Raw genomic sequence first — 57,671 nt, forward strand, 5'->3', positions numbered from 1 at the left:
CAGGCTACCACCCAATCCGGTACGCCTATTGTCAGCATAAAGGGAGCGCTGTACAATAACGGGACTTCGGTCGATACCGTTAAGAACGCTTGGTACTACTTTTACAATCTTCGAGTTCGTTCGCTCGATTGTCCGGCTGTTCAGCGATCCCCCGTCACATCGACTACCGCTACGGCAGCTACAGCCAGCATCACCGCCGATGGCTCAACCACGGTTTGTCAGGGGAATCGTGTATTGCTGCGTGCAGCCACGGGTACCGATTATACATACCAATGGCTACGCAATGGACAAGCGATTTCAGGGGCAACCAGCAGTACCCTAGCCGCAACGAGTACGGGTAACTATAGCGTTCGCGTAGCCAACGTATGCACTCCTGTTCAGTCGGCGGTAATACCAGTGGTAATTCAAACGGCCCAACCGCCAGTGATTACGATCAATAGTCTTACGCTGACGACAAATGCGACTTCGGATGTTCAATGGTTGATCAATGGTGTTCCGATCCCCGGTGCTACAAACTCAACCTACGCTGTTGTCGAAACGGGTCGCTACACGGTTCAGGGAAATGTAAACGGGTGTGGCGCGGCAATATCCGGTGGTGTGTATCTGACCATTCTGGCAACCGAACCCGTCGCCGACGATAATACGCTGGCTGTTTACCCTAATCCGGCGTCCAGTCAGATAACGATTTCGCTATCGTCGGCCATTTCGCTTCAGCAACCCCCTACCCTCCGCCTAACCGATGTTCGTGGTTTGACGCTTCGGACAGCAACATTGAAGCGAGACGGAAAAGGTTACTCGGCAGAACTCGATGTATCAGATTTACCAGGCGGTACATTTTTTGTAGTGGTTTCGGATGACAAAACCCAGACGAACTGGGTAAAACGCATTCGTAAACAGTAGCGCGGGTATCAACTACATTTATCTACTTAAGAAGTTAATCATCAAGGCAATACACGGGCGTTTAGTTACGACTAAAGCTGTGTACTGCCTTTTTATGTGTTTATCCGTAAATACGCTTTGTCTGGCTCAGCGCTCACTAAATTCATCATCAAGCTGGCAGACCGAGCTAAATCAGCGTTACAGCACCCTTCGTCAACAAACACGTCGGTTAGCCCGTAAATACAACTGGCCGATTTACAGCGATTATTCCCGTAACCGACGACTTATCCTTCAGGAGATCGATCCAGCAGGTGAACCGATCTATTACACGTTGCACAACGCGGAAGCGGCTAGCGGCACCCGAACTCAATCTCTTTACAAAGGCGGAAGTTTACAGCTAAATTTATCAGGGAGTAGTAGCACCCTAATCGGTAAAGTGGGCTTGTGGGATGGCGGCCAGGCATTGGCATCCCATCAGGAGTTTCCCAGTACGGACGTACCAAGTACAGTTATACTCCAACAAATGGACAAGGCAACGGAGCTGAACGATCATACCACTCATCTGGCCGGAACATTGGTAGCCCGTGGGATCAATCCGCAGGCGAAGGGCATGGCGTACGGGGCTCGACTGTCCATCTGGGATTATAACGACGATCTGATAGAAATAGCCGCAGCCGCTTCGGGACTACTAGTGTCTAATCACGCGTACGGTCCTGTAGCGGGCTGGGTGTATAATCCGTCCAGACCGGGTTCAGACCCGACCCTGAAATGGGAATGGTGGGGCAACACCAGCATTAGTACGACCGAGGATTACCTGTTTGGTTTTTACACAGCCAAAGCCCGCGACTTCGACCGTATTGCGTACAATAATCCTTTCTATCTGATGGTGCGGTCGGCAGATAACAAACGGGCAGAAACTGGCCCACCGACCGGAACCCCGTATTTCCTGAAAAATACTACCGATAAAAGCACGCTGGTTCGAAGCCGAAACAACGCTTACGACGTAATACCAGCCGAAGCAACTGCCAAGAATGTACTGACCGTTGGAGCCGCCGATGTAACCCGAACGGATCAGAATCAACCTGCATCCATCAGCACGACTTCGTTTAGTGGCTGGGGCCCGACCGACGACGGACGGATCAAGCCCGATCTGTTAGGCATGGGTAGCGATATCTTCTCAACCTTGTCTACGAATTCTTCCGCGTACGGCAATTATACAGGAACGTCGATGGCATCGGCTAACGTCACCGGTTCACTGGCTTTGCTACAGGAGCTTTACGCGCAACAAAAAGCAGCAATCAATTCACAGTTTGCCAGTCAGTTCATGCGGTCGGCCACGTTGCGCGGCCTGGTCCTGCACACCGCCGACCGCGATAACCCAGCCGCCGGACCCGATTACCGCCAGGGCTGGGGTCTGCTCAACACAGAAGTCGCTGCCCGTGTGATTCTGAACACCAGCCAGACGCATCTCATCCTGGAAAAGACCCTGGAAGCAGGTGGAACATTCACGCAGCGATTGACGGCACAAGGTACTGATCCGTTAATCATAACGCTGTGCTGGACCGATCCGGAGGGAGCGGCAACCCCTGTTGTTCCGGCTTCGCTGAACAGCCAAACGCCCAAACTTGTCAACGATCTCGACATTCGACTGAGCGATGGCCGGATCACCACGTTACCGTTTGTTCTGGACCCAAACAAGCCAGCGAACTCCGCCACACCCGGCGATAACATGCGCGACAATGTTGAACAGATTTACCTGTCTAACCCCGTACCCGGACAAGTGTATACCCTGACCGTTTCGCATAAGAGTACAATGACGTATGCCGGACAGCCGTTTTCCGTCATCGTGAGTGGACTGCGTGGTACTCAGTGCCCCTTTACCGCAACGGTTTCACCGAAGGACGCGACACTTTGTACGGGCGATAGCGTGCTGCTCCACTCCGAAAACAAGACGGGTTTCTCTTACCAGTGGCTATTTAACAACAGTGCGATTAAAAGTGCAATCAGTGCCTCCTATGCTGCTACCCAGGTCGGCTCCTATACACTACGGATAACCGATGCAAGCGGTTGCTCTATTATGTCTGCGCCGGTCAGTGTGCAGACAAAAGCGCCCCGTGCCTTGATAAGTCCAGCGACGACACAATTGCTCTGCCCCAATGGCCCACCCCTCCAGCTTACGGCAACGAATGCAGTGGACGGCCAAATCGAATGGTTGCGCAACGGAACTGTACTGCCCGACGCCCAATCAACCACGCTTACCGTCGTAGAACCGGGTCGCTACCAGGTTCGTCTAACGCAGCAAGATTGCCAGTCACTCTCTGATTCTGTTTCCGTACGGCAAAGTACCGTTGGTACAGTCAGTCTAAAACCGGCGGAAACCGAACTCGTTCTGCTGCGAGGAGCTACCGTAACGCTGTATGCGCCCACCGGAACGGACTATCGCTACCAATGGTACCGCGATAACAATATACTTGCCAATGCCGCTGATTATCGACTGTCGGTTAGTGAGCAGGGGGTTTATAAAGTGCGGGTAACTCAGCAGAACTGCGTAGGCTGGTCAACCGAACGAACGGTTCATTTACCGGTTCTTACAGCGGTATCGCTTCCTACCGATTCGTTGTTTACGGTTTATCCAAATCCGGCGGAGCAAACGCTTACAATTCAGTATGCGTATCCAAACACCAGTGCTGTGACGATAAGCGTGCTGGACATAAACGGGCAGAGCCACTTGTCGCCCGCATTAAGCAAAGCTAGCAATGGGCAGATTGAGACGACATTGACCGTAAGCGATTTACCAGCGGGCGTTTATTACCTGCGCGTTATTGACCGTGATCGAGCACGTATCGCACGGTTCATCAAAAAATGATGCTGCTGGCTAGCATGTATTAAGCCATAGGCTACTCAACTGCAACCATTGCTTTGATGACGCCGTTAGCCGGGTCAAGCCAATGTTCGAATTCAGCCTGTACTTCGCCAAAAGCGACCCGGTGCGTAATGTAGGTCGTTGGTTCAACAAGCCCCTGCTTCATACTGGCGATGACATGCTCGAAGTCGGAACGCGTCGCATTTCGGCTACTCATCAGGGTGGCTTCCCGTTTGTGAAATTCGGGGTGCGAAAAACTGATCTCGCCTTTTTGCAAACCCACCAAGACATAGCGACCACTATGGGCCAGATACGAGAAAGCCGTATTAATGGCTCGTAAACTTCCAGTCGCGTCAATCACAACCGTTGGCATGTCGCCGTTGGTAATGGCGGCCAACTGTTCCGCGACATCGGATGCCTGCGCATTGACGGTATGGGTAACGCCTAATCGTGTCTTACAGAAACGTAACCGATTTTCGTTGATATCCAGCGCGATAACCGTAGCGCCAGCAATCCGGGCGAACTCCATGACACCTAACCCAATGGGTCCGGCACCAACGACCAGCACAAACTCGCCCGGCTGCACATCCGCCCGTCGAATGCCGTGCGCACCAATCGCCAGTGGTTCAACCAATGCCAACTCGTCGTGACTCAATCCCTGACCGTGTACCAACGAATAAGCTGGAACGGAAAGGTACTCGACCATCCCGCCGTCGATATGAACGCCCGCAACCTGAAGCCGAACGCAACAATTGGGTTTACCCGACCGGCAAGCGATGCAATACCCACAGTTGAAGTAAGGAATAAACGTAACCGCTTCACCAACCGCAAAATCGGGAGCGCCATCCGCATCGACTAAGTCCCCCGCTAGCTCATGGCCTAAGATTCTGGGATAATTAAAAAAAGGCTGTGTTCCTTCAAAAGCGTGCAAATCGGTACCGCAAATGCCAATCCGTCGGATTTTGACGAGGGCGTTTCCAGTTGATAAAGCCGGTTTCTGCGCTTCTTGGTAAGCGAACTGTCCCGGTGCGGTACACACTAAGGTATTCATGAATCGTTTATGCGGATTTATCAGCAAGTTTACTTACTATAAAGTTACCTCCCTAAATTTCTTACTTGGGAGAAATCACTTTATACACTTCGCTGGCGATTAGCGCTGCACCTTTGGCGTTTGGATGAATTCCGTCAACAAAGAGGCTGTCCTTTCCGACCAGTGGTGTATACAAATCAATCAGTTCAATGTTATTTTCTTTGGCAATGGCGTTCACCAAAGGCATTATTTCATTCCTCAATACGGTCGGATCGACATCAAAGTTGGTATTGAAAGCAGGTGGTGGCACACACATATATATCCTGGGTGAGCTGGATAACTGTTGAAACGACCGAATCAGACTTGTATAGTCGCTCGTAAACTCACTTTTATACCGCCAGTTCTGCTTCTTCGAATCGTTCGTACCAAATTCGATGATCACGATAGATGGTTTCCAATCCAGCGCGTATTGGTATTTTTGGGCACTCCAATAAGGACTATCACCTTTCTTCAGCGCGGTTGTACCGCCTACACCATAATTCAGTACTTTGTTGGTGGTTCCTTCGAGTGTTTGAAGCTGAACAGGATAGGTTTGCGCTGTCGGCAGCACATACCCGTCGGTTATACTGGTTCCAATACAGGCAATTTTTTCAGCCCTGCCCGGCGAATCGCTGTCGCTACATCCTGACAAAAAAAGGGTCAATACGCCTACTATGGTAACTAAGAAGTTATGCTTCATACCTGTCAGGCGCTTACCAGCAAAATCGCTCGCCTATTTTATTGAGAATGAGCCACGAAGATACGATGCTGTAGCGGACAGTCCCTATTCAACCCTAAAACTTGGTTGATACATGTCGATTGGCGGGAAAGCCTGTTCAAAAATCAGGGACATCGTTGCGCGGTTTGAACGTTTCTTGCTTAGCCGAACCGTTTCTTTTTTGACCGGGAGCACAAACGCGGCACAGGTACTGCACCTCCACCGACCAGCCCCGGTCCACGTTGCCAACAGAAAGGTTGATCTGCGTTCGTGGGGTAATCCAGATGGTATTTCGAACATCGCCCAACAGCGACGCTTTTCCCGGTCCGTACTTTTCTTTAAGCCGCGTTTCAAAATCGGCGGCTGCCGCCATAACGTCGTCTTTGGTGACCGACGCGGTCGTGTAATAGTAGTAGGAAGCTGACAGCAACGAATCGCCGTTAAAATTATATTCGAGGCCGACGGATCGTTCAGCCAATGGCACACCCGTGTAAACCAGTTTTTCGCGCTTCACGGAGCTTGGCTTGACCGTTTCGGCTTCCCGAACCTGCTTTGGATTAAACCCCCAACGCACTTTACGAAAATCGGGAGTTTCCTGAGCCCGAAGGATACCGACCGTAAAACTCAGCAACACAATCCCCTGAATCCGATCAAATAAGGAGAATTTCATAAATAGCTCTTTGGGTAGATAACCATGTCCTGACCTTTTTGTCAGATGCTTATCCTCCTTCACAAACGTAAAGTTTTACATTTTCGAAACGCAGTGTCCCCAACTGACAAGAAACTGTCCCCAATCGGAAAGTCCAAGAACTCCGCTTTATGTACTTTTGAGTTATTTCTAACCAGCTAGTTACTCGATTACCGTATACATGCTGATCCTGTTGCGATTCTTTGTACCACTGCACTGGTTTTACTCGTATTATTTTTACCTTTTACTAAATATGTAGCTACACACAATAGTCTTATTTATCGAAAAACATATAAATTGCTCAACTATCCATCACACCTATAGAGTAATTAACTTGCCATGTCTCTTTCATCGTCCTTTGTTACTGGGGATCAGTTTACAAACCTCATTGATGAATTGAGCCAGCTGCCTATCTATAGCATTGGCCGGAAAGCCGATAACAAAATCGTTATTGCCAATGTAAAAATCAGCGGTCAGCACGCCCGTTTGATTCAGTGCAGCCCCACTAGCTTCGTTATCGAAGACCTGGATAGTAAAAACGGCACCTTTGTTAACGGTGTGCGCATTACCCGAAAAGTTGTCGATGCTACAGACAGCATTCGACTAGCCGACGCGGAGTACACGGTTGATCAATTGCTTAAACGGATCCGTACCGAGCAGGAAAAGCCAGCAATAAGTCCACCGAAGCCGCCAAAGCCAGCTGACGAAACGCCAAAAAGTAAGCCAGAACTAGACTTTACAGCGCAGTTCGCCGACTTGCAACAGGTTTACGAACAGTATCCCAAGCTTCGCCGGGATTGCCGCAACCGCGAAAAAATGATTCGCACAGGCAGTGTTATTCTTTCGTCGCTTGTGGGCGTAGGCGCGGTCCTGAGCACGGGCGGTACCGCGCTACCGCTGCTTCATATCATGTCAAGTGCGGGATTGAGCGTGCTGGTCCCCACGCTTTGTTCAACGCTTCTGTCGACCGACGAAAAGCTGGAGATCATCGATAAAGAGTACCGGGAAAAGTACCGTTGCCCTAACGCGACCTGCCGCGACCCTTTTGGTACCAGAGAATGGGAACTGCTGGCCCAGCAAAAATCCTGTCGGCGTTGTCAGGCCGTTTGGGTCAACTAATTTTTGCTTTTCCGCTCACCTTTTGCCTACGAATCCTATAAACCCACATCATCAAACATTCATCGTGTCATGACACAATTTTCTGATAAAACCGACCTTCAAACCGACGCTTATCCTATGCCACAACCATCTACTTCCGCTAAACCAGGTCTTGACGACAAACAAAAGAAAATCCTGGGCATCTCAGCAGCCGCTATCCTACTCGGCGGAGCAGCATGGGCCATTACTAAAAACCCTGGCACAGAAACCCCGAGCGAACCTCAAGACCAGGCTGAAATTTCAACATTACCTGAGGACATTGATGTGGCGGGGAAAGTGACCGATTCTATGTCATTCGGTCAGGCTTTTGAAGCCGCTCGCGATGAAGTAGGTATGGGCGGTTTGTTTAGCTGGCACGGTCGCTGGTATAATACGTTCGACAAAGAAGAATGGAGTAGCCTGTCGCTTGAGCAACGCCAGGAATTCACCGAAATGATCACGCAGGAACATCTGCCCGTAAAACCCTATCAGGGTTCAATACCCACTGCGAGTGAGCCAACAGTTTCTGATGATCCAGCGCCCACCGAACCTACGATTATTGAAGGCCATCTGAACGGTCAGCGAGTGATGGGTCTCGATTTTGATCAGGATGGCATAATTGACACGCTCGTTCTGGAAGGGGAAGATGGCTACACGTACCGCGTGGTCGACGCAACCGGCGATCAGGGACTTGACACGGTGTACCGCTACGATCCACTTGACGGTGAGTTAGTAGGTGCCTCAAAAATAGAGCACCCCTTCATACTGACTAACGACCAATTCGATCAGGGTCTGGAAGAAAACATGCCCAAAGAAGCCGTTGATTCCGTGCTTGAGCCGGACGATGCTCCGGTCGATGTGCACCAAGCCGATGACGAACAGGACGATGATGATATCGATACGGATACGAATCACTACCTGACTCACTCAGCCGAATCAGACGATACGTATATCAACAATGGTGATGTCCGCGACATGGACGAATAGTAAGCATGAGTGGATTTAAAACAACGCTTATTACCTGTCAGCAGTGCAATCGCCGGATTATGGTCAGAACCGCCGATGCTGAACGGGGGTCGATAACCTGTTCGCACGTCGGATGCGGAGCCACCAATACGTTGACAAGCGGATTTTACTACGACGAAAGCCTGTTGAACGGTCTTCCTGGATTCGGGCAGCTAACGTATTTGGGTAGTACGCCAACGACTTTCGCGCTACAATTTGGCAATAACACGATAGGCACGTCCGAGTCCTGCGTCGTTCAGCTTGATCGGTTTATGCATAACGGTCGGTGCTTCATCAGTCGGCGGCACTGTACGCTGACCGTAACGTTCGATAAATGGTCGGGTCAGTTGCGGTATCAGCTTCAGGATGGTGTTCCTGACCCGGTCACGGGAGAGCAGCAGTCGAGCCTCAACGGGACCTTGCTCAACGGAACCTCCTTGCAGAAAACGGAAATTATCGATGTCGCCGACGGCGAAATCATTGCACTAGGTGGTGCTGACCGCTTTCTCCTGAAGCATTTTATGATCAATCCAGTGATGCTGGAGACCTATAAAACGGAGTTGGCCTTCAACCCCGACAGTACTCAATAATTTATGTTTATTCATCCATCGTTACCCCTTGCTTTTTCTCACATTGGCCAGCGAACTATCAATCAGGATACGTTGTATCCGGCGGTAGGTTTAGCCAACGAGCAGACGCAGCTTTTTATCGTTTGCGACGGTATGGGAGGAGCGGATAAAGGAGAGATTGCCAGTCAGTTGTTGTGCGAAGCCGTTGCCCGTTATGCCTCATCATTGGATTATCCTGTCTTTGATGCAGTCCATTTAAAAACGGCTCTTGATATGGCCTATCAGGCTTATACCGATTATCTAGGCGAACACCCGTTCGTGAGCCGCATGGGGTCTACGCTGGCATTGCTTCAATTGCATCAGCAGGGCGTTACAGCAGCGCACATTGGCGACAGTCGAATCTATCAAGTGCGGGCTGGAAAGATCGTCTTTCAGACGCAGGACCATAAACAGGTAAACGACATGGTAGAGGCCGGAATTATCACGGCTACTCAGGCACTGACTCATCCGTGGCGAAACCGGCTTAGTCGGGCTGTGGTAGCCAGTTCGGATAAGAAAGAAACGAAATCGGTACCCGACAGCACCGTCCTGACCGATGTTCGGGAAGGCGACTATTTTTTTATGTGTACAGATGGTGCGCTGGAGCGGCTCGACGAATACGCGCTGGAAACGGTGCTGGCGCAGGATATACCGGACATGGCTAAGTTACAGGCCCTGCTCAGCTTATGCGACGGGCACACGAAAGACAACTATTCAGGCTACCTGATTGGCGTTAAACAGGTAACGCAGCAAAAATCCATTTTAGCTTCTATCTTTTCTTAAACGATGCTGGCTTATTTGATGAGTTGTCTGGGTATTTTGCTGGCTGGGCTTGCTCCCACTCCACAGCCGCAGACGTACGCCGTTGTAGTTGGTATTTCGGATTACAAAGAGCTGACCAGCCGGAACGGCGATTTACGCTACGCCGACAGAGATGCCCGACAGGTTGTATCGTTTTTACAAAGCCGGTCGGGCGGATTGTTACCAGCTTCGCATATTCGGTTCTTAACGAACCAGCAGGCTACCTACGCGAATATCCGACAGGCGTTAACGCTCTTTAAACAGGCGCAAGCCGGTGATCGCGTTATTTTTTACTTTTCCGGTCATGGCCTGCCTAGCAGCTTCGTTCCCTACGACGTTCGTTTGGACAATCAGCAAGGTTTGTTGACGCATCAGGCGATCAAAGAAGCGTTTCGACAATCCGAAGCAGCCACAAAGTTGTGTATCGCCGATGCCTGTTTGTCGGGTAGTATGACGCAGCCGCAGACGAGCCAGCGAAACCTGTTGAAAACAGTCGGCAGCAGCCTTAGCGATGACACCAACGTGGCCATGATCCTCGCCAGCCGATCTACCCAGAGTGCCGTTGAGACGGGCCGGTTGGCGGGTGGTGCGTTTACCTATTACTTGCTGAAGGGATTGCATGGCCACGCTGATCTCGACAAAAATAAAATTGTAACGATTCGGGAATTGCACGCTTACGTATCGCCCCGAGTCCGGCAGGAAACCCGTGGTCATCAGACCCCTATTTTTTACGGTCGATTTTCGGATGATCTGGGCCTGGCCTACCTCTGAATTCGGCAATGTGCAACAGAACCCAATAGTATGAGTCAACCCTTTACTTCTTTTCAGGACTTTAAACGACGATATCCAATCCGGCCCAATGACGAAGGTGCGTTATTGGGCAGTGGATCGTATGGGCGCGTCATTAAAGTCGAAGATCAGCTCGAAACGGAATGGGTAGCCATTAAAATCAGTGAGTTTAAAGGGAATGACCCGAAATCGTTGAAAGCCGAAGTCGAACTGGCTCAGCGGATCGCCCGTCAGGCCAACATTGCCCGCTACGACGCCTGCTACCGGCTTGAGACGGACACCAGCATCAGCGATTTTGCCATCATGAAGTATTATCAAGATGGTAACCTCGCTGATTTGCTACGTCGCCAGGCGTTGACGCCCGCTCAGATTTACGACATCACGAAGGGAATTCTGCTTGGCCTCCAGCACCTGCATCGGCACCGGATTGTTCACCGGGATTTCAAACCAGCTAATATTCTTATCTCGCGTGACAACGCCGGACGATTCATTCCTAAAATAGCGGATTTCGGCCTGAGTAAACTGGTCAGTGATGACGAACTCGACAGCTCTGATTTCGACCTGAGCGACGGGCGGGGTACGCCTTCCTACAAAGCGCCCGAACAGATTGAAGGAAGCCGGGTAAGTTTCAACCTGGACTTGTGGGCCTTTGGCGTTATCCTGTACGAGCTGCTCACGGGCGAAAAACCGTTTCAGGCCGACTTACGGAACAGCAGTGAACAGTCGGCGCGACGCGAGATCGAGAAAAAGATTATTACCGTCGATTTACCCGCTCGGGTGAAGCAGATTGAAGAACCGTACCAAACCATGATCAGGCGGTGTCTGGTTCGGGATATTCACGAACGCGTTCGGAAAGAGGATGAACTGCTCGACCTTCTCGACAACATTCCGCAGCTATTGAGTGAGGCTCAAAAACGGGCTGATCGGCACGAATACGAGAAGGCAATTCCGCTGTTCGAGCAAATCCTGACTAAGCGCGAGCATCATGCTGCGGCACAGAAGGGTTTGGAATCAGCCAAGCTGGGGGTTAACCGACAGCAGCTTAAGAAGCTATTGACCGAAGCAACTAACCTGACGACCCAGCACCGATTTGAACAGGCCAAGACTCTTTATGAGCAGGTATTGCGCCTTTCTCCCGATCTATCAGAGGCTATTGAAGGCTTAACGTTCTGTATTGAACAGCTACGGCCTAAATCCTTGGTTGTTCAGGATCCGGAACGCACGGATATGTATCAGGAAGACGCAACTGATGTTTATGTAGCTCCATCGGTTATCCCGGCTCCGGCTACGACTGTCCCAAAGCAACCGGTTTTAGTCGAAAAAGACACCCCAAAAAAGCCAGTTCTCCCACCGGTTGTTGCCGTTCCCGTGAGTGACGGGATGCTCCAGCAGCCTGCGATTCCAAAGCTTGGCAAACCGTTTCCCTGGCGCATAGTCGCCCCAGTGGCTATCGGCCTGGGAGCCGTTGTTATCTACTTTAATGTAAGTTCTGGACCGACAGGGACTTCAAACGTAGCAGGTTCTAAAACGTCAACAGCTACCCTTGCTCCTGCTACACCGAAATCTTCTGCACCAGATCCTAAAACAGAGGCTGGGTCAGCGCCATTGACGTTGGGAGAGAAAAAGAGCGCGCTCAAAGAGCAGGTTGACGAGATTTTTAACGCAGCCCGACGCGCTTTTCAAAAGAAGAATTTTAAACAAACGACTACCCTAACAGCCAGCGCCTTACAGCTTGACCCTACCCGGCAAGATGTTAGCCGGTTGCATAGCATTGCGCTTCAGGAACTTGCTAAATCCGGCGTAGACGCACCAAAAGAAAACGAGAAGCCAATCGCAGTTGTAGCAGCGCCTGTACTTACCTCGGAGTCGCCAAAGCCCGTAGTCGCTGAATCAACTAAAGAATCGGCTAAAGAGACGACAGGCAATGCCAAACAACAAGCGCAGTCCGCTTACGATCAGCTCATTGAAGACGGGCGGCAGGCAATCGCGAAGGGTAACAATAAAGCGAAAGCCATAGCTGATTTCAGCAGTGCCCGCGCGTTGGCCAAAGAGCATGATCTGAACACGACCAAAGCAGACGAGGCTTACAACACGTACCTGAGTAAAGGCAACAAAATCTTTGACAGCGATGACTTCGACGCGGCCAAAGAATGGTATAAAGTTGCTCAGTCGCTCAAGGAAACACGGGAAGTGCAAAGCAAAATCAAACAGTGCAATAATCAATAATCAACTCTAATGACCAAACCTGTTTACTTACTAGTTTCTTTCTTATTACTAACTGCTCCGATGGTGTCGGCGGTTGCTTTTGACCGGGCTTCCGTGACAACATCAGTAGCCGATGAAGAGTATGACCGTTACAAAAAAAGAGGTGACGATTTTTTTAAGGAAGGGAAATACCAGGAAGCTCGCCGACAGTACCAGAACTGCCTTGAGGTACCCGGCTTTGAAAACGACGCCTACGCCACGAAACAAATCGACGAATGCTCTAAAGCACTAAGCCTGCGTCAACAAGCAACCGAAGCCCTGAAACAAAACAAAAATCAGGAAGCGATTCAGATCCTGAATCAGCTGTTGACACGCAATCCGGGTGATAATATTAGCAGAGAACAATTAGCGGATTACTACGAAGCTCAGGGTAACCAACTGTCCAATCAGAAAAATTATACGGCGGCCCGAGAGATCTACACTCAGGCACTTAAGTACGCTACCACTACGACTCGGCAGGAATCGCTGCGCCTTCAAATTGCAAACACCAGTAATGTTCAGAGACCGGCCAAGAATATTGGTATAAAAGTGTTTACAGGATTGGTTGCCGTTGGCGCGGGTGCTTTTGCAGTGTTACTGCGGAACGATTACCGAAATAAGCTAAACACGCTGAATCAGATTAGCCAGACGGCTGATCCTACCGGAACGGGAATTATCAGCGACGATGGGCTATACCAGCAATACAACGCGGCTTACGGCGCGGTTGAGTCGGCTCAGAAACGGAATAGCTTATACAAAGCAAGCTTAGGCGTCGCAGCGGTGGCGACCATCGCCGAACTGTATTTGTTGCTGCACAAGCCGAAGAAAGCGCCACGCACAACCGGTTTCCATTGGCAGCCCTCGTCGCAGTCATTGGGTGTAGCGGTTCACTACACATTCTAATCCATAATTATCTAGCTCTATCCAGTTGAACTGACGATACTTTTAATAAAGATGAAAAAAACACTACGTACCTATATAGTCGGTATTCTTATTAGCAGCCTCTGTGGCCTGACACTCTGGTCCTGCGACCCGTGGGAACTTCCTACACGAAAAGAGCGACGCAACTGCGTTACCCCTTCAGGCGAACTTGTTACACAAATTCAGCAACTTAAAGTAGATTTTTCGATAAGTAAAAGTGCAGGTACAATTGACCAAGTGATATGGGACTTTGGCGACGGGACGAACGCGACTACTATTGGCACGACTACTAGCCATACCTACGCTAAAACAGGTACGTATACAGCAAAGGCTAAATTAACAAACTCATGTCAGAAAGATATTGGAATTCAGGCCACTGTAAACGTCAATAATGCAGTACAGCCTGCTGTGAGCATACAGCCTGCTACCGATATAACTAGAAGTTCAGCAGCCATACGTATGGCCGTCACATCTACAGGTAACTCTACAATTGTCCGCTACGGTATATGTTATTCAACCACAAACACAAACCCGGAAGTCGGTAAGACTGACGTATCTATACTTGACAAGACAGACGCTGTTTCATTAAATAATCCTGTCTCGTTTGCAATCCCAAATCTTCAGCCAAATACGACATATTACGTGCGAAGCTTTGCTATTAATGAAGCAGGTATAATTAGTTACAGCGATCCCATACAATTTAAGACAGGCTATAATCCTTCCGTTTCCAGCGGTGGTAGTCCAACAGTGGGGTCTACAACAGCGACGGTGGGTTTTATCCTTAATGATGCGGGCAATCCAGCCGCCATTCAGTACGGCGTGCTTTATTCATCGAGCAACAGCACACCTAGTATGGATAATTCAGGGCCGGGCGTTACGGTGAATAATCCAAATGTCGGTGCAAGCACACCCGTCAACTTAACTGATCTGAAACCAAATACGACGTACTACTACCGATCCTACGCAAAATTGCCATCGGGTGAAATTGTTCCAGGCCCAATTAATACATTCACTACGCAGGCAGACGCTGTTGCGAACGGACTGATAGCCTACCTACCGTTCACGGATAGATCGTTGCTGGACGTTAGTGGTAACAACAATCACGCTAATCTAGTTGACAGCCCTACGTTTACCACTGACCGGAGAGGAAAGTCAAATGCAGCCATCCAACTGGATGGCGTGAATGACTACTTCTACATGGTAGACAACAGCACCCTACTTCTTGACGCGTTCACGATCAGCATATGGATAAGACCTAGCGCCATCAACAACGTTAACAACCGGATGCAGATTTATAACAAATCGCGCTGGAGTGACAGTAATTTCGAGATGTACAGCTCGCTCGTGAAGATTAACGAGAACGGCCCTGGGCTTACGTTCATGACTAACATCAAACAAGGTAGCAATTGTGTACCGGCTAAAGGTTGGCAGAGTTTTGAGTTTAGCAGTAATCCCCAGCTCGATGATTGGCACCATCTTGTCTTTACGTACTCGGGAAGATCAAGCCGGATGTATTTCGATAACGTCCTGATGGATCAAAATAATAATCTACCTGCTGCCAGCATGGACCGATGCCCAGGTGGCGAATTAAAGTTCGGCGCTCAGCTTCGGGATTTCCCCAATTACTTCAAAGGGGCAATGGATGAAATTCGAATCTATAACCGTGCGCTCTCCGCTAGCGAAGTACAGACGCTGTACAACCAATAAGCACAATTTATTTGCACGACTAATTAAGCAATTGACCCTGTCAATACCGACATGAAACGGTATTGACAGGGTCAATTGCTTGTTCTTGCTTTTGATATCGAGTGAATTATCGACCTCAATCGATTAAAAATTTATACAACGCCTAAAACAAAAAACGCCTAACCAGCTTTTTGTCAGCTAATTAGGCGTCTTACTTAGTAGCGGGAGCTGGACTCGAACCAGCGACCTTTGGGTTATGAGCCCAACGAGCTACCAACTGCTCCATCCCGCGATGTTTGGTTTGCAAAAGTACCACACATTTCTTAAAATGCAATACCTTTGTGCAAAAATTTTTTTATTCCTTCACTGAAACGTTTTTTTTCGAGAGAGAGTTGTTTTTAAAGCCGCTGAAAATCAGTTAGCGGGATCACCTACTCATGAATACAGAATTGATTGAAAATTTTCCGGCCAATCATAAGGCCGGCTTCGTCAGTATCGTTGGTAAGCCCAACGTCGGTAAATCAACCCTGATGAACCAACTCGTCGGTGAGCGATTGTCGATTATCACCTCCAAAGCGCAGACCACTCGCCACCGCATTATGGGTATCCTCAATGGAACGCATAATGGTCAGGACTTCCAGCTAGTTTACTCGGATACACCCGGCATTATCAAGCCTCAGTACAAACTTCACGAATCGATGATGAGCTTTGTACGCGGCTCCATCGAAGATGCGGACGTGGTTTTGTTTGTAACGGACATTTTCGAACAGCACGACGAAAATGACGTGATCGAACGGCTGCAAAAATCCGAGGTACCCATCCTGCTGTTGATCAACAAGATCGACCAGGCCACCCAGGCGCAGGTTGACGAGAAGATAGCCTATTGGCAGGAACACTTCAAGGCTCAGGAAATTATTCCGATTTCGGCGCTTAATGGCTTCAATATTGAGCGTGTCTTCGACGCGATTATCACCCGCCTGCCTCAGCACCCGCCTTATTTCCCGAAAGACGAGCTGACCGATAAACCCGAGCGCTTCTTTGCTTCGGAAATTATTCGCGAAAAGATTTTCCTGAATTACAAGAAAGAAGTTCCTTACAGCAGTGAGGTCGTTGTCATCGGCTTCAAAGAGAAAGATGACATCATTGTCATTCAGGCAGAAATTCTGGTCGAACGCGCTACGCAGCGTGCCATTTTACTCGGCGAAGGTGGGAAAATGATCAAGAAAACGGGGATTATGGCGCGCGAAGAGCTGGAGCGCTTCTTCGGTAAAAAAGTATTTTTAGAACAATTCGTTAAAGTAGAACCCGATTGGCGGCAGAAAGATCGAATGCTTAAGCGGTTAGGTTACGACGAATAGTATCAGAATTGAGGACAGCCAAGTGTCAGTGCCCGGTGCTCTAACACTTATTTCTTGTTTCTCTCTTCTCACTTCTTCTTAAAAAAATGGCAAATATTGTTGCAATCGTTGGCCGCCCAAATGTGGGTAAGTCTACGCTGTTCAACCGATTGACGGAACAGCGGCAGGCCATCATGGATAACCAGAGCGGTGTTACGCGTGACCGGCATTATGGCACCGCCGAATGGAATGATAAATACTTTACGGTTATTGACACGGGCGGTTACGTCGTCGGGTCGGAAGATGTATTCGAAGAATCGATTCGCGAGCAGGTAGAGATTGCCATTCAGGAATCGACCGTCCTGTTGTTTGTTGTTGATTCTCAAACGGGTATTACGGGATTGGATGAAGATTTCGCGGATGTCCTGCGTCGGAGCAAGAAACCCGTATACGTCGTAGCCAACAAAGCTGAAACGTCGGAGCGGGCGCATAGTTCAGCGGAGTTCTACGCCCTTGGCCTGGGTGAGCCTTATCCTATCTCGTCCATGACGGGTACCGGAACGGGTGATCTTCTGGATGAAGTGATCAAGCATTTTCAGACGGAAGGCGTGGCCGATCCGGATGCTGGTGTTCCCCGCATCGCTATTCTTGGCCGCCCCAACGTGGGTAAATCGTCGTTTCTGAACGTGCTGACGGGGCAGGACCGCAGTATCGTAACCGACATTGCCGGTACAACCCGCGACGCGATTAACACTCGTTACCGTGCTTATGGCAAAGATTTTATCCTGACCGATACCGCAGGTATCCGCCGGAAAGCGCGTATTCAGGATAACATCGAGTTCTATTCGACGCTACGGTCGTTGAAGGCGATGGAAGAATCGGATGTTTGTATCATCATGCTCGATGCAACGCGTGGTCTCGAAGCGCAGGATCTGAATATTATTGGACAAGCCGTAAAGGCGAAGAAGGGTGTTGTGATCATGGTCAATAAGTGGGACGCCGTTGAGAAAGACCACCGTACCGCCGACATCCTGCGCAAAGAAATGATTCAGCGGATGATGCCCATCGATTACCTGCCAATCATTTTTGCGTCTGTGCACGAAAAGCAGCGGATTTTTCAGGTAATGGAAAAAGCGATGGAGGTTTACGAAAATAAGAGTAAGAAAATTACTACATCCAAGCTGAACGAAGCGATACAGCCAGAAATTGAAGCGTACCCTCCCCCGTCGCTAAAAGGCAAGCAGATCAATATCAAGTACATGTTGCAGGTTCCAACGCCTTCACCGACGTTCGTGTTCTTCTGTAACCTGCCCCAGTACGTACAGGAGTCGTATCAGCGCTATCTGGAAAATAAAATCCGGGCTCATTTCGACTTTACGGGTGTACCCATCACCCTGTTTTTCCGGCAGAAGTAATTCGCTTTTTTGATTAGACTCAGTCAGTTGACGGTTTCAGCCATAAGCTGCTTACCTCTACCACCTGATTGAGTCTAATTCGTTTGATTCCCATCCTTGCATGGCTCAGCAACCCACTCGAGCTTATTATTGGCTTGGTGCCTTTCTGGTATTTCTGGCGGCTTTTTGCTTTGCCATGAAGGGTATACTCATCAAGCTGGCTTATCAATATCCCATTGACTCTATTTCGCTACTTACCTTACGGATGCTGACTGCCTTGCCGTTCTATGTAGCTATCGCGTTTAATCTTGCCCGAAAGCATCCGCCTGTTCAACTGACACTCCAACAATGGCTTGTACTGGCCATACTTGGCATTACGGGCTATTACCTGGCCAGTTTTTTTAACTTTTTGGGATTGGTGTACATTACAGCGGGTCTGGAACGCATCCTGCTGTTTGTGTATCCGACTTTTGTTCTGCTTATGAATGCGCTCGGATTTGGCCGGCGTGTAAGCCGGTTGCAAATCATGGCACTCCTGCTTACCTACGCGGGTATTCTCCTGGCGTTTGTGGGTAATATTGAAACCACCACCCAAAAAGACGTAATGCTTGGCGCTTTCTGGGTTATCCTAAGCGGTCTGGCTTATGCCGTCTATCTGGTCGGTAGCGACCGGATGATCGCACGAATCGGCTCCCAGCGCTTTACGTGCTACGCTATGATCGCAGCGACCGTTCCAACGGTCATTCACTGCGCAATGGTCAACGGCCTGCATCTGGAAGGCTATCCAGCACCAGTCTATGGATTGGGATTAGGCATGGGGATTTTTGTAACCGTTATCCCTACGTTTATGATTGCCGAGGGTATAAAGCGGGTTGGTTCCGGCAATGCTTCGATTATTGCAAGCATTGGTCCAATCTTCACCATCATCCTGGCGACGACCATTCTTCACGAGACAATCAGTGATGCGCAAATTGTGGGTACACTTTTTGTTTTATTTGGTGTGTTTTTAATTAGCTATCGGGGCAACCGAAAAACAGAGGTAGCAACCAAGAATTAATCAAAAGTTACACTTTCGTAAGTACCGTATAATAAATGAAAACCGGTAAAAATACTCCTATTGGACGTATAAATATATTCTCATTGGCAAATAAGATACATCGAATTACCTTTAGATAAATTCTACCTCGCATTCAAGAACTTAATAATCCTTAGTGAAGTAATTAGCCTAACTTTCTTAAAACGCACACCTATAAAGTTACTGACGTATGGCTACCGAGACGAACATGGAGGAAGAAAAACGCATTGACAAAGCGGCTTACGTGCTAAAAGCCGTAGCCCATCCGCTGCGCATTAAAATCATTCAGATGTTAAATGACAACAAAGAACTGAATGTATCAACGATCTACAAGAATCTAAATGCTGAACAGTCGCTTATCTCGCATCATCTGATCAATATGCGGGATAAGGGTATTTTAGATATTCGACGTAGCGGAAAGAACATTTACTACTTCTTGGTAGATTCGGCGGTATCCGAGGTGATCAGCTGTATTTATAAAAGCAAGGTTCTGAATTAACAATTAACCAGCTATACGAATGGGTCATTAAGTTGGCAAAGGTGCTACTTAATGACCCATTTTGCATTTTGTACGGCTGATTTTAGCCAAAGAGCTCCCCATTCTTGTAAGGAGGAACGATGCCTAAGTGGAGATACGCTCTCTCTGTAGCCTCCCTCCCGCGTGAGGTACGTTTTAGAAAACCTTCTTGAATCAAAAACGGCTCGTAAACCTCCTCAATCGTTTCGGACTCTTCACTGCAAGCTGTCGCGATGGTCGAAAGCCCGACGGGTCCTCCCTTGAACTTTTCGATGATCGTAGTCAAAATCCGGATGTCCATATCGTCCAAACCGTTCTGGTCTACTTCAAGAGCGCTCAAGGCAATTTCAGCAATATCAACATTGATGTAGCCATTCCCTTTCACCTGCGCAAAATCGCGGGTTCGACGCAACAGGTTATTGGCAATCCGGGGTGTTCCCCGGCTCCGGCGGGCAATCTCAAAAGCTCCTTGCTCATCAATCGCTGTACCCAGGATCGCCGACGACCGCTGAACGATACTGGTCAGCAGCTGTGCGTCGTAATACTCCAGCCGACAGCTGATACCGAAACGCGCCCGTAACGGTGATGTCAGCATACCGGCACGGGTGGTAGCGCCAATGAGTGTAAACGGATTCAGCTTGATCTGTACAGTCCGCGCGTTCGGACCTGAATCGAGCATAATGTCAATTTTGTAATCCTCCATCGCCGAGTACAGATACTCTTCCACGATGGGGTTGAGCCGGTGAATCTCGTCGATAAACAGCACGTCGTTTGGCTGCAAGTTTGTTAGCAGTCCCGCCAGGTCACTTGGTTTGTCCAGTACCGGCCCCGACGTCATTTTGATATTTGCATTAAGCTCGTTGGCAACGATGTGCGACAGCGTTGTTTTGCCCAGCCCCGGAGGGCCGTGGAGCAAAACGTGGTCGAGTGCATCGCCCCGTTGCTTGGCTGCCTGAACAAATACTTCAAGGTTGTCCAGCACTTTAGCCTGCCCCGTAAAGTCCTCGAACGAAAGCGGTCGGAGCGCCCGTTCGATCTCTTTATCGGTAGCCGACATTCCCTCGCCTGTCCCTTTCAGAAAGTCGTTTCGCATAATTTTGATTCGTGCAAACCCGGCCTAAAAACCGCCTTTTTTGGCTTTATTCGGCCGGGCCGTTTACCTCAAATATACGAAAAAAAAGGCGTAAAACCATCACCGAACCAGCAGTACGGACCCTCGTTTTACTAACTTTCCGCGCTCTGGAAAGGACTCACTTTTGTAGATGATAACGTATGGATAAAGCATGGGTGGGTAGACCTCTCCCTTGTACGAACCGTCCCATTTTTGCTCCGGATTATCCGTTACGAAGATAACTTCACCCCAGCGATTATAGACCCGAAGCTCGTAGTCTGTAACGTAGGCGGGAAAGACTTCCAGCACATCGTTGACGCCATCGTTGTTAGGCGTAAATGCTTCTGGTACGTTCATCCTAGGCTCGCACTTGTTTAAGGCTAGTGACGTAGCCGTAGCCGTACATCCCTGCGGATCAGTAGCGACAACCTGGTATTGTCCCGCCCGGTTAACCGTGATAGCGTTTGTTGTTTCACTCCGATTGAGCCACAGATAACGCAGGTCGGAAGCACCGTTAGCAACAATTTGCACTCGGCCCTGATCGCCTTCGCACAAGATAACTTCTCTGGGAACCGACAGAGCCGGGGCCGGTCGGTCTGAAACCTCCACGTTGCTTCGTCCGACGCAGCCATTCAGTGTGTTTCGTACCACAATTCCGTACGTTCCCGGCTGACTGACCGTTATAGAGAGCGACGATGCTCCCGTACTCCACTGGTAGGTGTTTCCAGGCTGCTGCGCATCTTCGGGTGCTAGCGTAACGGTTTGCCCAAAACATTTCAACTGGTTTGGTCCTAGTCGGGCGAACCCAGCACTATCGAGACCTACCTTGATGCTATCCACAAGGGCTTTACAGCCTTTTGTATCGGTTACCTGAACGTTATACAGACCAGGCGCAGCCGTGTTGAATACAGGCGTAGTAGCTACCTGGTTATTGTTCTGATCCAGCCAACTATAACTTGCGGGTGTTCCCCCCGAAATATTCAGGCTAATTGTACCACTGTTGGGTAAACTACACAGCGCGTCTTTCGTCAGCGGTGTGAGCACGAGCTGATTAGCGGGCGATTTTAGTGTAAATGCTGTATCCAGCTTGCACTCGTGCAACGTGTCTGTCACGGTTATTTTATAGCCTCCCTCCGCAAGTCCAGTCTGTTGATTGGTTGCTCCGGTCAACACCGCCCCATCGGAACGTGTCCAGCCATATGCGTAGTCGCCTGCCGGGTTGGGTGTCAAAACAATCGAGCCATCAGCCGATGTACAGGTCTGCGGACCAGTCAGCGCTGCCGCTACCCGTAGCTTAGGTAATTCGGTGACGCGAATGGTGTCGGAGTTTTCGCAAGATGCGCCATCAATTGGATCTGATTGAGCGGTTACCGTATACGTTCCGGCTTTTGACACCGAAATGGTACGCGTATCGCCACCCGTACTCCACTGGAATCGCTTCCAGGTTTGCTGCGGTACGGTCAGGTTAACCGCCGTTCGGTAACAGAACACGGTGTCGGGGCCAAGATCGAGTGACGGTACGGGTCGTATCTGAACCGCGATGGTATCACTTTTAAAACATTCTCCGTTGGCCGCTAACCCGACCACCTGATAATAGCCCGGCAACGTAAGCGTTAGGGATTTTTGCCTGCTGACTACCGCCCCATTGACCAGCCATACGTACAATTTCGCGGTCACGTTTATGTTCAGCGTTAGCCCTTTTTTATTACAGATAGCGGTGTCGGCACCGAGTTTTATGTCGGGTGGCGTTTCGAGAATAGTCAGCGTGTCTCTGATGAGGGTATCTTTACAAATGCCTCCCGAGCTGGTTCGCGTAACGATGTGCAGGCTGATCGGATAAGTCCCCGGATTTTTATAGGGGTGAGTAATGGGCTGGGTAGCCGTTGTCGATACGGGAGCACTTCCATCACCAAACGTAAGGGTATACGTTTCCTTCAGCTTCGGACAGTTGGGGCTGATCTGAAATACAGTTGGCGCGTTTGTACACGTGTCTGAATACGTAACGCCAGGCCCGCTCGAAGGCTCATTGAAATTGGCAACCAGGTTCGGTAATCCTAACTGACTTTTCTGCCCGCCCAATGTCTGACCAACGGGATTGAAGACAAGGCTGTCAAGTAATCCACCGTTCGGATTGTCGATAGTTCCAAGAGAGCCACTGCCTTTTATGGCTACGTAAATACGTCCATCCGGACCAATCTGAATAGATCCATACTGGCGGGTTGTACTGCTGTCAACAACGGTTCTGGACTTTGCCAGGAGCGAGTCCTTCTGGCTTAAATCATACTTGAGAACATACGACGATCCCTTCAAGCTTCCATCGGAGTTCGTATCAGCCAGCATGGTCACGTACAGATTGTTGCCATCGGGTGAAAACTCGACCCCGTAGGCTTTTGGCGGAGCGGCTCCCAAATCGAGCGTCCGATTAAACGTCATTCTTCCCGTCGAATCATTAAACGTATAGAGATCAACGGAGTTTTTGGGCGGACCCGGAATGACAACGGCCATCGGACGGTTCCCTTTGTTACCGCCCGTTGTATCCGCCGGACCGATCTTGATATAACCCTCGGCGTTTGCCAGTGAATCGATAACCTGCCCACCGGTGAATGTTGTCACGGTTGGCGTTTCACTGGGTGTGAGGTGACGGATTTCGAAGGTGTTGGTTCCGTATTGGCGCGTAATCACCCAATAGGTCGAATCCCGATCATTACGGACCGATGCCGACTGTTCTGTGCCTTTGGTCGATAACGGGATGTTTTTCTGGGTGACCGCCCCTTTGCCCCCATTCTGCCGCATATCGACGATGCTATACGTTAAGGTCTTCTGACCACGAATTTCCGACGTTGTATATACGTAGTAAAGGTACTCGCAACCGCGACACGTTGGCTTTGGCACAATCAGGGCTGATTGTGTGGAGTTTTTATTACCACCAAGTGAGATAGGTGTAGCTGTTGCCGCCGAGTCGCGCGGGTCCAGTGATTTCAACGGTTTACCATCTTTGTCGTAAACAGTTACACCGTCGGTATAAAACAGCAGGACGCCTTTTGTATTGGAAATAGACGACGATCCTTCGATCGTATTGAGCTTACCGTCCGTAATCGGCTTAGGCGATCCACCGCCACTAAAGTCCAGTCCGGCATTGGCTCCAAAATACCACTTTGCCCCCTGCGATTCTTTCTGCTCTCCGCACACATCGACGTTTATGCGATCTTGATACGAGCACCCTGTTATTGGGTCAATCGCTTCTACCGAGTAACAGCCTGAACTATCTACCTGGATGCTCTGCGTCGTTTGACCCTTTGGGTACCACAAATAATTATAACGAGTCTGACTACCACCGTTGTACGGATCAAGGGTAATCGTCTCTCCTTTACAGATTGTCGTATCCGTTCGCCAATTGCTGAATGATTGAGGTCGAGGATAAATCGTGACACGACCCTGAGAGGTTTGAACAACGCCATTGACCGTTCGGGTCAGCGTTATGGTGTATGTACCCGGTTGCTGGTAAACGTGCCGTGCCACCGAATCTATATTCCGTTGTGTAGTCAACGTACTACCAGCACCGGTATCACCGAAGTTCCACACGCGGGTTGTCACTCCCGTTTGCACACTATCGGTAAACACGACTGAATCTGCTTTGCACTCGACGTCAGGGACGCATGTTTTACCACTGATGGCAAACCCTTTAGTTGTCTGCGCCCTGGATATAGTCGCCCCTGCCAGCAGAAGCAGCGTGACCAAAAGTCCAACGACGCGTAAACGGCCAATATAAGTTATCATGAAGAAGCAAGGAATAAGCCCACCTGCACAAATTCGTCCCCTAGCATAACAGATAACGGGGGCATTACGTTAGTATAAACGAAGTCGCTTCGTTAAAATTTTATCAACCGATAACCGTAAAAATCGACAGGAATAGCGTTAATTTTATAGGATATTGGTGCTCTTAAATACTCTTTTTCTAGTAAGAACGTTGCAACCGCGAAGTTGGCCCAGTCTTTGCCCCTATATCGCAGCTATGAGTAAGAAATACATATTGGTAGTTTTAGCGTTGGTATTCAGTCAGCTGGCCTTCGCACAGGACCCACAGTTCACCCAATTTTATGCCGCTCCGCTTTATCTGAACCCCGCCTTCGCTGGTTCAGCCCTAGCTCCACGTATCACAGCCAATTACCGCAACCAGTGGCCCGCTATCACAAACTACGTGACCACTATGGTTGGACTAGACCATTATTTCGACCGATTCAACAGTGGGGTAGGTTTATTAATCCAAAACGACAACCAGGGTCAAGGTAGGATTCAATCTACGGAGATAGGGTTGCAATATTCCTATCAATTGCAGGTAAGTGAATCGTCGTTTGTTCGGTTCGGCTTACAGGGGTCGTATGTCAATCGCAATATCAATTACTTTGGCCTGACAACCGGCGACCAATTTACGGATCAGGGCTTTATCTCGGGCAGCGTTTCGGCGGACCCGGCATTACTGGCCGGTTCGCCCAAAAATAAATACCTCGACTTTTCGACGGGTGCACTGGTGTATTCCGATTGGTACTGGTTCGGTGTATCGGCTCACCACATCAACCGACCCGATCAGGGATTTTTTGTCAGCGGACAGGATCGCCTGCCCATAAAAGGAAGCCTTCAGGCTGGTCTACGGATTCCATTGGCTGGCTACACAGGCCTAGCGGACGAACAGGATCGTGAAATCAGTTTTTCGCCCGTTATCATGTACAAGTTCCAGGGTAAATACGACCAGTTGGATATCGGTGCTTATCTGACTTACTCACCGCTAACGGTGGGCGCCTACTACCGAGGCATCCCGTTCAAAAAATACGAACAGACCATCAACAACCACGATGCAGTAGCTTTACTCGCGGGCTGGCGCATGGATAAGTTTTCGATTGGCTACAGCTACGATTTTACCGTTTCGACGCTTGGCAACAGCGGTGGCTCGCACGAACTGTCCCTTTCGTATATCTTCGAGAAGCCAGAAGGTCGCCGGTCGGGCGTTCGCAGACGGGACAAAAAATTACCCTGTCCTAAGTTCTAATCGTCCTCAGACGGCTTCGTTCTAAGCCGTCTGAAAAGAAGTGTATGCGATGTCGTTATTGACGATACGAATGAGTTATTCGATGTCTTTTGCCACGAGTTGGACCGTATATCGGCTCTTTTGCTCAAGAAGCAGTTTTTTATTGACTAGCACCCGGTCAATCGTAATCTGGTTGTAATAGCGAATCGTAATCAGCTCCAGGCCCTCATTATAAGTAACTCGAAAATCCTGTCTTAGTTGGTCAAGCAGGGCAGGCACCCGGTCGGGATTGTTGTCGACAACGACCGAGAAGCTAATCGCCGTATTCTGCATCAAGTTGATCTTAACGCCAGCCTGCGCAAAACGCCCGAAAATACGGCTTAGGTTATCTTCGGCGATAAACGAGAAATCGTTTGGATGCAAAGAAATCAACAGCTGATTCACCTTGAAAATAAAGGACGGAGTCAGCAGATGCTGTTCAAAATTACCGATTACCGTTCCGGCGGCATCAGGCTTTAAAAACGAGCGAACATATAGTTTGATACCCCTGTTTTGCAGCGGCTTAATGGTTTTTGGGTGAATAACCGTTGCACCGTAATAAGCTAGTTCAATAGCGTCCTGGTATGTTAGTTTTTCCAGTAGCACCGTTTCATTAAACCACTTCGGATCGGCATTCAAAACGCCGGGGACATCTTTCCAGATCGTAACACTTTCGGCTCGCAGGCAATAGGCAAAAATAGCGGCTGTATAGTCGGACCCTTCGCGGCCAAGTGTAGTGGTTCGGCCATCGGGCGTTTGTCCAATAAAGCCCTGCGTTACCGTGACAGCGGCTTTTTTAACAGCTTTGTTTATGCGTCGGTTCGTTTCGTCCCAATCTACCCGACCCTCACGAAACGTAGCGTCGGTGGCAATCAGCTGCCTAGCATCCAGCCAACGAGTGGCTAAACCTGCTTTTGACAAATAAGCCGCTATGATCTGGGTGGACAAAACTTCGCCAAGCGATACGATCTGGTCGTAAACTTCATCGTAATGGCCAGCAATCGGTTGTCTGAGGTAAGCATCCAGCTGGTCAAAGGTTTCGTAGACGCTGCTAAAATCACCCGTTAGGCTTTGCATTACGTTTTCGTGGTACGCTCGAATCGTTTGCAGCTTATCCTGCATCTCGTCGGACCGCTCACTTACGTAGGCTCTTACCAGTTCTTCGAGCGCATTCGTCGTTTTGCCCATTGCTGACACAACCACGACAGCTCCTTGCCCTTGTGTTTGTATAATCTCGGCTAGATTCTTTACACCAGCCGCGTCTTTTACGGATGCTCCACCGAACTTGAATACCTTCATATTGGTAAAAAAACAGGGTTATAGGGTCAGCAGAAGAGGACATTGCTCCCACTAACCCTATAACCCTGCTGAAAAATAGTTTAGACTGCTACTGCCCGACCCGTATACAGTAACTCACGTACTGAATTCGCTATACCCTGTGGATCAAAACCGCATTCCCGGTGAAGCTCGATCTGTTCACCATGTTCGATCACAGCGTCAGGTATACCCAGTCGTTTTACGCGGGCCATGTAACCATGATTGGCCATGAATTCGAGAACCGCGCTACCAAAACCGCCCATCAAGCAACCATCTTCAACGGTAAGTACCCGGTCGAAGCGGCCAAAAATCTGATGAAGAAGCTCTTCGTCCAGCGGCTTCACGTAACGCATGTCGAAATGGGCGGGCTGAATGCCTTCTTTAGCCAGCATTTTTGTAGCCTCAACAGCATAGTTACCGATATGACCAATCGTTAGGATAGCTACGGATTCGCCATCGCTAACCATCCGGCCTTTACCGATTACCTGCTTTTCGAATGGAGTACGCCAGTTCGGCATAACGCCTTCCCCTCGCGGATAGCGAATCGTGAATGACTGTTTTCCGCTTTGCACCTCGTCTGATTGAGCCGTGTACATCATGTTACGAAGTTCCTGCTCATTCATCGGGGAAGCTACGATCATGTTCGGAATGCAGCGCATAAACGCCAGATCGTAAGCACCGTGGTGCGTTGGACCGTCAGCACCCGCAAACCCAGCCCGGTCAAGGCAGAACACTACTGGTAACTCCTGGATACAAACGTCGTGAATGACCTGGTCATAAGCCCGCTGCATGAAGGTTGAGTAGATATTGCAAAACACGACTTCCCCCTGCGTAGCCATACCCGCCGAAAACGTAACGGCGTGTTGCTCGGCAATACCAACATCGAAAGCCCGCTTTGGCATGGCTTTCATCATGATGTTCATCGATGAGCCGGAAGGCATAGCGGGCGTTACACCCACGATGCGCGGATTCTGCTCAGCCAGCTCGACCAACGTATTACCAAATACCTCCTGGTACTTCGGTGGCTGAGGAGTATCGTATAGTTTCTTTTGTATTACACCCGTTACCTTGTCGAACAAACCGGGCGCGTGCCATTTGGTCTGGTCTTTTTCGGCGGGTGCATATCCTTTTCCCTTAACCGTCAGCACGTGTAACAGCTTGGGACCAGGAATATTTTTAAGATCGTCCAGAACGCTTACCAGATGATCGATGTCATGCCCATCAATCGGTCCGAAGTAACGGAGATTTAGTGACTCGAATAAGTTGCTCTGCGCGAGTAGCGACGATTTGATGCCGGATTCGACCTTCGATACGATCTCCTGCGCACTCTTACCGAACTTGCTCATTTTGCCGAGCAGGTTCCAGACCTCATCTTTTACTTTATTGTATGTCTGCGAGGTCGTAATGTCGGTCAGATACTCGCGAAGCGCACCCACGTTGGGATCGATGCTCATGCAGTTATCGTTCAGAACGATCAGCAGATTACTGTCGGTCGCTCCGGCATGGTTCATTCCTTCAAATGCTTCGCCAGCGGTCATAGCTCCATCACCGATAACGGCAATGTGATTTCGGTTTGGTTGCCCCTGAAGCTGCGACGCTACAGCCATACCCAAAGCCGCCGAAATGGACGTAGACGAGTGCCCCACGCCAAACGAGTCATAGACGCTTTCTTTGCGCTTCGGAAAACCAGAGAGACCTTTGTAAAACCGGTTGGTATGAAACTTATCACGCCGACCCGTCAGAATTTTGTGGCCATATGCCTGGTGCCCTACGTCCCAGATAAGCTGATCATCGGGCGTGTTGAAGACATAGTGCAAAGCCACTGTTAGCTCAACTACACCCAGACTAGCGCCAAAATGCCCGCCATAGACAGATACGTCATCAATAATAAACTGGCGAAGTTCGTCGGCAAGTTGAGGAAGGCGAGATTTATCAAGTTTGCGAAGATCGTCAGGCGTGTTGACTGTGGCCAAAAGACTGCCAGGGGTAATCAGCATGATAGATAGCAGGAAAGCGTCTGTTTAACCATAACAAACGTACAGAATGCAATGTTTCCTTCGGTGGTCGGCCTGTTAATTTAGGAGCGAAGGTAGTTCATTTTTACCAGATTATAAATAATCTAAGCCCCTGACCGTCCCAATACATACGCAGACACCAGAGGCTTAGATTTTAAAGAGATTATTCGCAGAAATTACTAGGTTTTTCTACTAGGAGTTCCGCTGGCTGGCCCGGAAAAGCTTTTGCTTCTCTTCACGGGTTAGACTCTCATAACCGGAACGGGAAATTTTATCGAGAATCGTATCAACTTCGTCCTGATCAGGCGTTGACATGGACGATGGCGATCCGCTGGGGGAAGCGTATACACTTCCCTGAGCGCTGGCATTGCTCCGCTGACGATACGAAACTTTTACGGCTGGCTTTGGTCTGAACAAATTGCTCCAGCCATCAACGAGCCAGTAAATAGGCCGCCCCAAATCCGTACCGTTCTGAAGCAGTTTTACGTAGAAAAAGCCCATTAGCGCTCCCCCCAGGTGAGCAATATTGCCCCCGGCATTTGGTCCGACCGACTGCGCGAACGACAATACGACAAAGAAGAAAACAATGTACTTGATTCGTACGGGTCCAAAAAACAGGAGGTGAAAGGTATAATTAGGCAACAGCGTTGCGGCTCCGACGGCTACCGATAAAGCTGCAGCCGATGCACCCAGCATCTGCGATCCCATAATCTGCTCCTGAAAATAAGGAACCAGGTTATACATGGCCAGATAAAACAGCCCCCCGGCTATGCCGCCCATGATGTACAGCCCAACCAACCGACGACTACCCAAGTATTCGTCAATCAACCGGCCAAACCAATACAGGAACAGCATATTGAAAAGAATGTGAAAAATCTCTTCGTGAGCGAATATGTGGGTCATTAATGTCCACGGCCTGTGCAGAAATGCACCTAACGAAGCTGGGATGGCCAGATTTTCAATGACCAAATTATACACTGCTGTCGCTTTCAGCACATGCGACGCTACGTATAGAATAACCACGGCCAGATACACCACTGTATTGACCAGTATCAATTGCACCAACGTGTTGTTGGGCTTGCTGAACTCGCTCCGAAAGTCATCGAACAACCCGCTCATCACTAATAAAAAGTTTTCCGCTGTGAATTCCAGTATTTGACTAAAATAAATGCAAATAGCATGCCCCCAATGTGGGCAAAATGAGCTACGTTGTCCGCCTGCGCCCGATAGACACCGGAGTAGAGTTCATAGGCTCCGTAAAAAATAACGAGATACTTGGCTTTGATTGGTATAGGAGGAAACAATAAAAATAACTGAGTGTTCGGAAACAACAGACCAAAAGCCATTATCACACCAAAAATCGCGCCTGATGCACCGACCATCGGCTCATTGACCTGATTACTAAAGATCTGGTTTACGATAGCCAGGCTATCCTTGATGTTCTTAGGATCCGTTGGGTACTCCCGAAACTTCTCAACAAAAGGCACTAAGCGGTCATAATACGAACTGGCATATTGATCCACGAACGCGGAAAAAGCGTCGACACCGGGGCTGAGCCGGTAATCCCGAACGGTTTCATATACGTCGTGCATCTCCCAATAGTTTACACCCGAAAAAAGTAGCGCGGCCCCCAGCCCCGTAAAAAAGTAAAAAAAAGCAAAGCGACGCGGTCCCCAAAATTGTTCAAGCATTGGTCCAAAAACAATCAAGCCAATCATGTTGCTGAAAATGTGACCAAAGCCACCGTGCAAAAACATGTGCGTCAGCAACTGTATCGGATTAAATTGTTCAGATAGAAACGAATGCAGTCCGAATTGCTCAATTATACGTTCATTAGTAATAAAAAAGACCAATACGTTGAGAATCAGTATAGCACGAACAACTGGGGTTAATGAAAACATCGCTACGGGTTTTACAATTTACTCGTTTAACTCATTTATCATCGAAAAAGTCCCGCAATTTTATCCAACGACAATACCGTGGTAACTGATTCGCCCGTAGGTGTATAGCTAGGGTTCGATGAAGCAAACAACTGATCGACCAATGCCTTGCGTTCTGTCGGGCTCAATCGGGTGATGTGCCGTTGCGATGCCCGACGAGCCAGCGACCTCGCCATCGACTCCGCCCGGTCTAGTTTTAACCGTCCTGTATCGGCCCGGAGCTGGGCCAGCAAGTTAGCAAACAATTCTTCCTCGTTCTCACCGGTTGTCATGCCCGGCACCCCCCGGATCACAAACGTATTCTGCCCCAACTCATCGAATTGAAATCCTAGATGGGTCAGATCGTCCCGCAAATCGAGAGCGAGCTGGAAATCCACGGGAGCCAGCGTAACGGTTTTCGGAAAAAGCAGCTGCTGCGATACCCCATTGTGTTTAGTCAAAGCCGCGTGGAACTGGTCGTACAGAATCCGCTCGTAGGCCCTGCGCTGATCGATCAATAATACACCCGACTTGATGGTGGCCAGCAGGTAACGATTCTGAATCTGAACAATGTTTTCATCCTCAACAACCGGCGCTGATACGTCCTGTAGCTGATTGGCGCGGCTTCCTAGTGTTACGGCTTCGCTTTCGACCGGTTCGCTGGCGGGTGCGGTCTCAACCGCTTTGGTCGGCCCTAACCAGTCGCCAACGGATTCGGTAGACTTTACGTCGGACGATTCATCAATGCCTTTGAATAAAGCCTGCCAGTTATTGCTACTCGGCTTCTTGGGCATGTCAAAACTACCCCCAGCAGCCTTATCTAACGATTCCGTACGCAACGGTACTCGTTCGTTTTTCGGCTTATCTGCCGCAGGTTTATCACCGGATGCCCACGAAGGGGTGATTGGGCGCGGAACGTCCGCCTTCGCTTCAGGAGCCGAAGGCCGGTTCGCCGTCGCTCGTCCACCCGACAAAAAATTAACGTCTGATTCGAAATCGAGGGATGGGGTCAGGTTGTACATACCCACTGCTTTCCGAACAGCCGCCATCATAATGGCGTACACCGATCGCTCATCGTCAAATTTGATTTCCGTTTTTGTCGGATGGATATTGATATCGATGTGCGATGGGTCAATATCAACAAACAGCACGTAGAACGGATGGCTTCCTTCGGGTAGCATCCCCTCGTAAGCGCCAATCACGGCATGATGCAGGTAGTTGTGCTTGATGTAGCGGTTGTTGACAAAGAAAAACTGCTCGTTACGCGCTTTTTTGGCCGATTCCGGTTTACCAATGTAGCCACGTACGGTTACGTAGGGCGTCTGCTCTTCGCAATAGTTTAACTGCTCCCGGTAGCTCTTGCCGAACATGTCGATGATGCGACGGCTTAGCTTTCCGGCATGAAGATTATAGATTTCCTGATCGTTATGAAACAGCGAAAAGGCCACTTCCGGGTGGGCCAGCGCAACGCGCTGAAATTCGTCAATGATGTGACGCATCTCCACCGAATTCGACTTCAGAAAATTTCGGCGGGCCGGAACGTTAAAGAAAAGGTTCTTGATAAGCAGGTTTGTACCGGGCAAGCACGAGATTGACTCTTGCGCCTTTATGTCCGAGCCTTCGATCCGGATTAGCGTACCGAGTTCATCTTCCGCCCGTCGCGTCCGCATTTCGATCTGCGCAACGGCCGCGATAGACGCCAGTGCTTCGCCCCGAAAACCCATCGTACGAATGCGGAACAAATCGTCGGACGAGCGAATTTTGGAGGTAGCGTGCCGTTCGAAGCTCATCCGAGCGTCGGTCTCGGTCATGCCAACGCCGTCGTCTACGATCTGGATCAGGTTACGACCTGCTTCGCGGATAATCACCTGCACGGATTTGGCCTTCGCGTCTACCGAGTTTTCGAGTAACTCTTTTACAACTGACGCGGGCCGCTGTACGACCTCGCCAGCCGCAATTTGGTTCGCAATCGAATCGGGTAGTAGCTGAATAACATTTAACATGGCTCGCTGATAGGGACACTCCGTTGCGGTCATTTGCCGCCTTATACAAGATACAACAAAATTAGCCCTAAAAAAAACCCCTGCCCAACGCTTTTTTGCGAATGACAGGGGAAAATCTAAGGCAGGGAGCCCAAAGCAGGAACCGCGTGTTAGCCACTGTTTTGTACAGTACGCTCCCGTTCTTGGCTATTCATTATAAGTGAATCGCTTCACCGTAGGCCGCTTCGGTAGCATCTTTGATTGCTTCCGACATGGTTGGGTGCGGGTGGACGGCTTTAAGAATCTCTTCGCCAGTCGTTTCCAGCTTACGGGCAGCTACGACCTCGGCAATCATCTCGGTTACGTTGTTACCGATGAAGTGAGCGCCCAGGAACTCGCCGTATTTCGCGTCGAAAATAACCTTCACAAAGCCTTCAGGTGTACCGGCAGCCTTTGCCTTACCCGATGCTGTGAAAGGAAACTTACCGACTTTCAGCTCATACCCCGCTTCGCGGGCAGCTTTCTCCGTATAGCCAACCGACGCGATTTCGGGCGTGCAGTACGTACAACCCGGAATGTTGTTGTAGTTGAGCGGCTCAACGTGTGGCTGTCCGGCTATTTTCTCGATGCAGATAATGGCTTCGGCCGATGCAACGTGTGCCAATGCCTGCCCTTTTGTAACATCGCCGATGGCGTAATAGCCTTCAACGTTCGTCCGGTAGTAATCGTCGGTCACGATTTTACCCCGGTCAACGTTGATGCCTACTTCTTCAAGACCGATGTTTTCGATGTTGGCTACGACACCAGCCGCTGACAACACCACATCTACGTCGAATGTCTTTTCGCCATCGGGCGTTTTAACGAATACTTTGCAGCCCTGACCGCTTGTGTCTACTTTCGTTACCTCCGATTTGGTATAAATGTCGACGCCCAGCTTTTTGTATTGCTTGGCCAGCTCTTTGGAGATGTCCTCGTCTTCGACGGGCACTACGTTCGGCAGGAACTCGATAATGGTTACTTTGGTCCCCATGCTCGCATACACGTAAGCGAACTCGACACCGATGGCACCCGAACCGATCACCAGCAGGGAATCTGGCCGCTTTTCGAGCGTCATTGCTTTCCGGTACTCAATTACTTTCGTACCGTCGATGGGGACGGATGGCAACTGACGGGCACGGCCCCCGGTAGCGATGATGATATGCTTGGCTTCGTATTCGGTAACCTTACCATCGGCGGCTGTTACGTCTACTTTCTTGCCCGGCTTCACCTTACCGACACCACTGATGACGTCGATTTTATTTTTCTTCATCAGGAACTGGACGCCCTTGCTCATGCTGTCGGCAACGCCCCGGCTCCGCTTGATCACAGCCCCAAAATCGGCCTGCGACTCGCCCGAAACCGTAATTCCATAATCGGCAGAGTGTTTAATGTATTCAAAAACCTGCGCTGATTTAAGCAGCGCTTTGGTAGGGATACAGCCCCAGTTCAGACAGATGCCGCCGAGGCTTTCGCGCTCAATGACGGCCGTTTTCATACCCAACTGCGACGCCCGGATAGCGGCAACATAGCCGCCCGGCCCGCTACCCACAACGATTACATCGTACTGTGCAGCCATTTTTTCTGTATTGGAGTTATGTCAGGAATCGTCAGACGGGTTCATGAATCAACGGGTTTGTTTCCGAATGGAGCATGAACATAGCTGACCCTCTGTTTTGAAAACGCAAAGGTAGGTCGAAAAGTTGACACCGGAATCAAACCACGGATACGCCTTCTTTTGTTCTATCTTTGTAGGTTCATTTTTTACACGAAAGATGTCGGTAAGGGGCACTAGATAACGGGGTTATGTAAGCTTACCATCGAGCGACTAATAGCTCTTTACCGTCGTCGATAACAATACGACAAGTTCATGACAACTGATCAGTTGAACGACTTGAGGGCCAGAGTAGAGGCCCTGAGGGGGTATCTTTGACTACGACACCAAACGGGAGCAGCTCGCTGAACTCGAACAGCAGACATTTCAGCCTGAATTCTGGTCCGACGCGACGCGGGCCGAGGGCGTAATGAAACAGGTCCGCGCCCTGAAAGGCTGGATTTCGGGTTATGATAAGCTGAACAGTCAGTTCGGTGATCTCGAAACTCTCTTTGAATTCTACGAAGCGGGCGACGTTGCCGAAGAAGAAGTTGATGAGGAAGGCCGAAAGGTAACCGATACCCTCGAGGACCTCGAACTTAAAAAGATGCTGGGTAACGAAGAGGACCAACTCAGCGCTGTTCTTGAAATCAATGCGGGTGCGGGTGGCACCGAAAGCCAGGACTGGGCCGATATGCTGTACCGGATGTACATGCGCTGGGCCGAGAAACACGGCTATGCACTCAAACAGGTCGATTATCAGGAAGGGGACACGGCGGGTATCAAATCGGCCACTATCGAGGTAGATGGGGCCCTGGCGTACGGTTTCTTGAAATCAGAGAACGGGGTTCATCGGCTGGTTCGTATTTCGCCGTTCGACTCAAACGCCCGCCGACATACTTCGTTTGCGTCGGTATTTGCGTACCCACTCGTTGACGATACCATTCAAATAGAAGTCAATCCGGCGGATATTGACTGGGATACGTTCCGGTCAGGGGGTGCCGGTGGCCAGAACGTCAACAAAGTCGAAACCGCCGTACGCTTGCGTCACCATCCGTCGGGCATTATCATCGAGTGTCAACAGGAACGGAGCCAGCTACAGAACAAGGAAGTGGCCATGCGTCTGCTAAAATCGAAGCTCTACGAGATTGAGGTCCAGAAACGGAATGCCGCTCGCGCCGAAGTAGAAGCCGGTAAGCAGAAAATTGAATGGGGTTCGCAAATCCGGTCGTACGTACTTGATGACCGACGCGTGAAGGACCACCGGACGGGCTACCAGACCTCGAACACGGAAGCGGTACTCGACGGCGATATCGATCCGTTCATAAAAGCGTTTCTGTTGGAGCAGGAATAACAGCAGAACCGCACCAATAGCTTTGCAGGATTTGTGTGATTATACCGGTTATCGCCATTTCGGGACAATCCAGCCTTCTGAAAATACCGTTTATTAGGCACGGATACGAACGATCAGCAATTCATGGCAACAAACCCAATCATACAAATCCTGATTTTAACACTTTTTCTGGCCTGCACCGCACAGACTGACCATTCCCTGATGATCGCAAACTCCGACGCGTCTCAATCCCATTATACGTTTTTGTCCCTGGGCGATTCGTACACCATCGGCGAGAGCGTTTCGGAATCAGCGCGGTGGAGTGTGCAACTAGCAGACTTGTTACGAAAAGACGGTCTGGATATAGCCAAACCTGATATCATTGCCCGAACGGGCTGGACAACGGCGGAATTACAGGATGCGATCAAAGCCAGCGGCAATCAAAAAACGTATGACCTGGTTTCCTTACTGATCGGAGTCAACAACCAATACCGGGGGCAAAGCAAAGACCGCTACCAAACTGAACTCCGGCAGTTGCTTCAAACCGCTACCCGTTTTGCGGGGGGTAAAACGAATCACGTGTTTGTGCTTTCGATTCCTGATTGGGGCCAGTCGCCCTATGCGCAAGGCCGTAACCAAAAGCAAATCACGGAGGAGATTGATGCCTTCAACGCCATTGCCGAGCAGGAGTGCAAAGCAGCCAGCATTGCCTACGTCAATATTACACCGATCACGCGTCAGGCAGCTGGTGATGACAATCAGTTCGCATCCGATGGCCTTCACTATTCAGGCAAACAAATGCGTCAATGGGCCGAAGCCGCGCTGCCAACAGCCAAATCATTGCTTGACCATTAGGTCTATCGCTCGACGGTTCGCGTGGTGTGAGCGAACTTCTGTTTGTAGTACCGCACGGTCCGACCTATCAACAAGCCACCGATGAGTGCGGGCGCTATCCAGACCATCGTTCCTATCCATTCTGGCGTTTGCTGAGGCATCAGGTAACGCGCATTGGTTACCAGCGCTGCCGTAAATGTAGCGATGTACGAACCTCCCATGCGTGTAATGTGATGGAAGAACCAGTGCATTTTTTCGGTGGGGCGGCTAAATTGGAGGATGTCCCGTCTTGCAAAACTTCCGGTCAAGAACCCAAAAAATGTAAACAGGACAGGGAAGAATGAAGGGCCAAATTTTGTCATCAGGTATAAACCAAAACCGATCATGGCTATGCTCACTGCCGCTGTGAAGTAGGTAAGCAACCGGTCAACACGGGTTGGTCCTGACTTTTTCTGCTTTGTCGCCCGCCAGCCGGAGACGCATAGATAGAAACTAAATACGGCGATCCCGGTTAGGAACAGTCGCATCATCTTGAACGGTTGCAGCCCACAGAGAAGCAATGCCGTTACGGCTACGGTAATCATGCAGTAGACATACACAAGGCCCGTACGGTTGTGCAGGCGACCGCCTTTCTGGGAGAACATAGGAATCAGGCCAATGATCAGAGCCGTAATTCCGCTAACGATATGGATAATGAGTAAGGAAAGAATAAGCGTTTTCATGCTTGTAGGCGGTTGCGTTTAACAGCAGCAAACCTACGGCGGTGCCTTCTTTCTCAGCTAATTAATGGGTTCTACAACACGGTTTGGGACGTTTGGTAAGCCTTCCTAGCTGTTGGGACAAACGGTGGGACGTTTCACAAAGCTTTCAACTCAGCCACTAGCGTATCGTTATATTTTCGGGCTACGGGTATTTGAAATTGGCCGTCCAGCAAATGCAGTTTGTAGCCCTGCGCGTTACCCGTGACCCGCTCAACCCGATCCAGATTCACGATATAGGAACGATGGCAACGAACAAGGTGCGGTAACTTGATCTGGCCTTCTAATCGACTCAGGCTACTCCGGAGCAACGGCTTAGTTGGCAGGCTTTGTCCGGTTCGATCGTTCTTCAAATAAACGACGGTGCAATAATTGTCGCTCGATTCGATAAACAGCAGATCGGCAGGTGGTAGCGTGAGCACGTCTTTTTCGTTCTCGGCTACGAGTGTCAACAAACCAGTAACAGGCTGGTCAGGCAGAACGGTAGGTTGTTCCTCCTGAAACAAATCAGTTGGTTCGGGCAGATGCGGGGTATGGCTGGATAAATCGGCTGCGGAGTTACTGTACTTTTTGAGCTGGCGGATGTAACTGAACAGAACCGTGCCCGTAACGGGAAACAGCCCGACCAGAAACGTAATCACCAGCATACTTAGCCAACCGATGCCACTTTTTTCTTCGTTGATCAACCACGCCAGATAAACCCGATTGGCGACGGCAATCAACAGAATATTCACCATAACGGTCAGAATCTGACGACCTACCGTCCACCGCTCTTCATCAAACAGTTTCGGAAACAGAAGCGGCCAGACAATGAAATTGATGGCTGTTATCAGAAACGTGATGACACCAAACCCCAGCAGTTTTGCCAGTTTGTGGGGCGTCTCCCATAGATTCAGCCCGAACGGTTGAAAGGCAAAAAGAAAGACGCCAACAAACAGCCCAATCAAAGCAGCCTGACGTAAGTGGCGCGGGATAGACGCTTCGGTTGGAAAAGGCTGGCTGAGTATTTTGAACATACCACTTTACAGCTATCATCTAAAACAAGCGCCATCCCGCAATCTGATCGATAAACTGGGGCAAAACGGGCGGGTACACTAAAATTATAAAGGCGACACCAAATAATGCACCGTAAATGTGCGCATCGTGGTTCACGTTGCCCGCACCCCGCTGAGACTCGTAGTACGAATACAGCAGATAAATTGGTCCGAATATAAAGCCGGGAATGCCGATCGGAATAATAAACAGCATGATTTTAGACAACGGGCTGATCAAAATTGCCGCGAAAATAATTGCCGCTACCCCACCCGACGCGCCCAGCGAATTGTAGCCAGAATCGTTACGGTGTTTCAGAAACGTTGGAATATCCGACACGACAATAGCGATCAGATAAAAACCTATGTAGTAGAGTGGCCCACTTGCGCCAAACAGGCTATTAAACACTTGCTCCATCAGTCCACCGAAGGCGTAAAGGCTGATCATGTTGAAGATCAAGTGCATCCAGTCGGCGTGCAAAAACCCCGATGTCAGAAAACGATAATATTGGTTCCGTTTCGCCACCTGATACGGATTCATGACCCAGCGGTTCATGACACTGTAGTCGTTCCAGGCCCAGAGGCTAATACCAACCGTAACGAGAATAATAATAAGGGTTACGTTCATAAAGAGAGATGCGTGATACACGCTGTATGATTTCTTAAGTCTGTCTGTATCTTACGTCACACAGGCTATTAACTTTCCCGCTCGGCCAATTGCCGGGTGAATTGCAGCAAAAATTCCTTACGATCCGGGTCAGCCTGGATTTGATCGAAATTAGCGAATCCCCGCCCAAAGTAATCATTGATGCGTGCTTCGGTAATCTGTCGGATGCCCAACTGGTCGTAAATGGTTGTAACGGCCCGCACTTTTTCGGCTTTGTCAAAGCTTGTTTGGGTCAACCAGCCCGTCAGTTCGTCTTTGCGGGAACCGGTCGCCTGTTCGAGCGCTTCGATGAGCAGGAATGTTTTTTTATTGGCAATGATATCGCCACCAACCTGTTTACCAAACTTAGCGGGGTCACCGTACACATCCAGCAGGTCATCTTTTAACTGAAAGCCAATGCCAATGTTAACCCCAGCCGCGTAAAGAAGATCCGTCGTTTCTTTATCAGCACCACCAAGCAGCCCCCCAAGTTCGAGTGCGTACCCCAGCAACACCGACGTTTTTAACCGGATCATATCAATATACTCGGCTTCGGTCACATCCCAGCGCGTTTCAAAATTCATGTCCATCTGCTGGCCTTCGCATACTTCGGCGGCTGTCCGCGTAAAGCGGGCCATTGCCTGCTTTAGTTTGTCCGCGTCCGCGTCGAGCAGTAGTTCATACGCCTTGACCAGCATCACATCGCCCGACAGAATCGCAATATTGTCATTCCATTTTTCGTGCACCGTAGGCTGACCACGACGCAACGGAGCCCGATCCATAATATCGTCATGCATCAGCGTGAAGTTATGAAACACCTCGACCGCCAACGCCGGACGAACGGTTTTTTTCCAGTCGTCGGTAAACAGGTGAGCCGCCATAAGCGTCAGCAACGGACGCAGCCGTTTTCCGCCAAGGCTCATAATATACCGGATCGGATCGTATAGCTCGGTTGGATATTGTCCGTATTGGGTAAGCTGAAGTTCGTGTTGAAGGGCGTCAATAAAAGTAGCTGGACTCATTCGATCAAGGCAGCATTCCGCTGAGTTTTGCGCCAAAAATAAGGTAAATACCCCCAAAACCCTAACCGCGCCGACTCCTACGATAATGTTGTTGTTTCTGCGTGATAACCACCCAGATAAGTCTTGCCGATAAAGTAAAATAGCCGTCTCGCCGGTTAGCGTTCCCCCGCTTGGCTCCAGTTGGGTTAGGCGTCTGCCCAATTTCGAGCCGCCGATCCGATAAAGCAGCCGCGAGAGGCTCCATCGTTGACCGGTCAGGATAGACGGTACTTACATCGTCAACATAATCGCTCATTACATGCGTGTAAAGCCCTTCAAGATGCCATTTGAACCGGTAGCCGATAACGATTGGCAGACCAACTCCGTAGCGTAAAATAACCGGCAGCCGATTGTAATTAACCCCTTCAGTATGTAGCGGAGCTAAACTGTACGATTTCCCTTTGTAGGTTGTTGTAGGCGTGAGGTAAGTCAGTCCTAAGCCCGCAATGGCGTAAGGAACAATAGCATGATTTCGATCATCGGGACGCCAGAAATCTGCCTGAATACCCGCCCACAGTTCAGGGTTAAAGCTTCGAAAGGATAAATTGTTGTACGACAGGTGCGTATTCTCCTGACTACCCCGAATGTAATACAACTGCGCTTCACCCCGGAAAGTAAGTCTGTTGGAATACCGATAAGCAGCCGCAATACCCAGCGAAACGCCTAACTGCAAATGAGCCAGATTCCAGCGCTCGTTCAGGTCACCCAGGTACCGAGTCGTTCCTACTCCGGCGTTCAACAACCAGGAGCCCGGTTTTTCCTGCCAATAAGCCGATCGTTGGGCAAACCCAATAGAAGCCAGTCCCAGCTGTAAGGTACAAATCAACCCAAATACCTTTATAATCTTCATCCAGTCAGTGCGTTACGATGCCATTTGGTTGACAAAGTAACAGCCTGACCGGACAAAGAAAAGTATTCGATTTGAAAACTTTTATTTACTTAATAGCCTATGTAATGACTGGTAATTACAGAGCTACACGACAATTTTACAGTTCGCCAATATCCTCGTTCCAAATCGTTGGCTTTTCGGCAATGAACTGGTTCATCATGTCAACGCACTCGGGCAGATCGAGGTCAATTACTTCTACGCCATGCTGTTCCATGAACTCCCGTGCTCCGGCAAACGTCCGCGACTCACCAACAATGACCTTTGGAATTTTGAACTGAACAATGGTTCCTGCGCACATATAACACGGCATGAGAGTAGAATAAATAACCGTGTTTCTAAACGACCCGACCCGGCCCGCATTGTTCAGGCAGTCCATTTCACCGTGTAAAATCGGGTTATCCTCCTGAACCCGTTTGTTATGACCCGAAGCGACCAACTCGCCATCCTTGATTAAGGCCGAACCGATGGGTATGCCGCCTTCGCTTAAACTTTTACGGGCCTGACGAATGGCCTCCTGCATGAATTCGTCCATAGTTGACTTTGTGTAACGATTGATTCACTCAATTTTAAAACAGCTGTAGCCAGAGGGATGGCTTCACAGGCAAATATTCACTTTTCCGTAAGCGGTTTATTTACGACGCCGGACCTGCTAGGTAACTAACACTATTTTAGCCAAACAGCATAATTACTATCAATATCCAGTCATTTTCGTACGTTTATTAACTGAATAAATCCAAAAAAAGCTTTGTTTTGGGATTTATTTGCTCAACTCACCATGAATGCATTATTGTCGAGTAACTTTTCTGATGAAGCGCTCTGGGAGCGCTTCAAAAATGGTGATCGGATAGCGTTTGAGCAAATAATTTCGCTCCACTATTCTTCTCTATTTCGGTTCGGCACCCGCTACAGCAAAGATACGGGGCTGATTCAGGACTGTCTGCACGACATGTTTGTGTACCTGTGGGAACGTCGATCGCACATCAGCGGAACCGATAGCATCAAGAAGTATCTGCTCAAATCGTTCCGGCATAAGATTTTACTTGAGTTACAACGTACCCAACGCCGAGGTTGGGTTGATGAAGAAGAAGCCATCGACGTCGCTCCCGATCAAAGTTTCGAAGATTTCTTTGTCTTTATCGAAACGGAGCAGCTATCCGCCAAAAAAATTAAGACGCTGATCGATCTTCTTCCCCAACGCCAGCAGGAAGCCCTTCACCTGCGCTACTTCGAAGAACTCGACATCGAAACCATTGCCCAGGTCATGAACATCAACCGGCAGTCGGTTTCCAATCACCTTCACAAAGCGCTCAACTTCCTGCGCGAGCACTGGTAAAATTTCCCCTTTCCGTAAAAAAATGTTGGAATACAGGGTATGGTTGCCTTGCTGGCTAATTATATCAGTAAAGCAGACAAAAAATAGTCATTTTCAATGAAATCATTTGATCATTTTGAGCTATATGATTTCCTGGAAGACGAGTCATTTCGGTCGTGGGTGTTTGGGCGAGCTTCCTCGTCGACGGCTGAATGGTGGGATCGGTTTCCGGTAGTGTATCCTCAGAAAGCCTTTCTCATGATTCAGGCTCGGGAGACGTTACTGGCTATGCAAGAGGATGCTTTCGCTCCGGCTCCGGAAGAAATTCAGCGAAACATTCAGGACATTATGCGGGCAACGGAGCCAGCTTTGCAACGCCAAAGCCCTTCTTTGTCGTATGGGCAAATAGCCTGGATGGCAGCAGCCTCGGTTGTCTTGGTTATGCTGGCCTGGTTTGGCTGGACGAACTATCAGAACAAGCCTGTATCGATTTACCGAGAATTAGTTGCGGCTGCTACGCTGCCCATGAAAGAAGTAATCAACGCCGGTTCGAAAACCCAGTTGGTCGTTCTGGCCGACGGGAGTTCGGTGTTGTTACAGCCGAACAGCCGGATCAGCTATCCTAAAGAATTCAATCGGCAGAACCGACGCGAAGTCTATCTGGTGGGCGAAGCTTTTTTCGAAGTTGCCAAGAATCCACACAAACCGTTTTTTGTCTATGCCGACAACCTGATAACCAAAGTACTTGGCACCAGCTTTACCGTTTGTGCATACGATAAAAAAGCCGTCAACGTGACCGTAAAGACGGGTAAGGTTTCGGTTTTTACCCGCTCGGACAAGGAACGCGTCGAAAAGCAGGAATCCCGTCAGCTGATTGGTCTGGTGTTGACGCCCAACCAGCGGGTGTTATTTAACCGGGATGAAGGACGCCTGTTGCGTTCGCTGGTCGAGTCGCCAACGCTCCTGGACATGCCTATTCAACAGGCTATGTTCGAGTTCAGTGGTACGCCGATTAATCAGGTTTTCGCGTCGCTGGAAAATGCGTACGGCGTGGAGATCGTTTTTGACGCCGACGTGATGAAAAACTGCTACCTGACAGCCTCGCTGGACGATGAACCGCTATTCGAAAAACTCAATATGATTTGTCGTACGTTAGATGCTCAGTACGAAGAAATGGACGGTAAGATTTTAATAACTAGTAAAGGTTGCCAATAAAACTACTCAACACAATTCCGTTGCCTATGCCCGAAAAACAACCGTTTTAACCCCCAAAAAGAAAGAGTCAGCAATGCGCCAACATCACTGACTCCAAAGCTAATCCCCACTTGCTCTCTTCGAAAAAAGCACCTCCTCGCGGGGTAAGGGATTTTTATTGCCGAATCAAACCGACAACCAATTCAAAAGTATGACAATTTGGATACAAATGCAGCACAGGCTGCTCAAAATTATGCGAGTCAGTTTTTACCTGTTTTTCGTCGTGACGGTGTTTGCTACGATGGCACGGGCGCATGACACGTATGGTCAGGAATTACTTAATCGACGGGTGAGTCTCCAGCTTTCGAACCTGACCGTTGAACAGGCAATCAGCCGTATTGGCAAAGAAGCGGATGTAAAGTTCATGTACAATCCGCGCATTTTCGGCCAGCAACGAATCAATACCGTTACCTTCAACAACGAACGGCTTTCGGCGGTGCTGGACGCGATACTGGGACCCGCTTCTGTTACGTATGAAGTAGGCGGCAAAACGATTATTCTGAAACGAGCAGCGAATGCGGCTCAGGCTGAAAATGAGTCGACCAGCCCAAACGTCGTAAAACCCGTTCCGCCCATTACCGTCACGGGCCGGGTTCTCGATGAAAAAGGAGCGGGCTTACCCGGAGCTACCGTCCTCTTCAAAGGCACGAGCAACGTTGGGACAGCCACGGACATCGATGGACGGTTCACCTTGAATGTACCCGATGGCAACGGTACGCTGGTTATTTCATCGATCAGCTACACAACGCAGGAAGTGGCCATCAACAACCGGACGACGTTGCCCGATGTGCAACTCGTGTCAGACGTAAAGTCATTGAACGAAGTCGTTGTCGTGGGGTACGGTACGCAGCGGAAGAAAGACCTAACCGGTGCCGTAGCGGTTGTCAACGTAGCCGAACTACAGCAACAGCCTACCGCGCAAATCACTAACCAGTTGCAAGGACGGGCTTCGGGCGTAACGGTGCTTGGTTCGGGGCAGCCGGGCGAAGCGCCACAAATCCGCATCCGGGGCCTAAACACGTTTGGCAATAACCAACCGCTGTACGTTGTCGATGGCGTACCGACGCAGAATATCAACGACATCAACCCGAACGACGTTGCGTCCATGCAGGTTCTGAAAGATGCCGGTTCGGCTTCGATCTACGGTTCGCGGGCGGCCAACGGTGTGATCATCATTACCACTCGTCGGGGAACGGGTAAGGTCAAGGTTCAGTACGATGCTTATTACGGGATGCAGTACCCAAAAGGTGGTAACGTCTGGAATCTGCTTGATCCACAGGAAACTGCCCAATTGAAGTTCAACGCGCTACGGAACGCAAACCCAAATGTAGCCATCAACGACCCACTCTACGGTAGTGGCGCTACACCGGTACTGCCTGATTACATTGCCCCACAGGGCGCAAAAGAAGGTGATCCGGCTGTAGATCCTTCCCGGTACAGTGTCAATCCAAATTATACGACCATAGCGCAGTATAACGCGTTTAACCGGATTACTCGTGCGAATAAAGCCGGTACGGACTGGTTTCATGAGATTTTTAGACCCGCACCGATCACCAGCCATAACCTCGCCGTTAGCGGTGGTAGCAATCAGGGAAATTACCTGTTCTCGTTCAATTACTTCAATCAACAGGGTACGTTGCTTAATACGTATCTGAAACGATACACGATTCGTTCAAACAGCCAGTACAACATTCGCGAGAACATTCGGGTGGGTGAAAACCTGGCTTTCTCCGTGACCGACAACCCACGTATCAACGCCTTGCAGGAAGGTAGCGCCATTGGGATGGCCTTCCGGGAGCAGCGTATCATTCCGGTGTATGACATCATGGGTAATTACGCGGGTGGTTACGGCCAGGGCTTGGGTAATGCGACTAATCCGGTGGCGATTCAGCAACGGACGGCCAATAATCGGGGACTAAGCAACCGTCTGTTCGGTAACGTGTATGCAGAGGTAGACTTCTTGAAAGATTTCACGGCCCGCACCAGCTTCGGCGGTGAATTGTTCATGGGTAATTTCAACTCGTTCTCCTACCCGACCTACGAGAATCAGGAAAACACAACGACCAACTCCTACACGGAGAACACCTTCAGCGGCTATAACTGGACCTGGACCAACACGGTACAATACCAGCATAACTTCAACAATACGCACGATCTGAAAGTGTTGGTAGGAACGGAAGCGTACCAAAACCGGGGGCGGAACGTAGGAGGAACCACCCAGGATTACCTGTCTTTTGACCCCAATGCAACCACACTCTCATCCGGATTTGGTACACCAACCAATTACAGTAGCCGCTATCGGGATGCTTTGTTTTCACTGATCGGCCGGGTCGATTACACGTTGAAAGACAAATACCTGCTGGGCGCTACCATTCGTCGTGATGGTTCGTCGCGCTTCCTGAACTACCAGTACGGCTGGTTCCCGGCGGTGAGTGCTGGCTGGCGGCTTTCGCAGGAAAGCTTCATGAGTGGCTTGACCTGGCTGAATGACTTGAAAATTCGGGGGGGCTATGGTATCATGGGTAACCAGCTCAACGTTGACGCGGCCAACTCATTTACTACGTATGGACCGGATCGTACGTCTTCTTTCTATTCGGTTAATGGCTCAAATCAATCGAATGCGGCTGGCGTTCAACGGACGCGCATCGGTAATCCTGATGCCAGGTGGGAAAAGAATATCAACGCCAACATCGGTTTTGATGCCAGCTTGTGGAAAGGTAAACTTGACCTGACCGTCGATTATTACAACAAAGAAGTTCGCGACCTGCTGTATACCCTTGAACTGGCCGGAACGGCTGGCCTGGGAACCGCTCCGGCGGTGAACGTTGCGCACATGCGGAACCAGGGGATTGACCTTGCCGCTTCCAGCAACTTCAACGTTACGAATGACCTGAAGCTAAACGCCACGCTAACGTTCACGACCTATAACAACAAGATCGTGTCCTTAGCCGAAGGTGTCGATTACTTCGATCAGGAAGGTCGCCGGTTCAACGGTAGCTACATCGTTCGTAACGCCGTAGGGCATTCCATCGGACAGTTCTTTGGCTACAAGACCGCTGGTTTCTGGAATTCGCAGGAAGAAATCAACCAGGCTAACGCACAGGCGCAACAAGCGACGGGTAACGCGAGCGCTGTTTACCAGAACGATGTAGCCGTGGGCCGCTTCCGGTACGCGGACACCAATGGCGATGGCCAGATCACCGAAGCCGACCGGACGTACCTGGGTAATCCAAACCCAAAATTCAGCTACGGTCTGAACCTGGGCGCTACGTACAAAAAGTTTGATTTCAGCATCTTCTTCTACGGAACGCAGGGTAACGACATCTGGAACAACGTCAGATGGTGGACCGATTTCAACGCCAACTTCCAGGGTGCCAAAAGCCAGACCGCTTTGTATGATTCCTGGACGCCCGATAACCACAACGCTAAAGCACCGATTCAGGAAACGGTTGGTTCATTCAGTTCGGCGAACGTGCCCAACTCGTACTTTGTAGAAAATGGCTCGTACCTGCGGGCTAAAAACGCCCAGATTGGCTACACGCTACCGGCCAGTACCCTGAAAAAATTAGGTATCGAACGGCTTCGGGTCTACGTTCAGTCGGCCAACCTGTTTACGATCACGAAGTATTCGGGACTTGATCCAGAAATCGGAACAACGGCGAATACCAACAACAGCTCAGGCGGTAGCCTGAACCAGTCGTTCTCGAACACGACCTCGTTTGGTATCGATGAAGGGGTTTACCCGAACCAGCGCCAGTTCTTATTCGGCCTGAATGTGACGTTCTAATTCTTATTATCCCGACAACAATGAAAATACCTCAGTATATAACAGTCCTTGCGGTCATGGCCGTCGGATTAACCTTCGATTCCTGCAAAGAAAGTCTTGAAATTCCCGCTCAAGGTTCGCTAAGCGGAGAGACCCTGACGACGCAGAGTGGTATCAATGCCTTACTGACCGGCGCTTATGCCGCGCTCGACGGGCAATACAACAATGGATCAGCCTTGAACTTGAGTGGCACAGACGCCTGGCAGGCTTCACCCAGTAACTGGACCTATGGTAGTATCGCCGGTGGCGAAGCCCATAAAGGCAGTGACGGTAGCGATCAACCCGCGATTGACGCTATTGCTAAGTTCACGGCGGATGCCAGTAATGGTTTCTTTAACGGAAAATGGCGAACGGTGTACGAAGGCGTAAACCGTACCAACACTGTTCTGCGAGTGCTGGGCCAAGCACAGGGCATTTCCCAAACTGACCAGACAAGCTTCTCAGCGCAGGCTCGTTTTCTGCGAGGTCATTATTACTTCGAATTGAAGAAGATGTGGAACAAGGTGCCCTGGATTGACGAATCCGTTGAAACAGCAACGGCCAGTGTCCAGACCAATACCGAAGATATCTGGCCCAAGATTGAAGCCGATTTTAAGTATGCGATGGATAATCTGCCCGCTTCGCAATCGGACGTGGGCCGGGTCAATAAGTGGGCAGCCGCTTCCTATCTGGCGAAAACGTACCTGTACGAGCACAAATACGCCGAAGCCAAAGCGCTTTTTGATCAGATCATCGGCCAGGGCGTAACCAGCAACGGCTTGAAATACGCCCTGGTGACCAAGTTCCATGACAATTTCGATGCGGCTACCGAGAACAACTCGGAATCGGTCTTTGCCATTCAGATGGTTGCCAACGACGGAACGGGTACCATTGCCAACGCCAATCAGGGCGATATGCTGAACTTCCCGTACGGCAACAGCCCTTTCCGCTGCTGTGGTTTTTACCAGCCTTCGCAGGATCTGGCAAACTCGTATCGGACTGATGCTACCGGGTTACCTTACCTATCGGATTACAACAGCCATCCGGTAAAGAACGACCAGGGTATTTCGTCTACGCAGCCTTTTACGCCAGACGCCGGAACGTTAGACCCTCGTATCGACTGGACCATTGGTCGCCGGGGTATCCCTTACCTGGATTGGGGTAACCACCCCGGTGCCGACTGGATTCGGAGCCCAGGCCAAACCTACGCAGGTCCGTATTCGCCGAAAAAGAACATTTACATGCAGGCTACGCAGGATCAGTACGCGGACAACCACTCCTGGGCACCCGGAACGGCGATCAATCTGAACATCATTCGCTACGCGGACGTACTGCTGATGGCTGCCGAAGCCGAAGCGCAGCTCGGCAATTTCGAACAGGCACAGACCTACGTCAATCAGGTACGCGCTCGGGCCGCCAACCCGGTTAACTTTGTGTACAAGTATTCGAATGACGCGACTCCGCTGGCAGGTTATTCAACAACGCCCGCTGCCAATTATAAGATTACGGCTTATCCAGCCGGTACGTTTGCTGGATTGGGTAAAACGGGGGCGTTGAATGCGATCTACTTCGAGCGCAAACTTGAATTAGCGACAGAAGGTCACCGGTTCTTCGATTTGGTTCGCTGGGGTATCGCCGAAACCGTGTTGAATAACTACTTCAACTACGAAAGTACGATAACAACGGATATTCGGGGCGGTCATTTTACGGCTGGCAAAAACGATTACTACCCGATTCCGCAACGGCAAATCGACTTGAGTACATCGAGCGGTAAGTCGTCGCTAACCCAAAATCCGGGTTATAATTAATTGCGAATTGACGACAAAAAGAGGCAGTCATTGGGCTGCCTCTTTTCATTTAGGCCCCAGTAAAACCTTTTAAGCAACCACAACCTCTAACATGCGAAGGCTCTCTTTTCTTTCTTCTTTCCGTGGGCTTCTTGTCGTGTTAGGAGCCTGTATTACGTTAACAAGCTGCCATTCGAACACTACTGTGTCGAACTCCTCGGGTAAGGAACCGACCAGCGAAGGTGAAAAATTAGCGCAGCAGCATTGCAGCACCTGCCATTTGACTGTTGCGCCTGATGCGCTGGATAAAGAAACATGGCTTAAACACGTATTACCGGCTATGGCCCCCAAGCTAGGATTGGAGGTATGGCAGAAAACCCAGTATTATCAGCCGCCCACTGCTACCATCTCGCTCGCCGACTGGACAAAGCTCGTTGCCTACTACGAAAAACTGGCACCCGAAAAGCCGACGCAGACTAAGCCACCTACTGAATTAGTCAACGACTGGTCTATCTTTAAACTGGTAAAACCCACCGAGATCAAAAGCGAATTAGCGACAACAACGATGGTTGCCTTTGATTCAGCCAGGGGAACAATCTACTCCAGCAACGAAACCAGCTCCGGCCTTTATCAGTGGAGTTCATCACTGAAGCCAGCGCTTATCCGGCAACTCCCCTCCCCCGCCGTTCAGGCTTCCTTTATCGACAGGCCAAACGGTTCACACCAGACACTATTGACCTGCATCGGTACCATGCTGGCCGTTGACCAAGCCCGTGGCGAAGTCTTACAGCTCGATCTGAATAAAGCCGCAACGACTCCGCCGGTTTCCATTGCCCAACAACTTCCCCGCCCCATCCAGTCAACACCGGGCGACTTCAACCGCGATGGACTGACGGACTGGATCGTTTGTGGTTTCGGGCATAACGTCGGTGGTTTGTACTGGTTAAAGCAACGGCCCGATCATCAATTCGATAAGCTTGTTATCAAAGAAGTACCGGGCGCAACGCAGGTTATTCCGGGCGATTTCAACAAAGATGGCTGGCTTGACTTTATGGCTTTGTTTGCTCACGCCGACGAAGGCATCTGGCTTTTTACAAACGACCAGAAGGGCGGTTTTTCGGAACGAAACCTGCTCCGATTTCCTCCTGTTTACGGCTCCACCAGCTTTCAACTAGTCGATTTTAATAAAGATGGAAAGCTGGATATTTTGTATACCTGTGGCGACAACAGCGACTACTCGCGTATTCTGAAACCTTTTCACGGAATTTACCTCTTCACAAATCAGGGTAACAACCAGTATAAGCAAACGTATTTTTACCCGATCAATGGCTGCACCAAAGCAATTGCCGCTGACTTCGATCACGATGGCGATGTGGATATTGCCACCATTGCCTTCTTTGGGGATCTAAAAAATAAACCGGCTGAGACCTTTGTTTATTTCGAGCAATTAGCACCTGCTCAATTCCGTCCCCATGCTGTTCCCGTAAGCCAATACGGTCGGTGGATTTGTATGGATGCCAACGATTGGGACCACGATGGCGATATAGATATAGTCCTAGGCAACTATTCGCAGGGCTTTCTCAACGAAGTAGGTTTTACGCCAAACTGGAACGGGTATCTTCCCCTGATCGTGCTGGAAAATAAAGTTTCTCTATCGCCCTAGATTAGGTAGTAAACGGGTTTACCGGTAGCCTACGCACGGCTGCGACAACCTTCCCGATTCTTCTTAGTTATAAGGGTGGCCATCACTTAAACGCACCCACCTTTTATGGATTTTATCGATTACTACAGCGTGCTGGGCGTACCGAAAACAGCCTCAGACGAAGACATAAAAAAAGCATACCGAAAACTTGCCCGCAAGCATCACCCGGATTTGAACCCGAACGATGCAGAAGCGCACAAGAAGTTTCAGCAGATTAACGAAGCCAACGAAGTACTAAGCGATCCGGACAAACGAAAGAAGTACGATCAATACGGTAAGGACTGGCAACACGCCGAGCAGTTCGAGCAGGCCCGGCGTGGAGACGCCCGTAATCAACAGCAGTATCGCCAGTCGTACGCACAGGGCAATGCCGAAGACTACGATTTTTCGGGTGGCTTTGGCGGATCGGACTTCTCGGATTTCTTTTCGTCAATGTTCGGTCAGGAAGGCGGTTCAGGCGCTGGTCGTCGGCAGGCGACATTTCGGGGTCAGGATTATCAGGCCGAACTCAACCTCGACCTGCGCGATGCGTACACAACGCACAAACAGACCATGACGGTTAACGGGAAAAACATCCGGATAACCGTGCCAGCAGGGATTGAAAATGGTCAGAAGATTAAGCTGGCCAGCTACGGGGCACCAGGCGTCAACGGCGGTCCAAACGGCGATCTATACATCACGTTTGTCATCGCGGAAGACAGTCGATACAAGCGCAAAGGCAACGATTTGTATGTCAACGAAGAAATCGACTTGTACACGGCGTTATTGGGTGGCGATAAAGTTATTGAAACCTTGGATGGGAAAGTGAAAGTGCCGATACAGGCCGAGACACAAAACGGGACTAAAGTACGGCTAAAAGGGAAAGGCTTTCCCGTTTACAAGCAGGAAGGCTCTTTTGGTGACCTGTACGTACAGTGGCAGGTTAAATTACCCACTAATCTGACCACCGAACAAAAAGAACTTATCCAGAAACTAGCCAGCCTGTAATCGCCTAACATCTTATGCTACCAACCCACTTAATCTCCGTCAGTGATTTCTGTGTGCATCATCACATCGAAGTTGCGTTTATTGACTTGCTCGAACAGCAGGGGCTTGTTGAAATTATTACTGTCGAACGTATTACCTACGTACAGCCCGACCAACTGGGTAGATTGGAAAAGCTAGTCCGGTTGCACCAGGAGCTGGCGATACACCCAACCGATCTGGACATTGTAAGTGATCTGCTGGAACGCGTGGAAGGCCTTCAGAATCAGATCACACAATTGCAGAATAGACTGGTCTTTTACGAGCGATTAACTGACTAGGTCATAATTTTTTGACATAACTCGACGCAAGAACTGTGCTCGCCAGACCAACGACAAGTCGGTCGTCGGCAGAATACTGTTGCCGAAAACGACGAGGCCGGATCGACTTATGGAACATAAACTAGTTTTACCACCGTTCGCCGACGCCAGCTTATGAGTACCAATCTTAGGTATCGATTCGCGACAAGGTCCGACCTGCCCAAAATCGTTGACCTGTTGCTGGATGATCCCTTGGAGCCTTACGGGAGAAATCTGAATCCATTTTAGACGAGGCTTATTACTGCGTCTACGAAAAATCAGGGTCGACCCGAATCAGGAGTTAACCGTTGTTGAGCTAAACGGAGAGGTTGTTGGCACTTATCCTCTTACCTATATTCAATACCTAACCCATAAAGGCCGTCTACGGGCTCAGATTGAAGCAGTGCGTGTGGCATCCTTTTATCGTGGTAAGGGGATAGGCAGACAAATATTCGAGTGTGCCAATGGCCGAGCGAAAGCAAAAGGTTGTCACCTAGTCCAACTCACGACGGACAGACAACGCCCTGAAGCGATTACGTTTTACAAATCCTTAGGTTTTGTCAATACGCATTATGGAATGAAACTCAAACTTTGATAGTCGGTAGTGTGGACCTTGTCCGTTCAAATGAAACATCGTCCGTTCATAAATAACTAATATGTATCACCTACTACTAAGTTTAACATTGTAGCGATTGAATCTTCGACATAATGATAAAGACGCTACTTGGTATATGCTTTTGTTTGGTAGTTCACGTTCTGAAAGCCCAATCGTATGAGCAACAGATAGAGAAAGCGGCACAGGCAATCAATAAAAAAGATTTCTGTGCCGCCCTGCTTGTTTTCAAACAGGCCTTGACCGATACAACCAAAGTTAACCGGTACGACTACGCCTATGCGGCTTTAGCGGCCGCAAACTGTCACGATCAGCATCAGGCACTTATCTGGTTGGACAAGAGTCAGCAAAAAGGCTTCGGCTTACAAGACGGGGAAATTGAGTCGATTGCCAAGGACTCCGCCTTCAGTAGCTTACACACTTCTGCGGAGTGGGGGATCTTACTGACCAGGATGCAGCAGGCGAAAGAAAAGGATAAGTTAGCGAAGCAAATAGCCAGCGAGCAGTGGCTGGAATCAAGTCTACGCCATGCGCAATTGACCGAATCGGAAGGGGGTATGGCTAAACCGTTCCCCGCTGGATTCGCGCTTTATTTTCAACCAGCTGATACAATCAATGTCCCCTACCTGATTTATGTACCCAGCTCATTCAACCGGGCTAAACCCGCTTCCTTGATCATCTATCTTCATGGTGGCGTGGTGAATCAAGATCACTTTGCTTACCGGGACCCTCAAGTAGCTAACGAACCCATATTCAAAGTAGCCCATCGCTACAATGCGCTTGTTCTATATCCCTTTGCCCGAAAAGACTTTGGCTGGGTCGATCAGGAAAATGCTTTCAAGCATGTATTAACCGTGCTTGATCAGGTAAAAAAGCGCTACGCAGTCCCCTTTGACCGTATTTACCTGGGGGGCATGTCCAATGGCGGTACGGCTACTTACTGGTACGCCACCAAACATGCCCATTTATTCTCTGGTTTCTACGCCTTTTCGCCCTGGCCCTCGCTCAAATCATCGCCAACCGATTATGCGAAACTCTCAAGCGGCAAGCCCTTTATGTCGATCAATGCCAAGGATGACACGGTTTTTCCTTATTCAGCAGTAAAAGCCATTTACGACCAGCAACAAAGCAAGGCTAGAGACTGGCGGTTCAAAAGCATAGCTGAAGGAGGGCATGGGTTTATTTATGAACCGGGTGGCCCCCTACTGATGCAGGAAGTGTTCGACGAGTTATTTCGCGAAAAGCACTAGCAAACTATTTTCAGATAATTATTTCCAAGCGTGTTGGCAGCTCTCCTATGGGCGGTATACGCGATAACACGTATATTCTGCTGTATCTTGGCATCGAAATCGTTTCATCTTTATTCGTCAGCCGGATGTCGCTCGCTCATTGCCTTCTGCTCACAACGTGTTTTTTGGTTGTAACAGGTTATTCCGTAATGGCTCAAATGGCCCAAAGGCCCCGAGAATATGGTATTCGATTCGGCGTATTGCCAACGGGGCCGCTCAATGCGATTACCGATGTACCCGGCGTTCGGGTTGGTCAGGTAACGCTTAGCGAAGGGCAAAACATCCGCACGGGGGTAACGGCTATTCTGCCGCACAACGGCAACCAGTTTCAGCAAAAAAGCCCGGCAGCCATTTATATCGGGAATGGTTTTGGAAAGTTGATGGGGTTTAGCCAGGTTGACGAGTTAGGAACGCTCGAAACACCGATTGTACTGACCAATACCTTAAGCGTACCCACCGTAGCCGATGCCCTGATTGATTACACATTAGCGCAACCGGGAAACGAGCAGGTTCGATCCGTCAATCCAATCGTTGGTGAAACAAACGACGGTTCGCTGAACGACATTCGCGGTCGGCACATCACCAAACGCCATGTGCTCGACGCGATCCAGCAGGCCAAAGCCGGACCGGTTACTGAAGGAAATGTCGGAGCCGGGACAGGAACGGTTTGCTTTGGGTTTAAAGGAGGTATCGGTACGGCCTCCCGGAAACTACCTGCATCGTTGGGCGGCTACACGGTTGGGGCACTTGTACAAACCAATTTTGGTGGAGTTTTGCAAATAGCGGGCGTACCGGTTGGCGTTGAACTAGGTCGTTATTCGTTCAAAGAAAAATTGGACGGCTCCTGCATGATGGTCATCCTGACCGACGCGCCGTTGGACGCCCGTAACCTCAAGCGCTTGGCCAAGCGGGCGTTTATGGGTCTGGCGCAAACGGGCGGTATAGCGTCCAACGGCAGCGGTGATTACGTGATTGCCGTATCCACCGCTTACCGTATTCCCCACGAAACGGCTAACCCATTTGACGAGTTAAAAATAGTACGAAACGACAACGTTTCTCCTTTGTTTATGGCAGCCATTGAAGCCACCGAAGAAGCGATTATCAATTCGTTGTTTGCCGCTCAGACCAGTGTTGGCGACCAAGGGCGTACCGTTGAACAATTACCTGTCAACAAAGTCATCGACTTATTGAAAAAGGCTGGACAGATTCGTTGAAATGACTTATCGCCTGCTTTCCGCTACCCGCCATAAGATGCCTGCCAAGCCCGCGAAAGAAAGTGCGCCCAGCAGCATATAGCCCCCTTCACCCAAGGCTCGGCCTAGTGCGGGTTCCAGCGTCAACGAGCTAAGCCCATTGTAAATGGATTCGTTGACAGATAGTAAGGCGACTGCCACGCCGGCCAATGCTCCCCCCGCAACTAGGCCCGTCGCAAAAAGGTTACCCTTGCCCAAATCCGCATCTTCTTCGACAATTCCTTTTCGCTTTGCATTCCAATCAACAATCGCTTTCATCAGACCGCCCACAAAGATCGGCAGCGTTGTGGAGAGCGGTAAGTAAAGTCCGACTGCAAAGGCCAGCGCACTAACGCCACATAGCTCAAATACGAAAGCCATAAACGCACCAACCAGCACAAACTGCCAGTCGAGGTTGAAGGATAGCAATCCTTTGATCAGCGTAGCCATCAGCGTTCCCTGTGGAGCGGGAAATTTGTCAGAGCCAATAGCGTGCGTAATACCCTGAGCCAGCAGATCTGGCGTGGGTGTATCCAAAACCCGTACCGTAGCGCCTACGACCAACGACGATACGATAACACCAATGAATAAGGCCATTTGCTGGTACTTAGGTGTGGCTCCAACCAGATAACCCGTCTTCAAATCCTGCGATGTCCCACCGGCATTAGCAGCCGCCACACAAATCATACTGCCCACGACCAGCACCGCCGGTTCGTACACTTTTCCGGTCAGACCAACGGCAATAAACACGAGAGCCGTGCCCATGATCGTCGCGATGGTCATACCCGAAACTGGCGACGAACTGGACCCAATCAATCCCACGATACGGCTGGCAACCGTCACGAAAAAGAAGCCAAAAACGATAACCAGCACCGCAATTAGTAACTTGGTTAGCAACGAATCGCCCGGAATTTGCGGGAGTACAACCATTAAAGCCGCCAGAATGATACTGCCAATGACAACGATACGAACGCTTAAATCCTGCTCGGTACGCGGAACACGGTTACTTCCGCTTAAGGCGTCTTCGGACTCAATGGCGTTGATCGATGATTTTGAAAAACTTTGCCGAAACGACGAGACAATAGTTGGAATCGTTTTGATAAGCGTCATAAAACCACCCGCTGTCACCGCCCCCGCACCGATTTGACGGATATAGGCCCGGTAGATAGCCGCAGCTGCATCAGAAAACGTATGCGTCGCCGGATTCCAGCCACCTGGTCCACCCGCCGTTTGCAGATTGTCAAGGTAGCCTAATTTTTGAAGCTGTAACGCAATGGTATCACCCGGTACGACCGATGCCAGTAGCGGAATGAGCGCCAGCCAAGCCAGAATCCCTCCTCCAACGAGCACCGCCGAAATACGAAAACCAATAATATAACCGACACCCAGATATTCAGGCGTTATTTCACCCGCCACCTGTGCTGATGGGAAATAGCGGTTAGCTTGCTTCGTCGCCCAGACTGGCACTTCGGCAATCACGTGTAGTACTTTTTGCAACAAGGCGTAGAAGAGAGCGACGCCTAGCCCCTGGTAGGCCGTTTTCGCAAAATCACCACCCTTTTCACCAGCGATGAGCACGGAGGCACAAGCCGTACCTTCCGGATAAGGAAGCGTACCATGCTCCTGCACGATCAGCGACCGGCGTAGAGGAATCATCATCAACGTACCGATCAACCCTCCCAAAATAGCCAGGGTCAGAATAGTCCAGTAGTTAAAAAAATCGGCCCCGCTTCCGCCCGTTAGAAAGAGGAATCCCGGCATGGTAAACACCACCCCCGACGCAATACTTTCGCCCGCCGAGCCGGTCGTTTGAATGATGTTATTTTCGAGGATTGTCGTATTCAGAAACCGACGACCAAGCGAAATAGCCAATACTGCGATTGGAATAGAAGCCGACACCGACAGACCCGCCTTTAGCGATAAATATACAGTTGCTGCCCCAAAAAGAACTCCGAAAACGGCTCCGGTTATGATGGCTTTGAGCGTAAACTCTGCCGGCGATTCAGAAGCGGGGGTGAAAGGATTGTGGGCGGGAA

The 57,671-nt window shown here is 49.8% G+C and carries 45 protein-coding genes, 1 tRNA gene and 1 pseudogene (2 of these 47 cut by a window edge); 28 read left to right on the plus strand and 19 right to left on the minus strand.

The window, feature by feature from the left end; translation table 11 throughout:
* Positions 1-900, plus strand: the final stretch of a protein-coding gene (locus LQ777_RS22725) for a S8 family serine peptidase (RefSeq protein WP_232560227.1). It extends 3,132 nt beyond the left edge of the window; only the last 900 of its 4,032 coding nucleotides appear in the window; its start codon lies beyond the left edge, outside the window; the stop codon is at positions 898-900.
* A gap of 94 nt (positions 901-994) precedes the next feature.
* A complete protein-coding gene (locus tag LQ777_RS22730; RefSeq protein ID WP_232560228.1) occupies positions 995-3,745 on the plus strand; it encodes a S8/S53 family peptidase in 2,751 nt (916 codons plus the stop codon).
* Positions 3,746-3,776: 31 nt separating this feature from the next.
* Here the strand turns inward: LQ777_RS22730 and LQ777_RS22735 are convergent, their stop codons facing one another.
* From LQ777_RS22735 to LQ777_RS22745, 3 genes are all read right to left on the minus strand, one after another.
* Positions 3,777-4,793: a zinc-binding alcohol dehydrogenase family protein gene (locus LQ777_RS22735; RefSeq protein ID WP_232560229.1), complete on the minus strand. Its 1,017-nt coding sequence runs from the start codon at positions 4,791-4,793 to the stop codon at positions 3,777-3,779.
* A 61-nt stretch (positions 4,794-4,854) separates the two neighbouring features.
* A complete protein-coding gene (locus LQ777_RS22740) occupies positions 4,855-5,511 on the minus strand; it encodes a GDSL-type esterase/lipase family protein (RefSeq protein WP_232560230.1) in 657 nt (218 codons plus the stop codon).
* Positions 5,512-5,647: 136 nt separating this feature from the next.
* The gene (locus tag LQ777_RS22745) at positions 5,648-6,199 is read right to left on the minus strand and encodes a hypothetical protein (RefSeq protein ID WP_232560231.1); all 552 of its coding nucleotides are present in this window, start codon (positions 6,197-6,199) and stop codon (positions 5,648-5,650) included.
* A 357-nt stretch (positions 6,200-6,556) separates the two neighbouring features.
* Between LQ777_RS22745 and LQ777_RS22750 the strand changes: the two genes are divergently transcribed.
* The 9 genes and pseudogenes from LQ777_RS22750 (at position 6,557) to LQ777_RS22790 (ending at position 15,429) form a co-directional block, all read left to right on the plus strand.
* Complete coding sequence (locus LQ777_RS22750; RefSeq protein WP_232560232.1) at positions 6,557-7,336, plus strand: FHA domain-containing protein; 780 nt, start codon at positions 6,557-6,559, stop codon at positions 7,334-7,336.
* A gap of 69 nt (positions 7,337-7,405) precedes the next feature.
* A complete protein-coding gene (locus LQ777_RS22755; RefSeq protein ID WP_232560233.1) occupies positions 7,406-8,341 on the plus strand; it encodes a hypothetical protein in 936 nt (311 codons plus the stop codon).
* Between the two features lie 5 nt (positions 8,342-8,346).
* The gene (locus LQ777_RS22760; RefSeq protein WP_232560234.1) at positions 8,347-8,949 is read left to right on the plus strand and encodes an FHA domain-containing protein; all 603 of its coding nucleotides are present in this window, start codon (positions 8,347-8,349) and stop codon (positions 8,947-8,949) included.
* A 3-nt stretch (positions 8,950-8,952) separates the two neighbouring features.
* Positions 8,953-9,750: a PP2C family protein-serine/threonine phosphatase gene (locus LQ777_RS22765; RefSeq protein ID WP_232560235.1), complete on the plus strand. Its 798-nt coding sequence runs from the start codon at positions 8,953-8,955 to the stop codon at positions 9,748-9,750.
* A 3-nt stretch (positions 9,751-9,753) separates the two neighbouring features.
* Positions 9,754-10,539: a caspase family protein gene (locus tag LQ777_RS22770; protein WP_232560236.1), complete on the plus strand. Its 786-nt coding sequence runs from the start codon at positions 9,754-9,756 to the stop codon at positions 10,537-10,539.
* A 30-nt stretch (positions 10,540-10,569) separates the two neighbouring features.
* Positions 10,570-12,783 carry a serine/threonine-protein kinase gene (locus LQ777_RS22775; RefSeq protein ID WP_232560237.1) on the plus strand — a complete coding sequence of 738 codons (2,214 nt, stop codon included), beginning with the start codon at positions 10,570-10,572 and terminating at the stop codon, positions 12,781-12,783.
* Between the two features lie 9 nt (positions 12,784-12,792).
* Positions 12,793-13,704, plus strand: a complete 912-nt coding sequence (locus tag LQ777_RS22780; protein ID WP_232560238.1) for a tetratricopeptide repeat protein — start codon at positions 12,793-12,795, stop codon at positions 13,702-13,704.
* A 51-nt stretch (positions 13,705-13,755) separates the two neighbouring features.
* Positions 13,756-14,364: pseudogene (locus LQ777_RS22785) on the plus strand (PKD domain-containing protein); the annotation flags it as partial.
* A 105-nt stretch (positions 14,365-14,469) separates the two neighbouring features.
* Positions 14,470-15,429, plus strand: a complete 960-nt coding sequence (locus LQ777_RS22790; protein WP_232562899.1) for a LamG-like jellyroll fold domain-containing protein — start codon at positions 14,470-14,472, stop codon at positions 15,427-15,429.
* A 198-nt stretch (positions 15,430-15,627) separates the two neighbouring features.
* On the opposite strand, the gene LQ777_RS22795 is transcribed toward LQ777_RS22790, so the two are convergent.
* A tRNA-Met gene (locus LQ777_RS22795) sits at positions 15,628-15,700 on the minus strand.
* A 145-nt stretch (positions 15,701-15,845) separates the two neighbouring features.
* On the opposite strand from LQ777_RS22795, the gene era reads away from it, so the two are divergent.
* The 4 genes from era (at position 15,846) to LQ777_RS22815 (ending at position 19,713) form a co-directional block, all read left to right on the plus strand.
* Entirely contained in the window at positions 15,846-16,766 is a 921-nt protein-coding gene (gene era / locus LQ777_RS22800) for a GTPase Era (RefSeq protein ID WP_232560239.1), read from the plus strand.
* An 86-nt stretch (positions 16,767-16,852) separates the two neighbouring features.
* The gene (gene der, locus LQ777_RS22805) at positions 16,853-18,160 is read left to right on the plus strand and encodes a ribosome biogenesis GTPase Der (RefSeq protein WP_232560240.1); all 1,308 of its coding nucleotides are present in this window, start codon (positions 16,853-16,855) and stop codon (positions 18,158-18,160) included.
* Positions 18,161-18,260: 100 nt separating this feature from the next.
* Positions 18,261-19,196 carry a DMT family transporter gene (locus LQ777_RS22810; RefSeq protein ID WP_232560241.1) on the plus strand — a complete coding sequence of 312 codons (936 nt, stop codon included), beginning with the start codon at positions 18,261-18,263 and terminating at the stop codon, positions 19,194-19,196.
* A gap of 208 nt (positions 19,197-19,404) precedes the next feature.
* The gene (locus LQ777_RS22815) at positions 19,405-19,713 is read left to right on the plus strand and encodes an ArsR/SmtB family transcription factor (RefSeq protein ID WP_232560242.1); all 309 of its coding nucleotides are present in this window, start codon (positions 19,405-19,407) and stop codon (positions 19,711-19,713) included.
* An 82-nt stretch (positions 19,714-19,795) separates the two neighbouring features.
* Here LQ777_RS22815 and ruvB read toward each other — a convergent pair whose 3' ends face one another.
* Together ruvB and LQ777_RS22825 are read right to left on the minus strand one after the other, a co-directional pair.
* A complete protein-coding gene (ruvB, locus tag LQ777_RS22820; RefSeq protein WP_232560243.1) occupies positions 19,796-20,824 on the minus strand; it encodes a Holliday junction branch migration DNA helicase RuvB in 1,029 nt (342 codons plus the stop codon).
* Positions 20,825-20,923: 99 nt separating this feature from the next.
* Positions 20,924-24,619: a PKD domain-containing protein gene (locus tag LQ777_RS22825; protein WP_232560244.1), complete on the minus strand. Its 3,696-nt coding sequence runs from the start codon at positions 24,617-24,619 to the stop codon at positions 20,924-20,926.
* 235 nt (positions 24,620-24,854) lie between these two features.
* On the opposite strand from LQ777_RS22825, the gene LQ777_RS22830 reads away from it, so the two are divergent.
* Positions 24,855-25,886: a PorP/SprF family type IX secretion system membrane protein gene (locus tag LQ777_RS22830; protein WP_232560245.1), complete on the plus strand. Its 1,032-nt coding sequence runs from the start codon at positions 24,855-24,857 to the stop codon at positions 25,884-25,886.
* A 75-nt stretch (positions 25,887-25,961) separates the two neighbouring features.
* Here LQ777_RS22830 and LQ777_RS22835 read toward each other — a convergent pair whose 3' ends face one another.
* The 6 genes from LQ777_RS22835 to lpdA all read right to left on the minus strand — a co-directional run bounded on the left by LQ777_RS22835 (position 25,962) and on the right by lpdA (position 34,752).
* Positions 25,962-27,203, minus strand: a complete 1,242-nt coding sequence (locus LQ777_RS22835; RefSeq protein WP_232560246.1) for an aspartate kinase — start codon at positions 27,201-27,203, stop codon at positions 25,962-25,964.
* An 80-nt stretch (positions 27,204-27,283) separates the two neighbouring features.
* The gene (gene dxs, locus LQ777_RS22840; protein ID WP_232560247.1) at positions 27,284-29,218 is read right to left on the minus strand and encodes a 1-deoxy-D-xylulose-5-phosphate synthase; all 1,935 of its coding nucleotides are present in this window, start codon (positions 29,216-29,218) and stop codon (positions 27,284-27,286) included.
* Between the two features lie 210 nt (positions 29,219-29,428).
* Positions 29,429-30,355: a rhomboid family intramembrane serine protease gene (locus tag LQ777_RS22845; protein ID WP_232560248.1), complete on the minus strand. Its 927-nt coding sequence runs from the start codon at positions 30,353-30,355 to the stop codon at positions 29,429-29,431.
* 2 nt (positions 30,356-30,357) lie between these two features.
* Positions 30,358-31,137: a rhomboid family intramembrane serine protease gene (locus tag LQ777_RS22850; protein ID WP_232560249.1), complete on the minus strand. Its 780-nt coding sequence runs from the start codon at positions 31,135-31,137 to the stop codon at positions 30,358-30,360.
* A 38-nt stretch (positions 31,138-31,175) separates the two neighbouring features.
* Positions 31,176-33,158, minus strand: a complete 1,983-nt coding sequence (gene mutL / locus LQ777_RS22855) for a DNA mismatch repair endonuclease MutL (protein WP_232560250.1) — start codon at positions 33,156-33,158, stop codon at positions 31,176-31,178.
* Positions 33,159-33,351: 193 nt separating this feature from the next.
* Positions 33,352-34,752 (minus strand): dihydrolipoyl dehydrogenase, encoded by a 1,401-nt coding sequence (gene lpdA, locus LQ777_RS22860; RefSeq protein ID WP_232560251.1) that lies wholly within the window; start codon positions 34,750-34,752, stop codon positions 33,352-33,354.
* Positions 34,753-35,043: 291 nt separating this feature from the next.
* Here lpdA and prfB point away from each other — a divergent pair.
* A protein-coding gene (gene prfB, locus LQ777_RS22865; protein WP_232560252.1) for a peptide chain release factor 2 occupies positions 35,044-36,121 on the plus strand; the annotation gives its coding sequence in 2 pieces (ribosomal slippage) (positions 35,044-35,103 and positions 35,105-36,121; 1,077 coding nt in all).
* A gap of 201 nt (positions 36,122-36,322) precedes the next feature.
* Positions 36,323-36,955: an SGNH/GDSL hydrolase family protein gene (locus LQ777_RS22870; protein WP_425276958.1), complete on the plus strand. Its 633-nt coding sequence runs from the start codon at positions 36,323-36,325 to the stop codon at positions 36,953-36,955.
* A 2-nt stretch (positions 36,956-36,957) separates the two neighbouring features.
* Here LQ777_RS22870 and LQ777_RS22875 read toward each other — a convergent pair whose 3' ends face one another.
* The 6 genes from LQ777_RS22875 to LQ777_RS22900 all read right to left on the minus strand — a co-directional run bounded on the left by LQ777_RS22875 (position 36,958) and on the right by LQ777_RS22900 (position 41,851).
* Complete coding sequence (locus tag LQ777_RS22875; RefSeq protein ID WP_232560254.1) at positions 36,958-37,656, minus strand: DUF2306 domain-containing protein; 699 nt, start codon at positions 37,654-37,656, stop codon at positions 36,958-36,960.
* Positions 37,657-37,790: 134 nt separating this feature from the next.
* Positions 37,791-38,708 (minus strand): LytR/AlgR family response regulator transcription factor, encoded by a 918-nt coding sequence (locus LQ777_RS22880; protein WP_232560255.1) that lies wholly within the window; start codon positions 38,706-38,708, stop codon positions 37,791-37,793.
* A gap of 19 nt (positions 38,709-38,727) precedes the next feature.
* Positions 38,728-39,351 (minus strand): rhomboid family intramembrane serine protease, encoded by a 624-nt coding sequence (locus LQ777_RS22885; RefSeq protein WP_232560256.1) that lies wholly within the window; start codon positions 39,349-39,351, stop codon positions 38,728-38,730.
* Between the two features lie 68 nt (positions 39,352-39,419).
* On the minus strand, positions 39,420-40,391 hold the full coding sequence (locus tag LQ777_RS22890) for a polyprenyl synthetase family protein (RefSeq protein WP_232560257.1): 972 nt from the start codon (positions 40,389-40,391) through the stop codon (positions 39,420-39,422).
* A 61-nt stretch (positions 40,392-40,452) separates the two neighbouring features.
* Positions 40,453-41,280 carry a hypothetical protein gene (locus LQ777_RS22895; RefSeq protein WP_232560258.1) on the minus strand — a complete coding sequence of 276 codons (828 nt, stop codon included), beginning with the start codon at positions 41,278-41,280 and terminating at the stop codon, positions 40,453-40,455.
* Between the two features lie 136 nt (positions 41,281-41,416).
* On the minus strand, positions 41,417-41,851 hold the full coding sequence (locus LQ777_RS22900; RefSeq protein ID WP_232560259.1) for a nucleoside deaminase: 435 nt from the start codon (positions 41,849-41,851) through the stop codon (positions 41,417-41,419).
* A gap of 243 nt (positions 41,852-42,094) precedes the next feature.
* On the opposite strand from LQ777_RS22900, the gene LQ777_RS22905 reads away from it, so the two are divergent.
* From LQ777_RS22905 to LQ777_RS22950, 10 genes are all read left to right on the plus strand, one after another.
* Entirely contained in the window at positions 42,095-42,652 is a 558-nt protein-coding gene (locus LQ777_RS22905) for an RNA polymerase sigma factor (RefSeq protein WP_232560260.1), read from the plus strand.
* Between the two features lie 96 nt (positions 42,653-42,748).
* A complete protein-coding gene (locus LQ777_RS22910) occupies positions 42,749-43,846 on the plus strand; it encodes a FecR family protein (protein ID WP_232560261.1) in 1,098 nt (365 codons plus the stop codon).
* 190 nt (positions 43,847-44,036) lie between these two features.
* The gene (locus tag LQ777_RS22915; protein ID WP_232560262.1) at positions 44,037-47,672 is read left to right on the plus strand and encodes a TonB-dependent receptor; all 3,636 of its coding nucleotides are present in this window, start codon (positions 44,037-44,039) and stop codon (positions 47,670-47,672) included.
* 20 nt (positions 47,673-47,692) lie between these two features.
* Positions 47,693-49,498 carry a RagB/SusD family nutrient uptake outer membrane protein gene (locus LQ777_RS22920; protein ID WP_232560263.1) on the plus strand — a complete coding sequence of 602 codons (1,806 nt, stop codon included), beginning with the start codon at positions 47,693-47,695 and terminating at the stop codon, positions 49,496-49,498.
* A 184-nt stretch (positions 49,499-49,682) separates the two neighbouring features.
* A complete protein-coding gene (locus LQ777_RS22925) occupies positions 49,683-51,140 on the plus strand; it encodes an FG-GAP-like repeat-containing protein (protein WP_232560264.1) in 1,458 nt (485 codons plus the stop codon).
* A gap of 105 nt (positions 51,141-51,245) precedes the next feature.
* Complete coding sequence (locus LQ777_RS22930) at positions 51,246-52,166, plus strand: DnaJ C-terminal domain-containing protein (RefSeq protein WP_232560265.1); 921 nt, start codon at positions 51,246-51,248, stop codon at positions 52,164-52,166.
* Positions 52,167-52,180: 14 nt separating this feature from the next.
* A complete protein-coding gene (locus LQ777_RS22935) occupies positions 52,181-52,483 on the plus strand; it encodes a chaperone modulator CbpM (RefSeq protein WP_232560266.1) in 303 nt (100 codons plus the stop codon).
* A gap of 295 nt (positions 52,484-52,778) precedes the next feature.
* Positions 52,779-53,096: a GNAT family N-acetyltransferase gene (locus LQ777_RS22940; protein ID WP_232562900.1), complete on the plus strand. Its 318-nt coding sequence runs from the start codon at positions 52,779-52,781 to the stop codon at positions 53,094-53,096.
* 113 nt (positions 53,097-53,209) lie between these two features.
* Complete coding sequence (locus LQ777_RS22945; RefSeq protein ID WP_232560267.1) at positions 53,210-54,364, plus strand: prolyl oligopeptidase family serine peptidase; 1,155 nt, start codon at positions 53,210-53,212, stop codon at positions 54,362-54,364.
* 188 nt (positions 54,365-54,552) lie between these two features.
* Positions 54,553-55,617, plus strand: coding sequence for a DmpA family aminopeptidase (locus LQ777_RS22950; RefSeq protein ID WP_232562901.1), 1,065 nt, complete (start codon positions 54,553-54,555; stop codon positions 55,615-55,617).
* 6 nt (positions 55,618-55,623) lie between these two features.
* On the opposite strand, the gene LQ777_RS22955 is transcribed toward LQ777_RS22950, so the two are convergent.
* Positions 55,624-57,671: the 3' portion of an OPT family oligopeptide transporter gene (locus LQ777_RS22955; RefSeq protein ID WP_232560268.1), read on the minus strand. Its footprint extends 16 nt past the window's final position; only the last 2,048 of its 2,064 coding nucleotides appear in the window; its start codon lies off the right edge, out of view; its stop codon occupies positions 55,624-55,626.

The organism is Spirosoma oryzicola (assembly GCF_021233055.1).
Classification (GTDB): Bacteria; Bacteroidota; Bacteroidia; order Cytophagales; family Spirosomataceae; genus Spirosoma; species Spirosoma oryzicola.

Coding starts and splice junctions, on each gene's coding strand:
- LQ777_RS22730 (WP_232560228.1), top strand. CDS start 995: ATGTGTTTATCCGTAAATACGCTTTGTCTGGCTCAGCGCTCACTAAAT.
- LQ777_RS22735 (WP_232560229.1), bottom strand. CDS start 4,793: ATGAATACCTTAGTGTGTACCGCACCGGGACAGTTCGCTTACCAAGAA.
- LQ777_RS22740 (WP_232560230.1), bottom strand. CDS start 5,511: ATGAAGCATAACTTCTTAGTTACCATAGTAGGCGTATTGACCCTTTTT.
- LQ777_RS22745 (WP_232560231.1), bottom strand. CDS start 6,199: ATGAAATTCTCCTTATTTGATCGGATTCAGGGGATTGTGTTGCTGAGT.
- LQ777_RS22750 (WP_232560232.1), top strand. CDS start 6,557: ATGTCTCTTTCATCGTCCTTTGTTACTGGGGATCAGTTTACAAACCTC.
- LQ777_RS22755 (WP_232560233.1), top strand. CDS start 7,406: ATGACACAATTTTCTGATAAAACCGACCTTCAAACCGACGCTTATCCT.
- LQ777_RS22760 (WP_232560234.1), top strand. CDS start 8,347: ATGAGTGGATTTAAAACAACGCTTATTACCTGTCAGCAGTGCAATCGC.
- LQ777_RS22765 (WP_232560235.1), top strand. CDS start 8,953: ATGTTTATTCATCCATCGTTACCCCTTGCTTTTTCTCACATTGGCCAG.
- LQ777_RS22770 (WP_232560236.1), top strand. CDS start 9,754: ATGCTGGCTTATTTGATGAGTTGTCTGGGTATTTTGCTGGCTGGGCTT.
- LQ777_RS22775 (WP_232560237.1), top strand. CDS start 10,570: ATGAGTCAACCCTTTACTTCTTTTCAGGACTTTAAACGACGATATCCA.
- LQ777_RS22780 (WP_232560238.1), top strand. CDS start 12,793: ATGACCAAACCTGTTTACTTACTAGTTTCTTTCTTATTACTAACTGCT.
- era (WP_232560239.1), top strand. CDS start 15,846: ATGAATACAGAATTGATTGAAAATTTTCCGGCCAATCATAAGGCCGGC.
- der (WP_232560240.1), top strand. CDS start 16,853: ATGGCAAATATTGTTGCAATCGTTGGCCGCCCAAATGTGGGTAAGTCT.
- LQ777_RS22810 (WP_232560241.1), top strand. CDS start 18,261: ATGGCTCAGCAACCCACTCGAGCTTATTATTGGCTTGGTGCCTTTCTG.
- LQ777_RS22815 (WP_232560242.1), top strand. CDS start 19,405: ATGGCTACCGAGACGAACATGGAGGAAGAAAAACGCATTGACAAAGCG.
- ruvB (WP_232560243.1), bottom strand. CDS start 20,824: ATGCGAAACGACTTTCTGAAAGGGACAGGCGAGGGAATGTCGGCTACC.
- LQ777_RS22825 (WP_232560244.1), bottom strand. CDS start 24,619: ATGATAACTTATATTGGCCGTTTACGCGTCGTTGGACTTTTGGTCACG.
- LQ777_RS22830 (WP_232560245.1), top strand. CDS start 24,855: ATGAGTAAGAAATACATATTGGTAGTTTTAGCGTTGGTATTCAGTCAG.
- LQ777_RS22835 (WP_232560246.1), bottom strand. CDS start 27,203: ATGAAGGTATTCAAGTTCGGTGGAGCATCCGTAAAAGACGCGGCTGGT.
- dxs (WP_232560247.1), bottom strand. CDS start 29,218: ATGCTGATTACCCCTGGCAGTCTTTTGGCCACAGTCAACACGCCTGAC.
- LQ777_RS22845 (WP_232560248.1), bottom strand. CDS start 30,355: ATGAGCGGGTTGTTCGATGACTTTCGGAGCGAGTTCAGCAAGCCCAAC.
- LQ777_RS22850 (WP_232560249.1), bottom strand. CDS start 31,137: ATGTTTTCATTAACCCCAGTTGTTCGTGCTATACTGATTCTCAACGTA.
- mutL (WP_232560250.1), bottom strand. CDS start 33,158: ATGTTAAATGTTATTCAGCTACTACCCGATTCGATTGCGAACCAAATT.
- lpdA (WP_232560251.1), bottom strand. CDS start 34,752: ATGGCTGCACAGTACGATGTAATCGTTGTGGGTAGCGGGCCGGGCGGC.
- LQ777_RS22870 (WP_425276958.1), top strand. CDS start 36,323: ATGATCGCAAACTCCGACGCGTCTCAATCCCATTATACGTTTTTGTCC.
- LQ777_RS22875 (WP_232560254.1), bottom strand. CDS start 37,656: ATGAAAACGCTTATTCTTTCCTTACTCATTATCCATATCGTTAGCGGA.
- LQ777_RS22880 (WP_232560255.1), bottom strand. CDS start 38,708: ATGTTCAAAATACTCAGCCAGCCTTTTCCAACCGAAGCGTCTATCCCG.
- LQ777_RS22885 (WP_232560256.1), bottom strand. CDS start 39,351: ATGAACGTAACCCTTATTATTATTCTCGTTACGGTTGGTATTAGCCTC.
- LQ777_RS22890 (WP_232560257.1), bottom strand. CDS start 40,391: ATGAGTCCAGCTACTTTTATTGACGCCCTTCAACACGAACTTCAGCTT.
- LQ777_RS22895 (WP_232560258.1), bottom strand. CDS start 41,280: ATGAAGATTATAAAGGTATTTGGGTTGATTTGTACCTTACAGCTGGGA.
- LQ777_RS22900 (WP_232560259.1), bottom strand. CDS start 41,851: ATGGACGAATTCATGCAGGAGGCCATTCGTCAGGCCCGTAAAAGTTTA.
- LQ777_RS22905 (WP_232560260.1), top strand. CDS start 42,095: ATGAATGCATTATTGTCGAGTAACTTTTCTGATGAAGCGCTCTGGGAG.
- LQ777_RS22910 (WP_232560261.1), top strand. CDS start 42,749: ATGAAATCATTTGATCATTTTGAGCTATATGATTTCCTGGAAGACGAG.
- LQ777_RS22915 (WP_232560262.1), top strand. CDS start 44,037: ATGACAATTTGGATACAAATGCAGCACAGGCTGCTCAAAATTATGCGA.
- LQ777_RS22920 (WP_232560263.1), top strand. CDS start 47,693: ATGAAAATACCTCAGTATATAACAGTCCTTGCGGTCATGGCCGTCGGA.
- LQ777_RS22930 (WP_232560265.1), top strand. CDS start 51,246: ATGGATTTTATCGATTACTACAGCGTGCTGGGCGTACCGAAAACAGCC.
- LQ777_RS22935 (WP_232560266.1), top strand. CDS start 52,181: ATGCTACCAACCCACTTAATCTCCGTCAGTGATTTCTGTGTGCATCAT.
- LQ777_RS22945 (WP_232560267.1), top strand. CDS start 53,210: ATGATAAAGACGCTACTTGGTATATGCTTTTGTTTGGTAGTTCACGTT.
- LQ777_RS22950 (WP_232562901.1), top strand. CDS start 54,553: ATGGCTCAAATGGCCCAAAGGCCCCGAGAATATGGTATTCGATTCGGC.